The sequence below is a fragment of the Embleya sp. NPDC127516 genome, assembly GCF_044765325.1.
Taxonomy (GTDB): Bacteria; Actinomycetota; Actinomycetes; order Streptomycetales; family Streptomycetaceae; genus Embleya.
Genome location: NZ_JBIWJT010000033.1, coordinates 55,778 through 113,448, shown reverse-complemented (window position 1 = coordinate 113,448; position 57,671 = coordinate 55,778). Strand labels below are relative to the sequence as shown.

Annotated in this window: 45 protein-coding genes and 10 CRISPR repeat arrays (1 of these 55 cut by a window edge); of the genes, 19 read left to right on the top strand and 26 right to left on the bottom strand. The window is 68.5% G+C overall.

Annotated elements, in window-relative coordinates; genetic code table 11:
* Positions 1-79: direct repeats of the CRISPR family, unit length 24 nt (it extends 311 nt beyond the left edge of the window).
* 271 nt (positions 80-350) lie between these two features.
* On the top strand, positions 351-1,052 hold the full coding sequence (locus ACIRL2_RS41705) for a DUF6508 domain-containing protein (RefSeq protein WP_402239510.1): 702 nt from the start codon (positions 351-353) through the stop codon (positions 1,050-1,052).
* A 226-nt stretch (positions 1,053-1,278) separates the two neighbouring features.
* Positions 1,279-1,491: direct repeats of the CRISPR family, unit length 30 nt; unit sequence GGTCGGCCCCGCGAAGGCGGGGATGGTCCC.
* 275 nt (positions 1,492-1,766) lie between these two features.
* Here the strand turns inward: ACIRL2_RS41705 and ACIRL2_RS41700 are convergent.
* The 4 genes from ACIRL2_RS41700 to ACIRL2_RS41685 form a co-directional block, all read right to left on the bottom strand.
* Positions 1,767-1,901, bottom strand: coding sequence for a hypothetical protein (locus ACIRL2_RS41700; protein WP_402239508.1), 135 nt, complete (start codon positions 1,899-1,901; stop codon positions 1,767-1,769).
* A gap of 176 nt (positions 1,902-2,077) precedes the next feature.
* Positions 2,078-2,854 (bottom strand): hypothetical protein, encoded by a 777-nt coding sequence (locus ACIRL2_RS41695; protein ID WP_402239506.1) that lies wholly within the window; start codon positions 2,852-2,854, stop codon positions 2,078-2,080.
* A 227-nt stretch (positions 2,855-3,081) separates the two neighbouring features.
* Positions 3,082-3,531, bottom strand: coding sequence for an NUDIX domain-containing protein (locus ACIRL2_RS41690; protein ID WP_402239503.1), 450 nt, complete (start codon positions 3,529-3,531; stop codon positions 3,082-3,084).
* 49 nt (positions 3,532-3,580) lie between these two features.
* Entirely contained in the window at positions 3,581-4,555 is a 975-nt protein-coding gene (locus tag ACIRL2_RS41685) for an FkbM family methyltransferase (RefSeq protein ID WP_402239502.1), read from the bottom strand.
* Between the two features lie 103 nt (positions 4,556-4,658).
* Here ACIRL2_RS41685 and ACIRL2_RS41680 point away from each other — a divergent pair, with 103 nt between their 5' ends.
* Complete coding sequence (locus ACIRL2_RS41680; RefSeq protein ID WP_402239500.1) at positions 4,659-5,159, top strand: AAA family ATPase; 501 nt, start codon at positions 4,659-4,661, stop codon at positions 5,157-5,159.
* Here the strand turns inward: ACIRL2_RS41680 and ACIRL2_RS41675 are convergent.
* Genes ACIRL2_RS41675 through ACIRL2_RS41660 form a run of 4 tightly spaced genes read right to left on the bottom strand, consistent with a single transcriptional unit; the run spans position 5,117 to position 9,094 of the window.
* Entirely contained in the window at positions 5,117-6,007 is an 891-nt protein-coding gene (locus tag ACIRL2_RS41675; protein WP_402239499.1) for a hypothetical protein, read from the bottom strand. The two genes, ACIRL2_RS41680 and ACIRL2_RS41675, sit on opposite strands and share 43 nt — an antisense overlap.
* Entirely contained in the window at positions 6,004-7,239 is a 1,236-nt protein-coding gene (locus ACIRL2_RS41670; RefSeq protein WP_402239498.1) for a glycosyltransferase, read from the bottom strand. Before ACIRL2_RS41670 ends, ACIRL2_RS41675 begins: the two co-directional genes overlap by 4 nt.
* The gene (locus ACIRL2_RS41665) at positions 7,236-7,940 is read right to left on the bottom strand and encodes a hypothetical protein (protein WP_402239495.1); all 705 of its coding nucleotides are present in this window, start codon (positions 7,938-7,940) and stop codon (positions 7,236-7,238) included. The genes ACIRL2_RS41670 and ACIRL2_RS41665 overlap by 4 nt, the downstream gene beginning before the upstream one ends.
* Positions 7,937-9,094 carry a glycosyltransferase family 1 protein gene (locus ACIRL2_RS41660; protein ID WP_402239493.1) on the bottom strand — a complete coding sequence of 386 codons (1,158 nt, stop codon included), beginning with the start codon at positions 9,092-9,094 and terminating at the stop codon, positions 7,937-7,939. Before ACIRL2_RS41660 ends, ACIRL2_RS41665 begins: the two co-directional genes overlap by 4 nt.
* 143 nt (positions 9,095-9,237) lie before the next feature.
* On the opposite strand from ACIRL2_RS41660, the gene ACIRL2_RS41655 reads away from it, so the two are divergent.
* From ACIRL2_RS41655 to ACIRL2_RS41645, 3 genes are all read left to right on the top strand, one after another.
* Positions 9,238-10,779: a peptide deformylase gene (locus ACIRL2_RS41655; RefSeq protein WP_402239491.1), complete on the top strand. Its 1,542-nt coding sequence runs from the start codon at positions 9,238-9,240 to the stop codon at positions 10,777-10,779.
* Positions 10,780-11,227: 448 nt separating this feature from the next.
* The gene (locus ACIRL2_RS41650; RefSeq protein WP_402239489.1) at positions 11,228-11,797 is read left to right on the top strand and encodes a hypothetical protein; all 570 of its coding nucleotides are present in this window, start codon (positions 11,228-11,230) and stop codon (positions 11,795-11,797) included.
* Between the two features lie 371 nt (positions 11,798-12,168).
* The gene (locus ACIRL2_RS41645; RefSeq protein WP_402239487.1) at positions 12,169-12,819 is read left to right on the top strand and encodes a hypothetical protein; all 651 of its coding nucleotides are present in this window, start codon (positions 12,169-12,171) and stop codon (positions 12,817-12,819) included.
* Positions 12,820-13,003: 184 nt separating this feature from the next.
* On the opposite strand, the gene ACIRL2_RS41640 is transcribed toward ACIRL2_RS41645, so the two are convergent.
* From ACIRL2_RS41640 to ACIRL2_RS41625, 4 genes are all read right to left on the bottom strand, one after another.
* Complete coding sequence (locus ACIRL2_RS41640) at positions 13,004-13,156, bottom strand: hypothetical protein (RefSeq protein WP_402239485.1); 153 nt, start codon at positions 13,154-13,156, stop codon at positions 13,004-13,006.
* Positions 13,153-13,545 carry a hypothetical protein gene (locus tag ACIRL2_RS41635; RefSeq protein ID WP_402239482.1) on the bottom strand — a complete coding sequence of 131 codons (393 nt, stop codon included), beginning with the start codon at positions 13,543-13,545 and terminating at the stop codon, positions 13,153-13,155. Before ACIRL2_RS41635 ends, ACIRL2_RS41640 begins: the two co-directional genes overlap by 4 nt.
* A gap of 1,508 nt (positions 13,546-15,053) precedes the next feature.
* On the bottom strand, positions 15,054-15,488 hold the full coding sequence (locus ACIRL2_RS41630) for a hypothetical protein (protein WP_402239479.1): 435 nt from the start codon (positions 15,486-15,488) through the stop codon (positions 15,054-15,056).
* A gap of 283 nt (positions 15,489-15,771) precedes the next feature.
* Entirely contained in the window at positions 15,772-15,894 is a 123-nt protein-coding gene (locus ACIRL2_RS41625) for a hypothetical protein (protein WP_402239478.1), read from the bottom strand.
* Between the two features lie 189 nt (positions 15,895-16,083).
* On the opposite strand from ACIRL2_RS41625, the gene ACIRL2_RS41620 reads away from it, so the two are divergent.
* Entirely contained in the window at positions 16,084-18,180 is a 2,097-nt protein-coding gene (locus ACIRL2_RS41620; protein ID WP_402239522.1) for an ATP-dependent nuclease, read from the top strand.
* A gap of 521 nt (positions 18,181-18,701) precedes the next feature.
* Here the strand turns inward: ACIRL2_RS41620 and ACIRL2_RS41615 are convergent.
* Positions 18,702-19,427 carry a hypothetical protein gene (locus tag ACIRL2_RS41615; protein WP_402239476.1) on the bottom strand — a complete coding sequence of 242 codons (726 nt, stop codon included), beginning with the start codon at positions 19,425-19,427 and terminating at the stop codon, positions 18,702-18,704.
* 83 nt (positions 19,428-19,510) lie between these two features.
* A CRISPR array of direct repeats spans positions 19,511-20,088; the repeat unit is 28 nt; unit sequence GTCGGCCCCGCGTCCGCGGGGATGGTCC.
* A gap of 115 nt (positions 20,089-20,203) precedes the next feature.
* Between ACIRL2_RS41615 and ACIRL2_RS41610 the strand changes: the two genes are divergently transcribed.
* Together ACIRL2_RS41610 and ACIRL2_RS41605 are read left to right on the top strand one after the other, a co-directional pair.
* Positions 20,204-20,434, top strand: a complete 231-nt coding sequence (locus tag ACIRL2_RS41610; protein WP_402239475.1) for a hypothetical protein — start codon at positions 20,204-20,206, stop codon at positions 20,432-20,434.
* Positions 20,435-21,077: 643 nt separating this feature from the next.
* On the top strand, positions 21,078-21,551 hold the full coding sequence (locus ACIRL2_RS41605) for an excalibur calcium-binding domain-containing protein (RefSeq protein ID WP_402239473.1): 474 nt from the start codon (positions 21,078-21,080) through the stop codon (positions 21,549-21,551).
* Positions 21,552-21,994: 443 nt separating this feature from the next.
* Positions 21,995-22,694: direct repeats of the CRISPR family, unit length 24 nt; unit sequence GTCGGCCCCGCGAGCGCGGGGATG.
* Between the two features lie 103 nt (positions 22,695-22,797).
* Here ACIRL2_RS41605 and ACIRL2_RS41600 read toward each other — a convergent pair.
* Together ACIRL2_RS41600 and ACIRL2_RS41595 are read right to left on the bottom strand one after the other, a co-directional pair.
* On the bottom strand, positions 22,798-24,096 hold the full coding sequence (locus tag ACIRL2_RS41600; protein ID WP_402239471.1) for a hypothetical protein: 1,299 nt from the start codon (positions 24,094-24,096) through the stop codon (positions 22,798-22,800).
* Between the two features lie 121 nt (positions 24,097-24,217).
* On the bottom strand, positions 24,218-24,787 hold the full coding sequence (locus tag ACIRL2_RS41595; protein WP_402239468.1) for an RNA polymerase sigma factor: 570 nt from the start codon (positions 24,785-24,787) through the stop codon (positions 24,218-24,220).
* A gap of 357 nt (positions 24,788-25,144) precedes the next feature.
* Here ACIRL2_RS41595 and ACIRL2_RS41590 point away from each other — a divergent pair, with 357 nt between their 5' ends.
* Positions 25,145-25,327 carry a hypothetical protein gene (locus ACIRL2_RS41590; RefSeq protein WP_402239465.1) on the top strand — a complete coding sequence of 61 codons (183 nt, stop codon included), beginning with the start codon at positions 25,145-25,147 and terminating at the stop codon, positions 25,325-25,327.
* Positions 25,328-25,654: 327 nt separating this feature from the next.
* On the opposite strand, the gene ACIRL2_RS41585 is transcribed toward ACIRL2_RS41590, so the two are convergent.
* The gene (locus ACIRL2_RS41585; RefSeq protein ID WP_402239463.1) at positions 25,655-26,002 is read right to left on the bottom strand and encodes a hypothetical protein; all 348 of its coding nucleotides are present in this window, start codon (positions 26,000-26,002) and stop codon (positions 25,655-25,657) included.
* A 271-nt stretch (positions 26,003-26,273) separates the two neighbouring features.
* Positions 26,274-26,973: a CRISPR direct-repeat array (repeat unit 28 nt; unit sequence GTCGGCCCCGCGAGCGCGGGGATGTTTC).
* Between the two features lie 276 nt (positions 26,974-27,249).
* On the opposite strand from ACIRL2_RS41585, the gene ACIRL2_RS41580 reads away from it, so the two are divergent.
* Positions 27,250-27,714 carry a hypothetical protein gene (locus ACIRL2_RS41580; protein WP_402239461.1) on the top strand — a complete coding sequence of 155 codons (465 nt, stop codon included), beginning with the start codon at positions 27,250-27,252 and terminating at the stop codon, positions 27,712-27,714.
* Positions 27,715-28,195: 481 nt separating this feature from the next.
* Positions 28,196-28,711: direct repeats of the CRISPR family, unit length 28 nt; unit sequence GTCGGCCCCGCGAACGCGGGGATGCTCC.
* Between the two features lie 421 nt (positions 28,712-29,132).
* Positions 29,133-30,332: a methyltransferase domain-containing protein gene (locus ACIRL2_RS41575; RefSeq protein ID WP_402239459.1), complete on the top strand. Its 1,200-nt coding sequence runs from the start codon at positions 29,133-29,135 to the stop codon at positions 30,330-30,332.
* Positions 30,333-30,729: 397 nt separating this feature from the next.
* Positions 30,730-31,367: direct repeats of the CRISPR family, unit length 28 nt; unit sequence GTCGGCCCCGCGTCCGCGGGGATGGTCC.
* Between the two features lie 255 nt (positions 31,368-31,622).
* Here the strand turns inward: ACIRL2_RS41575 and ACIRL2_RS41570 are convergent.
* A complete protein-coding gene (locus ACIRL2_RS41570; protein ID WP_402239457.1) occupies positions 31,623-31,907 on the bottom strand; it encodes a hypothetical protein in 285 nt (94 codons plus the stop codon).
* 332 nt (positions 31,908-32,239) lie between these two features.
* Positions 32,240-33,305: direct repeats of the CRISPR family, unit length 28 nt; unit sequence GTCGGCCCCGCGTCCGCGGGGATGGTTC.
* Positions 33,306-34,356: 1,051 nt separating this feature from the next.
* Here ACIRL2_RS41570 and ACIRL2_RS41565 point away from each other — a divergent pair.
* The gene (locus tag ACIRL2_RS41565) at positions 34,357-36,705 is read left to right on the top strand and encodes an NACHT domain-containing protein (RefSeq protein WP_402239454.1); all 2,349 of its coding nucleotides are present in this window, start codon (positions 34,357-34,359) and stop codon (positions 36,703-36,705) included.
* Between the two features lie 52 nt (positions 36,706-36,757).
* Positions 36,758-36,958: a hypothetical protein gene (locus ACIRL2_RS41560; RefSeq protein ID WP_402239451.1), complete on the top strand. Its 201-nt coding sequence runs from the start codon at positions 36,758-36,760 to the stop codon at positions 36,956-36,958.
* A gap of 315 nt (positions 36,959-37,273) precedes the next feature.
* A CRISPR array of direct repeats spans positions 37,274-37,910; the repeat unit is 28 nt; unit sequence GAGCGATCCCCGCGAGCGCGGGGCCAAC.
* Between the two features lie 79 nt (positions 37,911-37,989).
* On the opposite strand, the gene cas2e is transcribed toward ACIRL2_RS41560, so the two are convergent.
* From cas2e to cas3, 8 genes are all read right to left on the bottom strand, one after another.
* On the bottom strand, positions 37,990-38,268 hold the full coding sequence (gene cas2e / locus ACIRL2_RS41555) for a type I-E CRISPR-associated endoribonuclease Cas2e (RefSeq protein ID WP_380014033.1): 279 nt from the start codon (positions 38,266-38,268) through the stop codon (positions 37,990-37,992).
* Positions 38,265-39,287 carry a type I-E CRISPR-associated endonuclease Cas1e gene (cas1e, locus tag ACIRL2_RS41550; protein WP_402239450.1) on the bottom strand — a complete coding sequence of 341 codons (1,023 nt, stop codon included), beginning with the start codon at positions 39,285-39,287 and terminating at the stop codon, positions 38,265-38,267. Before cas1e ends, cas2e begins: the two co-directional genes overlap by 4 nt.
* Positions 39,288-39,290: 3 nt before the next feature.
* Positions 39,291-40,049, bottom strand: coding sequence for a type I-E CRISPR-associated protein Cas6/Cse3/CasE (gene cas6e, locus ACIRL2_RS41545; RefSeq protein ID WP_402239447.1), 759 nt, complete (start codon positions 40,047-40,049; stop codon positions 39,291-39,293).
* A 3-nt stretch (positions 40,050-40,052) separates the two neighbouring features.
* Positions 40,053-40,793 (bottom strand): type I-E CRISPR-associated protein Cas5/CasD, encoded by a 741-nt coding sequence (gene cas5e / locus ACIRL2_RS41540; RefSeq protein ID WP_402239519.1) that lies wholly within the window; start codon positions 40,791-40,793, stop codon positions 40,053-40,055.
* Between the two features lie 41 nt (positions 40,794-40,834).
* Positions 40,835-41,965, bottom strand: a complete 1,131-nt coding sequence (gene cas7e, locus ACIRL2_RS41535; RefSeq protein ID WP_402239444.1) for a type I-E CRISPR-associated protein Cas7/Cse4/CasC — start codon at positions 41,963-41,965, stop codon at positions 40,835-40,837.
* Between the two features lie 47 nt (positions 41,966-42,012).
* Positions 42,013-42,612: a type I-E CRISPR-associated protein Cse2/CasB gene (casB, locus tag ACIRL2_RS41530; protein ID WP_402239442.1), complete on the bottom strand. Its 600-nt coding sequence runs from the start codon at positions 42,610-42,612 to the stop codon at positions 42,013-42,015.
* The gene (gene casA, locus ACIRL2_RS41525) at positions 42,599-44,293 is read right to left on the bottom strand and encodes a type I-E CRISPR-associated protein Cse1/CasA (RefSeq protein WP_402239440.1); all 1,695 of its coding nucleotides are present in this window, start codon (positions 44,291-44,293) and stop codon (positions 42,599-42,601) included. Before casA ends, casB begins: the two co-directional genes overlap by 14 nt.
* Before the next feature lie 216 nt (positions 44,294-44,509).
* Positions 44,510-47,437 (bottom strand): CRISPR-associated helicase Cas3', encoded by a 2,928-nt coding sequence (gene cas3 / locus ACIRL2_RS41520; RefSeq protein ID WP_402239437.1) that lies wholly within the window; start codon positions 47,435-47,437, stop codon positions 44,510-44,512.
* Between the two features lie 436 nt (positions 47,438-47,873).
* Positions 47,874-48,086: direct repeats of the CRISPR family, unit length 30 nt; unit sequence CGTCGGCCCCGCGCTCGCGGGGATGGTCCT.
* A gap of 188 nt (positions 48,087-48,274) precedes the next feature.
* On the opposite strand from cas3, the gene ACIRL2_RS41515 reads away from it, so the two are divergent.
* Positions 48,275-48,559: a GNAT family N-acetyltransferase gene (locus ACIRL2_RS41515; protein ID WP_402239435.1), complete on the top strand. Its 285-nt coding sequence runs from the start codon at positions 48,275-48,277 to the stop codon at positions 48,557-48,559.
* A 585-nt stretch (positions 48,560-49,144) separates the two neighbouring features.
* Complete coding sequence (locus ACIRL2_RS41510) at positions 49,145-49,591, top strand: DUF4267 domain-containing protein (RefSeq protein ID WP_402239433.1); 447 nt, start codon at positions 49,145-49,147, stop codon at positions 49,589-49,591.
* Between the two features lie 119 nt (positions 49,592-49,710).
* Here the strand turns inward: ACIRL2_RS41510 and ACIRL2_RS41505 are convergent, their stop codons facing one another.
* Positions 49,711-50,169, bottom strand: a complete 459-nt coding sequence (locus ACIRL2_RS41505; RefSeq protein ID WP_402239432.1) for a ferredoxin — start codon at positions 50,167-50,169, stop codon at positions 49,711-49,713.
* Between the two features lie 236 nt (positions 50,170-50,405).
* Between ACIRL2_RS41505 and ACIRL2_RS41500 the strand changes: the two genes are divergently transcribed.
* The 4 genes from ACIRL2_RS41500 to ACIRL2_RS41485 all read left to right on the top strand — a co-directional run bounded on the left by ACIRL2_RS41500 (position 50,406) and on the right by ACIRL2_RS41485 (position 57,580).
* The gene (locus ACIRL2_RS41500) at positions 50,406-51,008 is read left to right on the top strand and encodes a hypothetical protein (RefSeq protein WP_402239430.1); all 603 of its coding nucleotides are present in this window, start codon (positions 50,406-50,408) and stop codon (positions 51,006-51,008) included.
* A 750-nt stretch (positions 51,009-51,758) separates the two neighbouring features.
* Positions 51,759-53,930, top strand: coding sequence for a hypothetical protein (locus tag ACIRL2_RS41495; protein WP_402239429.1), 2,172 nt, complete (start codon positions 51,759-51,761; stop codon positions 53,928-53,930).
* Positions 53,931-54,989: 1,059 nt separating this feature from the next.
* Positions 54,990-56,009, top strand: a complete 1,020-nt coding sequence (locus ACIRL2_RS41490) for a bifunctional DNA primase/polymerase (protein WP_402239518.1) — start codon at positions 54,990-54,992, stop codon at positions 56,007-56,009.
* Positions 56,006-57,580 (top strand): phage/plasmid primase, P4 family, encoded by a 1,575-nt coding sequence (locus tag ACIRL2_RS41485; protein WP_402239426.1) that lies wholly within the window; start codon positions 56,006-56,008, stop codon positions 57,578-57,580. Before ACIRL2_RS41490 ends, ACIRL2_RS41485 begins: the two co-directional genes overlap by 4 nt.
* Positions 57,581-57,671 lie beyond the last annotated feature (91 nt).

The window sequence follows — 57,671 nt, the reverse complement described above, 5'->3', positions numbered from 1 at the left end:
CCCGCGAGCGCGGGGATGTTCCCGGTCCCTTCAGGGCTTTCGGGGCCCACTCGGAGTCGGCCCCGCGAGCGCGGGGATGGTCCTGCCTTCGGTTCGTGGTGACCTGCGCGATCGCGGATCCGGGATGTGGCGACGAAAGCGGTTGAGCAGGCTTGGCCGGAGATCGCCGGGTCGGCCACCATCGGAATCGCCGGGGTGCACACTGGGTACGCGGGCATCAACGGCCGCCACGCGCACGACTCTTCGTCGACGACATTGCCCCACCCTGTCCGAGCCGCCCTGGGCCGCACCGGCGCGCCGCAGGGCCCCGCGGTCAGACCTGGACCCCGCGTTTCGGAAGGGAGCCGCATATGGACGACGGCCGCGCCCGAAAGGGCGATCTGACCACCGCCCTGCACCTGGACAGGACGGAGGCATGGGCGGAACTCGCGTCGCTCGCAGGCGACTTCGTCACCCCTGCCGCCGGCGACGTGGTCTGGACCCGGCCAGGACAAGCCGAGGACGGCGTCCTCACCTTCGCCTATCCGGACTACTCGGATCGGGTGAACCGCGCGGTGGAGCTGCTGTACGAGGTCGGCGCGGTCACCCCACGCGCAGACTGGACCGCCTCGCGCCGGCCCGACCACCGCAAGCCGGGCGGGCTCGCCCCCGACGAAGCCGTCCTCGCCGCCACGCAAGTGGTCCGCAGCGAACGCTTCTGCGACGGCAAGATCGGCACGGCCATCGCCGACGGGCTGTTCCACGCCGTGCTCGCCACCCTCGTCGAGACCCACCTCGCCCACCGGGGCGGTCCAGCGCCGGCGCCCCGGCGCGGGAAGGCCCCGGCGCGACACGTGTACGTCGGTGATCACCGACACCGGCAGGTCACCCACATCGCCCGCGACGGCCGCACCCGACTGATGTGGAACCAGGACACCCACGCCTTCGACGTCCAGGAACTCACCTGGACCACCACCGGATCCTGGAACAAGAAGCAGACCTACGAACAGGTCAAACACGGCTGGGACACAGCCGAGGACCCCGACCACCCCACAGAACACGACGATTCCTGACCCCGCCACGACACAACCCGTCTGCTCGAACGTGATGATTCGCCTTCGACGCGCGTCCGTCAAGCGGCTGATCCGGCAAGCCGGGAATGACAAATGCCGGGAAGAGGCCGCACGGTGAAATACCGTGGAGTCGAGGGAAATCCGCTTCACGACAGGCGACAACAGGCGGCAAGATGCAACTGAACGAAATCGGTGTTACCCACCGGTAGAACCCCAGGTCATCCAGGGTCGGCCCCGCGAAGGCGGGGATGGTCCCAGGTCTGGACAGTGCAGCACTCGCAGCCGTCGGTCGGCCCCGCGAAGGCGGGGATGGTCCGATGCTCAACCGCGTGTCGACGATCGAGGCATGGTCGGCCCCGCGAAGGCGGGGATGGTCCCTCCACCGCGACGGCGTCACACCGGCCGGCGCCGTCGGCCCCGCGAAGGCGGGGATGGTCCCCGCACGCGCTCCACCGCGGGGATGGCCCAGGATCTTCGTGTCCGGAATGGCAGCGTCGGTGTCGGCTCCGTAGATCACGCAGGCTACGGACGCCTGGCTGACATTGGCCCGCGAACGACCGGGAACGCGGCGCCCTGTCGCCGGGCGACAGGAACGAACTCGACACGGGCGTGCGGGCTTTGGCGAACGATCCCTACAGATACGGATCCAGCCCCACCTACGACAAGGACCGACGCGAGGTCACCATCGGCCGCTTCTTTGTCGGCTACCAGGTCTCACCCGGCGTCCTGGTCGTCGCCGTCGTCCAGATCGTGGGCCCATGGAGAAAGGGATGTGGCGTTCCCGTCGACGAGGTCCGCCCCGAACGCGGAGAGCGCCTGCGGGAAGACCGAACGGTTGTATCGCGCCAAGCAGCGATAGGTAGCGAGATGCAACTAAATGAAAACGGTGCTACTCACCGGGTGGATCCCAGATCAGCCAGTGTCGACCCCGCGAACGCGTTGAGGGTTCCGCACCGGCGTCGCCCACAGGTTCTTCGGACCTTGGCCTTCCTGGGTGAGCCGGACGGCGTCCACCATACGTCTGGTCAACGATCACGAGCCGCTGTCCGCGGTTTGAGGCTGAACCTACGGTGGACGCCTCTGTTTTCCGACCACAGCGGCACGCCGGAACGCAGCAGCGTCCACCCGTAGTATCGGCTCGGCATAAGCTCCCCTACGTTGAGCTGGCCCAGAAGACGCATAAGTTCCAGCGCTGTGGATCGACGTTCTTCCTGCCTCCTATGCACATCATCCTCGAAACCGAGACCGCGGGCTGTGGCGTCCTCGGTATCGAGTCTGGCCTGCTGATCCCTCCTCCTCTTGTTGGCTCGCGCTCGAATCATTTCGGGCATATCCCCCGGGCTTGGCAGTCGGGCCGAAATGCTCAGCTCACTCTGCTCTGCAACTGCCGGCAGGCTCGCACGCCGTTGCCGCATTTCAGTCATGTGCCGCTCGCTGGCCAGATAGCCGACCATGGGGGAAGGACAGAGGAATACCTGAAGGCGCCCATGACGCCCGAACTCGCAGTGCGCATAGTCGACAGCCTGCCCAGCCCACGCATGGTAAGACCCCAGATTCATGTCCTCCACGGGGCGCTTGAACTCCACCCCGAACGCTGGCTCTTCGTCGAACCAGGGCTCGGGATCACGTGGAACTAGAATCGCATCGATTCTCACGGGCTCGCACCCCCGGTACAATCCAGGCACTTGCTCCTGGATGTGGAACCACTTTTCGAGCACGCCCAGGACGTGTGTGCTGAGCTCCCGCTCGGTCTTGAAAGCTTCGGCCTTCGGGAATATCCAGTCCCCTGCGTAGTTCAGCATCGCGCCTCCCGGCAGCCGACCTACCCTCGATGCTGCCCTGTCTGGCTTCTCCGCAAGAGACTGATACGAGCCAAGATCAGGCCGGGTGCTGCCCGGCACCGGAGCTCAGCGAGGTCGGCACCTCCTCCACCGAGCCCCTCCCCCTCGCCGCCGTGAGCGCCAGTCCTCCCTACCACTCATCGGCGTCTCCGTACCTTCCGGGACACGTTCTGCAGGGATGTTCAGCGCTAGACCGACCATCCGTAGCGGGAGAAGGAGGGACCTCCACCGTGGTAGGCGACCAGTGCCTGCATGGAGGTCGGGAACGCGGGCTCGGGCAGCCGGTTCGCAGTGACCCACCGGGCAGCCAGGTGCTTGTCCGGCTCGGTGTTGGTCAGTTCGCCGGTCCACGTGTCGGTGGCGAAGACGAAGAGGACGAACTGCCCGGCCTGGTCCCAGCTCTGTTCGACGTGGATCACGTGGACGAGTACGAGATCTGCCGGATCGACGAGCAGACCGGTTTCCTCTTCGAGTTCACGAGCGGCGGCCTCGTCGAGGGCTTCGCCCGGCTCGGCCTTGCCGCCCGGGACCGTCCAGGCCGGCTGCGGCAACCAGTTTCGGGCGGCGTAGTGCACGGCGGCAATCGTGTCGGTGTCCTTGTCGTGGACGATCACGCAGACCGAATTGCGACTGTTCATAGCACTGTTGTTCGTCAAAGTACCCAGTCCTTGTCAAGCGCCACGGGTGTCAACGGCGAGGCAGGCGACTCAGGCCGACCCCGCGGCCGGGATGTGTGGGTCCTGCTCGGCAATCGAGCGGGAGGAGGTCGGCGTCGATGCGAGAGAAGACCAAGTCGGTCATTTGCTTCGGGGTCCCGATGCACCTGACGGGCGCCTGCGGGCGGTGTATGGCCCGGGGGTAGGTGGCCGGGTCGTAGTCGTTGGTGAGCGTGTAGGCGTGGAAGCCGTGCTCGCGCAGGTTGTCGATGATGCCGGTGGTGCTCTCGCCCTGCTTGGCCAGGAGTCTGGGGGTGACTTCCACGACCAGTTCCGCGTCCTCGCGCAGGCGCGGAAGCGCGGGCAGCAGTCCCCTGACCGCCGCCGCCTCGGCGCCCTCGACGTCGATCTTGATGACCCGGGCGGTGGAGAGCTCGGCCTGACTGAGCAGCTCCGCAAGTGGCGCGGTCGGCACGCGGAAGATCGTGTGGACGTGGCGGGGTCGGACCGCGGTGGTGTGGCCGAGGTTGGCCGGGTCCTCCAGGTAGAGGATCAGCGTGCCGGTGGTGTCGGAGGCGGCCGAGCGGACGGTGCGGATGTTCGTGCGGTGGTTGGTAGTGGCTGCGCCGACGAGGTCGTCGTGGAACTGCGGGGTGGGCTCGATGGCGACGACGTGGCCGGTCGGTCCGACTGCGTGGGAGGCAAGGAGGCTGAACGCACCGCGGTGGGCCCCGACGTCGACGAAGGTATCCCGCGGCCGCAGGCGGTCGCGCAGGAAGGCGCTCAGGTTCGGCTCCCACTCGCCGAAGAGGTAGTGGTAGCGCTGAATGACGTCGCTGGTGGTGACGGTGACCAGGTCACCCGAGCGCAACCGGGCGGTGGTGTGGAGGGGATGGGTTCGAAGGTGATCGTCGAGGAAGCGGTCGACGAGTGGGCGCTTGCCGACTGTTCCGGGCGCGTGGCGGACGTAGGCCCGCAGCAGGCGGGCGAGGGCGGAGGCGGGCACGCGTGTCTCCTTCGGGTGGTGGCGGGTTCGGAACGCGGTTCCCGGAGCCGGCCGTGGTGGCAGACTTGCCGGTGAACGCCGGTAGCGGTGAGGGGAGTCGTCGGTGGCCGAGAGTTCTCCGGTGGTGTTCCTGCTGGTGGGCCTGACCGGTTCGGGGAAGACGACCTACGCTCGGCGGAAGCTGGAGCGGCAGGGCGCGGTGCGGCTTTCGGTGGACGAGGTCGTCCACGAGCGGCACGGTCGGTACGGCGTCGACTACCCGGAGCACACCTACTTCGAGAAGGAGGCCCCGGTCGTCGCCGAGTTGCACTCACGGCTGGTCGAGCTGGTCTCCGAGGGCCGGGATGTGGTCTGGGACCACGGGCTGTGGCCGCGCAAGGACCGCGATGCGATGAAGAAGCTGGTGGAGTCGGCCGGCGGGCGCTGGCGGCTGCTCTACTTCCCCGTCGATCGGGACGAGCTGCTGCGCAGGCTGGCTGAGCGCAACCGGAGAGGTGACGCGAACTCGCTGATCGTGACCCCTGAGGCTTTGGACGACTTCTTCGCGCGGTTCGAGGTGCCTCAGAATGAGGGCGAGGAGATCGTGGAGCCGGGCCGGCTCTGACGGGGCGGGCGCCAAGCGGTGTGGATCCGGGCGGCTTCGGTGGCCCAGTCATCGGGCATGTGGTCGAGGGTGACGTGGCGGAAGCCGAGGCGGGGGTCGGAGACGTCGATGCGGTTGTTGTGGCGGTCGATGTGCTGAAGCAGGCGGGTGGCCTCGCTGCGGACGGCCGGGGTGTGCTCGGTCCAGGCGCCGCTGGTGAAGTGGTCGATGCGGCGACGCAGGTCGTCCACGACGCCGGAGCGCCATTTGAAGTGGTGGACGCACGCGAGTGTGTGAGGGTCGGGCTTGCGGCCGGGGGCGCGGTGGTTGCCGGAAGCGACGGCGGCGCCCGAGAGTGCGAGGACGATCTTGCGCGGGTCTCCGTGCAGGAGGCGGTGGGTGAGGTGGCCGCCGAGAGGGAAGGTGCGGTCGAGTCCGTCCTCGGGGCGCCAGAGGACGAGGCGGCCGTCGGCGCTGACGCGGTCGAGCATCAGCCCGCCCACCACGGCTCGGCCGTTCTCCTCGGCCGCCTCGGTGACGTCGGCGAGCGGAGCCGGGTGAGTGTGGAACTCGTCGGAGTCGGCGAGCAGATGCCAACCGGGGCCGGCCTGTTCACGCAGCGCGTCGCGCAGTTCGGAGTTGGTGTGCTCGTGCCATGGACCCGTGCTGACCCGGCCGGTGGGCAGGCCGAGTTCCCGGGCGGTGGCCAGCAGTTGCCGGCGCCCGGCATCGGGAACGTGCTGGGGGAAGTGGAAGGCGAGGTGGAAGCGCTCGACGCCGAGCCGGCGATAGTGGGCGGTCCACGCGGTCAGCAGGGCCGATTCGACCGGGCCGACCACAGCAACCAAGGCGGGGGAGGCGCGCATCATCGGTACTCCTTGACCAGGTCGGTGTAGATGTCGGTGAGGTAGACGGCCTGTTCGGAGGCCGGGAGCATGCCCACGGCTGCGGGGGCCTGCGGCCCCGGCCGGGCAGGCAGCGCGGCCGGCAACCGGTCCAGCGCCTTGGCGAGGGCGTCCGGGTCGCCGGCCGTGAAGAGCCGGGCCCAGGGCTGTCCGGCCAGCCGCTCGGTCAGGTCCGGGTCGTGGTCGGAGACGACCAGCGGCACCCCGAGCCGGGCGGCATCCATGACCAGCCCGGACTCCTTACCCGTCCCGGGACACCGGGCCACCAACGCGGCATCGGCGGCGGCGTAGACGAGCCGTAGGACATCCTCGCCGACCGGGCCGGGCACGATGTGGACTCGGACGAGGGGCAGGCACTGCCAGCGTTCGAGCACCGTGTCGTCCAGCGGAGTGCCGCATACCAGGACGTGCAGCGGCTCGCTGACGCGGGCCAAGGCGGCATCGACGGTGGTGATGTCCTTGTACGGCCACCAGCCGCCGATCAGGCACACGGCCGTCGCACCGGCAGGGATGGTGAAGGCGGATCGGGCGCCCTCGCTTTCGGCCTCGGTCAGGCGCCGGCCGTCGTCGACCGCGAATGCCCGTACCCGTCCGGGCAGGTGGGGGAAGCTCCGCCGGAGCCGATCGCGGACTGCGGTGGTCGGGTACAGCGCGACCACGCGTTTCTCGCCCCGGCCTGCCAGCCGACCCAACAGGCGGAGCGGTCGGTCCTCGGTGGTGACGAGTTCGTGGATGAACCGCAGATGTCGGCCGCCGCCGAGCAGGGCGGCGGCATCGTGCAGGGCCTCGCTCGCACTGAGGATCACCACTGCTCCGGGCTGCGGGGCGAGACGACGGGCAGTGCGAAGGCACGCCGCCTCGGTCAGACAGCGAGCGATCAGGGTGATCTGGTGCGGTAGCCGACGCAAGCTCACCGGCCGGCTGCGCGAGGCGAAGAGCCGCTGACCAACAGCCGAGACGCGTGCCGCCGCTCGCGCACCGGCCAACAGCGTTTTCGCCGTCGGACCCACGGGGCCTGTGGTGATGCGGGCGCCGGCACGCTGCAGCGGACCGAGGCCGTCTGCGATCCCCTCCGGGGTGATGACCAGGGCGCCCGGGCACGCGGCGGCGAGTGCGATCAGCGTGCGCTGGTGGTGCCCGCCGCCTCGGTGGACGTACGGCTCGATCAGGACCAGCGGCCCGGAGTGGGTACTCATCCGGCGATCGCCTGCTCACCGTGCAGCGTGGTGAAGTACCGGTGCAGCCAGGTCGGGTCGTTGAGCGCCTCGAACCGCTCGGGGTCGCGGGCCGCCGAGTGGGCGAAGTCGCACCCGTCGCGGGCACCGGCCGCCGCGTAGTGGGCGAAGTCGCCGTCCTTGCTCGTTGTCCAGGCCATGATGCGTTCTTGGGCGGAGGTGTCGGTCATGCCGTACTCGCTGCCGCGCGCGAGCATCGCGCACTCGCGGAAGCCTGCCTTCCAGGCGTGGAACGGGGTCTGGTTGAACAGCGTGGTGCCGGCGGTGTGCTCGCTGAACTCGACGCGTCCGGGTAGCGCGGCCAGCACGTCGACCGCCTGGCCCATCTCGCGCAGCGCACCGGCGCGAATCAGTTTGAGGCCGCCGTAGCCGTAGGTGAGGCCGTTGATTGGGTTGATGGCCCGCCAGACCCGCATGGACACCCCGTCCGCCAGCGGCTCCACCTCGGCGGCGGGGAACGCGTGGTCGATGGCGAAGTCGCCGTCTGCGAGGAAGAACTGTTCGGTGTCGACCAGTTCGGCCGTCAGCCGGTAGGCGCGACGCATCCCGCGTACCCCGTGCAGACGCTTGACGGTGTCGCCCAACACCCGGGACAGGCGGGTGTGCAGGGAGTCGGCCAGCGGCTCGTCGTAGGAGAGCAGGACCGCGTCGAAGCCGCTCACTTGATCGCCTCCAGGTAGCGGGTGGCCACCGCGGCGGGCGCGAGATCGGCGGTGGAGGCGTGCGCCCGCTTGGCGTGCAGCCGGTAGAACTCCGGGTCTGTGGCGAGGCGGTCGGCGATCCGGACGGCTTGGTCGTCCGTGTCGAACAGCAACTCGGGGTCGATGTGCTCGGCGAGCCAGCCGGTGCGTGGGCCGATCACGGGCAGGCCCATCGCCTGGCAGTCGATCACCGACATGGACCAAGGGCAGCCGGGCCGAAACGGCGCGATGCCGAAGTGGGCTTCGGCCAGCAGGTTGCGGTAGCGGATGCGGTCGCCGCGGTCGGAGGCGATCGCCACACCATCGACGGCGGCCAGCTCTCCCAAGTGCTGCTCGGGGCTTGGGTCCAATCGGACGCGCTCGGGGCTGCGGGCGCCGAACAGGTCCATCACCGTGAGCCGCACCGGGGCCTCGGCGACGAGCCGGCGAGCGAGCCGGGTGAAGCGGGGGGTGCCGTAGTGGGCGTACAGACGGTGGTTGTAGATGCCGGTGGCCTGCCCTGCCGGCGGGGTGATGTCGGCTGGGTCGCGCACCAGGCGCACGTCCCTGGGAGCGGGCACCACGTGCAACTTCTCGCCGAGGAGTTCCACGCCGGTGCGGGCGGCAGCCGCGCTGGTCCAGGAGGCCGCGGTGGAGGAGTGGACCAGGACGCGGTCGCAGGCCGCCAGGCCCGCGGCGAAGGCCAGCAGCACACTGCGGCCCAACCCGCCGTCGTCCATCGCCGGGTCCAGCTCCAGCTTGCCGGTGTCGGTGAAGGAGAACGGCAAGTAGTGGCAGTAGCCGGCGATCCGTGCGTCCACTCCGGCCTCCAGCAGGGCGGCCCGGATCGCCGGCGCGGCCTCGATCTGGTTGGCCACAACGACCTCGGGCCGGTGGTGCCGGAACAGCCGCACCATCGCGCCCATGCCCGGGTTGAAGCGGGCCCGGTACTTGGTGGTCGGCGGGGCGGTTCGGGTGAAGTGCACACGCTCGTCGCCTGCCGGAATCGGGGAGGCCACGGCCACCTCTACACCGGCATCCACCAGGGCGGGGGCGAGCAGATCGGCGAAGGTGAAGCCGGAGTCGGCGTTCAGGCGGCCGGCGTTGGAGACGTTGAGCAGGTAGAGCAGGCGCATCGCGTGCAACCCTCCTTCTCGGAGCCCGGGGCTCGACCCGGGTCGGTGAAAGAAGGAAACTGGCGATCGGGACCGTGACAACATGATGAATCGGGATCACTCACGGTTCACTCATCTCATCCGGCGGCCAGGGCGGGGTTTCGATGGACGCGCGGGACGACACCCTGACGGTCGAGCAGGCCGCCGAGGCGTTCGCAGCGGAGATCGCCCATTGGCGCGAGGTGCGGGGCCTGTCAAAGCGGAAGTTGGCCATCAGGATGGGCTTCGACCCGTCGTACGTGAGCCACGTGGAGTCCGGGCGGCACAAGCCCACCGAGGACTTCGCCCGCCGAGCCGAGGACATCCTGAACGCGGGCAAGGCCCTGTGGAAGCGCTGGTTGGACTTTGAGGCGGCCAGAAGCCGGACCGCGCCGGGCACCGCCCCGCCGGCGCACCGCCGGACAGAGCAGCCGTACGCGACCGGATCGGCGATCATCGTCGAACACGACTCCGCCCGCCTGGAGTTCGACGGCGCTGGCTACCGGCTGACGATGCGCCGACTGCTGCGCAACACCGGCGGCGAGCCGATCACCCGCTACCTGATCCGCATCAGCGTGGACCGCTACCCCGGTGAGCCGGAGCGCTCCAACACGCACTATCGCGAACACCCGCTGACCTGGGACGAACTCGCGCTGACCGCGACCTGCCGCGGGGAGACAATGAATTGGCAGGCCAAGCACGACCGCGACGCGTTCAAGGAGGTTTGGCTGCTCTTCGAGAACGAGCAGGGCCGGTTCCCGCTGTACCCGGGCGAGTCGGTGTGGATCGAATACGCCTACACGGTCGGCGAGGAGAAGTGGGGCCGCTGGTTCCAGCGCGCGGTCCGCCTGCCCACCGAGCACCTGGAGGTCGAACTCGCCTTCCCCACCGAGCTCGACCCGGCGGTCTGGGGCACCGAGACGTCGATGACCGCCGAAGCGGTGCCGCTGCGGACCGCCCCGATCCGGCGCGACGAGGCCGGTTTGCGGGTCTTCTCCTGGAGCACGTCCACGCCCACCCTCCACGCCCGCTACCGTCTGGAATGGCGATTCCGAGCCCAACTCGAACGAACACGACACGATCCAAGGGGAGTTCAGGTGACCCAGGTGCGGCCCAGCGACCGGATGCGTGACCTCGGCGTCGTCCAGGAGGGCACCCCCATCCTCGCCGAGCCCGCCCGCCCTTTCGACCTGCCAACCGAGCGCGAGAGCGCCGAGGAGGTCGTCGAGAAACTGTTCATCGCGATGGAGCGCATCGGCCAGGTCCACCCCTTCGCCAAGGGCATGGGCATCGCGGCACCACAGGTCGGGATCGACCGGGCCGCCGCCATCGTCCGGCCTGCCGACCCTGATGCCCCGCCGATCGTCCTGCTGAACCCGCGCATTACCGGGCACGCCGACGAGACGGACGAACAGTTCGAAGGCTGCCTGTCTTTCTTCGACGTCCGCGGCCTGGTCCCCCGCCCGCTGCGGATCACCGTGGAGACCACCAACCCGGACGGCCAGCCGACGATCACCACCTACCAACGCGGCCTCGCCCGCCTAATCCACCACGAAATCGACCACCTCGACGGCCTGCTGTACACCGCGCGGATGCGCGCCGACGTCGAGCCCATCCCCGTGGAGCAGTACCGGCAGATCGGCCGCGCATGGTCCTACGACCGGTAGCCACGAAGGCCCCACTGAGCCAGAGCCACGTACGTGGTTGCAGTTCCGGTTGCCTTCACCCTGCCCAGCGCCGTTCAAAACCCGGCTTGCGGGTTGCTGTGCCGCAGGTCAAGACACCTACGACCATCGCTGGGCGAGCAAATGATCCCTTGGAAAGCGTGTTGGGATAAAATCCTCACGGGGGCGAGTAGACTAACTGACTTTTGCAGATAGGCCTTTGTCGATCGAGGTGAGCCCGAACAGGCGTGGGGCGCACCCGCGTTCGATGGAGCCCTATCAAACGCATCCACGACAGGTGGCCAACCGCACAAGGATTTACCCGCTCACCACTTCGACTGATCGCGCGTAACACCTTTTGATGGTGTATTGCTCGCAGGAGCGGCGACAGGTCCGCTCCGCTATAGGCTTTCGACTGCGCACAACACTGAGCAACGAGAGGAACCTTGTGGTGGCTGAAGAGATCACGGGTGCTGTGAGCCGCTGGGACATCTCAGCGGCCGACCTGTCCGGCGTGGTGCTGGAAGCACCGACGGAAGGCCGCGTATTTCTGCTCCCCGACTCCAGAGTGGACGGGACGGCCGTCTACCGAGATGACGTGGCCGGCTTGATCAAGACGCTACGACACCGTGGCGTGGACATCGACTTCGCATTCGCCCGAGAAGATCGCCGCTATCTCAGTGAGTACGGGGCCACCGAAGTCATTGCCACCATCGGCATCGCCGTAACCGCCACGCTCTCTACTGATCTGGTCAAGAGCATCGTTCTCGCTGCCTGGCAGCGAGCCCGCTCCGCTCTGGGCCAAGACTGCCCCGCCGAGGAGGTCGAGGAGGCGCATGTGACGGTGAAGATTGCTGAGGTCGTACGCACCGACAACGAGACGGCCATCCGTGGGCTGGAGATCACCAGCCGACTGGCAGACATCGAGAACCTCATCCAGGCAGCCGTGTCCGACCCTGCTCGCGTCGAGCTTCCACGGTCAGAACAGGATGACGCCGCTCCGGAAGGCGCCGCCGGATGAGAGTTGCTGGCCTCGTCATCCGCGCTGGGGTACCCCTGCCCCCGGCTTCAGGCCCAGTGCGCCGGGCCATGATGCGCCACGATGGCGAGACGGCTCTGCGGGAATCCATGCGCCTGTATGGGCAGTGCCTTCGCAGTATCTCCCTCACTTGGGGGCTGTCCCTGGCTCACCTTCCGTCCTGGATGTCGACAACAGAGGAAATCCATCGCCGCGGACTGCGGACGATGAGCGCCCAGCGGGACTTTCTCGTCCGTACTTGGTCGCAGGCCAGGTACCAACTGCACGCCAACATCGCGGCGCTTACTCCGTCGTCTCGATGGTCGTCCGGTCTGGTTACCTCTCGACGGTGGGACCACCGCCAGTACGTTGTGATGGCCAGTTCGCTGCATGAGCCGATGGGCGCGCCCCCGCTCACTGATCCATGCCATGAACTGGAAGCACTAGCACGCACTTCGCTGGCCCGTGCTGTTGATGCCTACAACTTTCTTGAGGATGACGAACTTTCCGAACTGGCCCACCAGCATGCTCACAACGTCGCAGCCCTTGCAGGCGGACTGTTCGGCTGCAGCATCGAGTTTTCCGACGACACCTACTGGGACGTATGCAAGCTCACCTTGATGCACGACCGATGCGGTATGTCGGCCGGCTTCACTTCGACCTGCATTTGTTCCTTGTGCGCACAGGACATCGACACCTGCCAGCACCTGCTCGACGTAGGGTACGACATCACTGTGCGGCACGACGTCGACGGATTATGCAATATTTGCGGCCAGCTAAACTGTCTACACATCGAGGGCGAGATCGCATCTGTCTTTCCACAGCCCGTTACGTCCGACCTACAACTACACGAAGTGAGTCTGGTGTCGCGACCCAGGGATCCTTTGGCCCGCTTCACCAAGCTCGAGTTATCCAAGGATGTTCTCCTGCAAGAACTAGGTGAAGATCTGCACGACAGGGTCATTTGCTGTTATCGATGCCTTCACCCCTGCGGCGGATTTAGTCAGATGCTCAACCAGGATTGAGCGCAATAGAACCCTGATGAATTTTAATCGTGGATTGACTTTGTCGGGGGCGGGGTGAGTGGCTGACGAGGGCGTGAGTTCGATCGATGAGGGCATCGGGCTGCCGGATCGACTGTTGCTATGGGGGCATGGAGAGACCCGAATGCGGTGGGAACCGGGTGGAGGTGGTCCGGATGCCCTCCCATCAGCGTCGGTCGTTCTCGCGGGATGTCGGCTGACTCGTCCGCCGTGACTGTCTGTGGGTGATGCGCCTGGTCATCAGGGTGATCGCGGCCCAGGTGAGCAGACCCGCCACCGCCGAGACCAGCAGCGTGTCGGCCCGGTGCTCGGCGGTCACGACGGGTTCCCGGCCGGTGCGGCCAGGCGCTCCATCTCGTCCGTGCCGTCGTTGCAGCACTGCCCGCACACCAGCCGCCGCTTGTTGGGCCGCTCGGGAAGACGGACGTCGAACGGCATCCGGGTCTCGTCCTTGCCGCGCAGGTCGTAGTCGCACTCCGCGCAGACCAGCCGGGCGGCGCGGGCCTGCTTCTTCGACCAGGAGGGCCACTCCGCGGACAGTGCCAGTCTGGCGATGACCATGCCGTCGGCCCGGGGCTGGAACACCGTGAAGTCCCAGTGCGGGGCGTCCTCGGGGATGTCGGCGACGGTCTGTTCCAGCGACGGCATCCACGGCACCACGTGGGTCAGGCCCTTGCGCAGGATGCGGACCTCCTCGACTTCGCGCATGGCCTTGCTGCGGGAGGAGGCGAGCGGGAAGCGGCGGCGGGCCTCGCCATCACCCTGCTGGCGCCCTCCTGCCAGCCGGCCGAGCGGCACACACCCGCACGGCCACGGCGCTGCGCACGGAATGAGCCGGCCGTATGCGATTTCGGGCAGCGAAGCCCGTTCGACATTGCCGGGAACGGGCAACGCGCGTAGCGGCGCGGCGGGCGACGATGGCCGCATCGGCGTTGAGGGGGGCGAACCGGCATGTTGTCGGCGATCAGGCGGACGAGTGTCCACGAACCGCGGTTGGGTCCGTTGGAGCGGATCGACGGGCGCTGGGGGATCGGTGATCGGGGTCCCCATGGCGACTGGAACTGGCTGGAATTTCGCGAGGACGCGTTGCACGAGCATGTGTCGGGTGGCGAGGGACGGGTGGTTCCCTGGGGCAGGATCATGGAGTTCGGGGTGTTGCGCCCTCCTTTCGTAGGTTCGGTACACCTGACTCTGCGCACCCGTACGAGCCCTTCCACGCGCGCTACGACCTGCACGCCCGCCAATACGGCGCGCAGGAATACCTGTTCCTGAGGTACCTGCTCGGGCAAACCGCCGAGGCGCACGAGACGAGACACAGCGGCTCGGCGACCCGGACTGGCTTGCCCGCGTCATCGAACGCCTGCCCACGGAAAGGGTGTGGACCTGGCGCGGCTTCGACGTACCGGTGGCCTCGGCCCGGCGCACCTGAACCCGGTTCCCCGGGGAGCGGGCGCGACGTCGGACCGCCCCCCACGACCGTCGCCGGCACGATCCGGCGAACATCGGCGGGCGCCTCGACCGCCTCGGGTGCGTGCCGGCTCCGCACCGGGGACCGGTCGAGGTCCCGGGCGGCATGAGTGCCTGTTCCCAACGCTGCCGGTGACGTTTGCCAAACAAGGCTGAGTCGTACGCGCGGTGAGGTCGGGCGAACCCCTCACGGTCCGAACGCATCCGGTCCCGTCCGTCGACCCCGCGAACGCGGAGATGTTCCCGGATCAACAAGTACGGGGCCACACGCACCGAAGTCGACCCCGCGAACGCGGGGATGGTCCCCGCGAGGCTGGCGGAAAAGGCGAGCCCAGGCCGTCGGCCCCGCGAACGCGGGGATGTTCCCGTCCTGGTCCGGGCCGCCGTGCCCGAGATACGGTGTCGGCCCCGCGAGCGTGGGGATGTTCCCACCACGACGCCCCCACCCCGAGACCCGGGGAGTCGGCCTTGCGAGCGCGGGGATGGTCCGAAGGCCGAGCGCTCCGGTGCCCAGGCGGCCGAGTCGGCACCGCGAACAGCGGGGATGTGACTGACCCCCAGCTAGGTCAGCTCAGTGACGGAGCGATCCCCGCGAACGCGGGGCCAACCGGACGCCGTTGCTGGTCTGGGGCGTTGGACCGTTGCGGCCGGAACCTGCGTGTACCTCGGTTGGCGTTCGCCGCGAACGCCTCGGCCTTGGGGCACGTCAGGTGCCAAGGGCCGGGAACCCTATGGCACGGAGGTAGTCGTCATGTTTCCGCCTCGGCCGCGAGCCGGACTTCCCGCAGGCGATCCATGTACCAGGTGCGTGATCGCCCCCACCGCGTGCCCACGATGTTCTCCACCGTCGCCCACGCGACCTCGTCCCCTTGGCCGATGCGAGCCTCGATCCACGCGCGGACCTCTTGGCGCTCCTCCTCTGATGCGTTGCGTGCCGTGTCCGCCCTCAGGTCACGGATTATCGAGGATCGCCCGGCCGGGCGCCGCCGCGTTGGCCTGCCCTGAACCGGCACGACGGTGGGACGGCACAGCACCGCGTGACCACGTTCGACCGCGACAACGAGCGCCTGGTCGAAAGTGACACCCGCTCCCGTACCTGCGGCGATGGTCCGAGCGACTTCCCGCAACCGGGTAATGGTCGCCGCGTCCAGGGTGACGTCGTACGCGGTGGTGCCGTCCGGCATGACTCGTAGCTTCATGCCCCATCAACCACGTCCGGGGCACGGGCGTAACGGCGTGAACGATCCGCTCGGGCAAGATTCAGGCGATCACCCGCCGGGTCGGCTCGACCACGCCTTCGCGTGACCATCATCGGTGCACGTATCGGGTTGCAGAGGGCCTCATTTCCGGCACTCGCCAGCGGACGCGGTCCCGATCGAGTTCCGTGCGCCCATGCACGAGCGTTCACGCGGTGACTTGGCCGCCTCGGCAACCGCGTGGGTGCAAAATGCGCGGCCGCCGAGGGGTTCAGCGTTGCCAGGTGGGCATGACCTCGGCTCGGGCGCGGAGTTCGGTCGGGTCGAAGATGTCGATGACGCAGTAGGGCGGTGGTCTCGTGCCACCGCCGAGGGCCCTACCGGTGCCGACCACGGCACGAGATCCCCACGTTGCCCGGCCGGACAGGGCGCCGTCGACGGGATTCCCATCTCAACCACCTACATCGTCGAACTCGGCTGACGGGAAGGGAGCTAAACCCGGGGCACGTCCACCTCAAAACTCGTATGATCGCCTCTCCTGTTGTTGCTGTGACTGCGGTGACCCGGCTCAAGGACGTGCGCCATTCGTATCTCAAAGATTAAAATCACGAACTTCCGTGGACTTGCCGATTTCGAGATACCTCTGAGTCGATTCGGATGCATCATCGGGGAAAATAACGCAGGCAAGTCGTCGGCGTTTCAGGCGATCAATACGTTTCTCAGGGCATCGGCTATCGAGCCGACGGATTTCTTGGACTCGGAGAAGTCCGTTCGCATCGAGATATCGTTTTTCGATGTCACTCCCGAGGATCTGCTTCGCATCTCCGACGAAAAACATCGCGAGCGCATCGCCGAGGAGGTCAGGGGAGAGCGCATCTCGTTCGTTAGACTGTACGATGCGCCCGGAAAGGGCAAGTTATTCGTCAATTCGAAAGTTCCCCGCGATTCACGGCTGACAGAACTTGCCATTGAAGAGACGATGAAGTCCGGATTGCCTCCGGAAACCGTTCAGGCGAACGTCAAGGCCACCTATCCGGAATTCTTCAGAAACTCCGGAGCCAAAGCCACGAAAACCGCATTACGGCGGATGGTCAAGGAAATGGTGTCCGCCCTCGGCGAAGATGATCTTAGGGATGGCGAGAGAGAGATTCCGACGGGACTCGACCGATCCGTCTATTCCCTCCTTCCCGAGGTTATTTATATCCCGGCGGTCAAGGAACTCAACGATGATCTGAAACCGGGGACCACCTCCACCTTCGGAAAGCTGGTGACGCTCCTGTTCGGAAGGATCGAGCACAAGCTTCCGAGCCTCGAATCATCCTTCGAAAGCTTGCGTAAACAGCTCAACGTCGTGGAGATGGAAGGTCGGGAGGTCGACGACCGCCTCCAAGAAGTTCGGGACATCGAGGAGGTGATCGGCCGCAATCTTCAGGAGGCGTTTCCTCGGACCCGCGTACGGTTGGAGATCCCTCCGCCGCGTCTCCGAAGTCTCTTGGACCAGGCAGTGATATCCATCGACGACGGCATTGCGGGAGGCGTCCGTACCAAGGGCGACGGCCTCCGCAGGTCCATAACGTTCGCGATGCTTCGGGCCTACGCGGAACTAAGTGTTTCCAAGTCCCCGGAGAAGACACACGTTTCACGTCCCTGCCTGCTGCTCTTCGAAGAGCCGGAAGTGTTTCTTCACCCTCGGGCACAGCAGCAGCTGTTCGATGCCCTCAAGGTTTTTTCCGATTTCAATGACGTACTCGTCACCACTCACTCTCCTGCCTTCTACGCGCCCCATACGACGGGGACGTTCGTCAAGATCTTGAAGGACTACACGAAGAATCCACCAGTGGGTCGCGCCTGTGTGATCGATCTCGATGAGATCGCAGCACGTGATCAATTCGAGATCATTAAGCATGAAAACAACGAGGCTGCGTTCTTCGCGGATTCAATCTTGCTGGTGGAAGGTCCGAGTGACCACGTCGTCGTTTCGCATATCGCGCGTACGCTCGACCCGGCATGGGATTTCGGAAAGCGCGGAGTTGCCATCGCGAAGGTCAACGGAAAGGGAAGCATCGCTCGCTATCGAAAGTTCTTCGCAAAATTCGACATGCAAGTATCCGTTCTCACGGATCTCGATGCGGTGCTGAACGGCTTCAGCAAGCTTGGGGCCAGCCAGGAATGCGCCGATATGCAGAGCAAGCTGGTCGAAATGGTGATCCTGAGAACCCAGGAAAATAACGAGCGGGTCGACGGGAAGACCCTTAACAGCATGCGGACAAGAGGAGATGTCCATTCCTTGTGGGATCGCGCCTGTGAAAAGCAGGCAAAGTACGCTCAAGGTGAATGCTCTTGGGAGGAGCTTAGCGAATCGGTCGACGCATTTTTCGGCAGAGCACAATCGCGAGGCAGGCTAGAGAAACTCAAGGCTGCGTCGGAAGATGACCTGAATGAATTGAAAACCGAACTGATCGAGAGCTTGCGCAAAGAACGTATCTTCGTCTGGGAGCGCGGGGCAATCGAGGACTATTATCCCCAATATATCCGTGAAAAGTCGGACAACAAGCATGTTCAAGCTCGATACTTCTGCGATCAATACGTAACGCGAGAAGACCTGCGGTCGCTTTTGGGTGCCCGGGAGAACGAGTTGTGTGAATTCGAGCGGATTTTCGGGAAGTTCTTCGACAGTTGATCGGGGTGCCCCACCTCAGGCCGCCTCGGCTACGGCCGGACGCGGGTACCGTTCGCGATGGGGTTGTTTCCGGCGTCCTGCCGCAGTTCCCGGGCCGTTGCCGTGGCCAATGCGGCCTCCTCAAGTGCTTCGCGGCAAGGTGGGTCGGCCCCGCGAACGCCGGGATGGTTCCGACTACGGCACATCGTTCGGTCCGGCAAACACGTTGGCCCGGCGAACAGGGGATGGTTCTCCCGATACGCCGCTGGGACTTGCGCGCCGTCGAGCTGGCCCCGCGGCCGCGGGAATGGTCCCTCGACTCCCCGAACCAGGTTGCCGCGCGCGATCGGCCCCGCGAACGCGGGGATCGTTCCGCACGGCGATGCGGGCCAATACGCGGGGATGGTCCTCCACGCCGCCTCGAAGGTCACCTCCGGGCCGAGTCGGCCCCGCGAACGCGGGGATGGAGCGGTGACCGTCACTGCGATCCGGCTTTGGCTCCGCTCCTGAGCCCTTCTCGCCCGCTTCCGACCCGCTCAGGCTTACCGCAGGACGGGCCGGTTGGCGGATGTGTACTCGTTCGCGACGTCGAACACACTGGCACAGGCTGGGCATTCAGCCTTGCCAAAGAGGAGGGCGATTCCGTCCGCGAGTGCCTCATGCCCGTCGCGGACGGCAGTCTCGTACATCCACCGGCCGGTACCGGAGAGTGCCTCGGAGGGCGTCGGCCGCAGGTCACGGCGGTCCACGTCGCCCTTGTTCCAGTCCCGGATCGCTGAATAGCACCCGTAGTCCCCGATGGCGATCGTCACTTCCACGGCACAGTTGGGGCACACCAGGTGGTAGAAGTCGTCCGTGAAGTCCCCCAGGACGGCACTCCGGTGGTATTCCTCCATGGCCGCAAGCGAAGCGAGGAAGGCCGCGAGGTAGTCGGCTGGCCGCGATTGCAGGTGTCGGTCCAGAAGCCTGCGGAACTCGGAGATCTCCTCGGCGCAGTTCGCCAGCAGATCATCGCAGCCGTGGTGTCCTGCCGCGCGTCGCAGGATCGTTCCCGCCAGGCCACGCGCCCGTGCACTCCTGGAGGCAAGACACATCAGGCGCGGCAGGGCGGCAAAGCCGGCGGGGAAGACGAGGTCGTGTTCAAGGACCAGCCGGTATCCCAGCTCCTTCCATGCTTCGGCGTCGTCCTCGAGCTCCACCTGTTCCAGAAGTGCGGGGACTCGATCGACATCCCCGTAGCAGTCGTGCATCTGCGTCCAGTTCACCACCGGGGCATTGAAGCGCCTCGTGGCGGCCTGAATGGGCGCCCCTGTGGTCCGTTCGTTTCCATGGCGAGGCGGCTCTGTATCCAGTCGGCCCCGCGAACGCGGGGATGGTTCGGAGACCTACGGCGCCGCGCCGGCGGGCACCAGGTCGGCCCCGCGTCCGCGGGGATGGTCCCACGTAGTAGCGCGCCTGTACTTCCTGTTCGATGTCGGCCCCGCGTCCGTGGGGATGGTCCTCCTGGAAGGCGATTGCGGCCTGCGTCTGCGAGGTCGGCCCCGCGTCCGCGGGGATGGTCCTCCGGCCGATCCTCTAACGGCCGGTCGAGCATCGTCGGCCCCGCGTCCGCGGGGATGGTCCCCAGCGCCACCGGGGGGCCAGTACGAGCTGGGTGTCGGCCCCGCGTCCGCGGGGATGGTCCAACTCACCCTGCCCTGGTCGAACGCAGTGAACGGGTCGGCCCCGCGTCTGCGGGGATGGTCCCGTTCGATTACCGAACGCGCGGCCGCCGGGCAAGTCGGCCCCGCGTCCGCGGGGATGGTCCTCGGGTATGACGCACGATGGATGCGCCTACGAGGTCGGCCCCGCGTCCGCGGGGATGGTCCCCACGATCGGGGCGGTGGCCTTGCGGGGATTCCGTCGGCCCCGCGTCCGCGGGGATGGCCCGAATCAAAGCAGCCCGGCACCACGGCCATTCTGCGGGCCGGCCTACGAACGGTGCATTGGGGACGAACTGCGGAGACGACCACGGACACCATGACGTCGACCTACCGTGGCCCTCATGACATCCACCGACCCCTTCTCCGAGATCGTCGGGCGGAGCGCAATCGAGGCCGCTCTACGAGGTATTGCGCCCCGTCCCGTCACGAACACGAAGTACTTCGTGCGGATCGCCGGACGCGCCTACCCCGTAAAACAGGTCGCACGTACATACACCGGTGTGCAGACGTTCAATACCCGACTGGCGCAAAGGTTCCTGCGACTCAACGGGTTCGAGATCCACAAGCATTAGCTACATACCGAACGAAAAAGGTGTCACTCACGGTAGATTCTCAGATCATCCAGGGTCGGCCCTGCATACAGGCGGGGATGCTCCCGGCGGCTTCGTCACCGTCTACAACTCCGTCGCGTGGGCCCCGCGAACTCGGGGATGGTCCCGCGGCGTTCGTCGCGACACCGATCGGGGCGACGTCGGCCCCGCGAACGCAGGGATGGTCCCTGGTCGGCATCGCTGCCGAGTACGGCGAGCTGGTCGGCCCCGCGAACGCGGGGACGGGACCTCTTTTTGCGGCTTCGGGGCCGTGCCCCACTGGTCGGCCCCGCGTCCGCGGGGATGGTCCCGCGCTGGGATCCGAGTGCTGGACTGGCACGTGGTCGGCCCCGCGTCCGCGGGGATGAGCCCGGCCAGGACTTCCGAAGCACCGTCGACATCCTGTTGGCCCCGCGAACGCGGGGATGGTCCGGGTTGGCACCGAGGTTCGGTGCCGGCCTTTCGTCGGCCCCGCGAACGCGGATTCGTCGCCGACGCACTGCCCGGGCATCTGCGGTCGAGAAGCGTCGTTCCGAGGGAATCCAACTCCTCGGGTGGCAACCTGACGGCAGACGATGCATGCTCGTCGTGATCGCTCGATCACCTCACGTATTGGAGTCGTGTCGTGCGTATTCGTCATGCCGCTTTCGCCGTCGCCATGGTCGCCGTCGCCACCATTCCCCTGGCCTCCACCGCCGATGCGGTGCCGGTGGGGGACCGGGACTGCAAGGACTTCGCCACCCGCGAGCAGGCCCAGGCCGCGTTCGATCTCGATCCCTCCGACCCGGAGCGCCTGGACGCGGACAACGACGGCCTCGCCTGCGAGGAACGCCCCTCCGTCCCCGGCAGCGCGAACACCACCACCCCCGGAGCCGTGCCGGCACCCCCCAGCGCCGCCACCGGCCCGGCGGGGGCGGCCGAAGGTTCCGCCGCGGTCGTCGGCCGCACTCCCACCGGGGCAGTGGCCGCCGGATTCGGCCCCACCGACCCCGGGCACGGATGGCTCGCCGGCGGTACCGCACTGATCGCCGCCGGCCTCACGACCGGGGTCGCAACCGTCATGGTCCGCCGCCGACACACGTCGCCACGCACGGCCTGACTCCCCGGCCTCGCGCGGACGGCCGAACTCCCACGAGGACCTCCCCGGCCGGGGAGGTCCTCGTTGGTGAGGGCGTTCCAGAAGCCACAGGGTCGCCGGAACCAGGACCGGGGCGGCTCGCGCCGCCGTGGCGGAAAGCGGTTCGCGCAAGCCCGTGGCGACCCGCTGCCGGCCCCACCCGTCAAAGACCGGCCATGGCCGCCTCGGCCGGACTCGGAGCCTGGAGCTTCCACAACCCCACCCACCCGGTAGACAGGATTGCCCGCGATCGTGCCGACCTCGGTCGGTCCGGATCGATCACCGCATCGACGCACAGAGGCGGCGCTCGGATGAACTACCGTGGTGTCGGCGGAGGTTCACCGCGCCGAACACGACGCCCGGGTGGCATGATGCAACCGAGCGAAAACGCTGTTACCGAATGGTAGAACCCCAGGTCATCCAGTGTCGGCCCCGCGAGCGCGGGGATGGTCCAGCACCACACATGTCGATTCGAGACACGACCGTGTCGGCCCCGCGAGCGCGGGGATGGTCCTTCTCGCGCTCATGCGCCGCAGCTTCGGCGGTGGTCGGCCCCGCGAGCGCGGGGATGGTCCCAGCAGGAGACCGACGACATGTTCGACCGCGCCGTCGGCCCCGCGAGCGCGGGGATGGTCCCAGTCCCTGTTCTGGACCGACCCGCCGACCGGGGGTCGGCCCCGCGAGCGCAGGGATGGTCCCCACAACGTCGGCTCTCAATCGAGAATCCGACAGTCGGCCCCGCGAGCGCGGGGATGGTCCCCGCGATCGGGTGCTGGGCGCTGTCGAGTCGGGGGCGGCCCCGCGAGCGCGGGGATGAGCCCTGCCGGCACCAACGCCGGCGATCCTCGTCACCGTTGGCTCCGCGAACGCGGGGATGGTTCCCACGCCACGTGCGCATCGCAGCGCGCGCCACGGTCGGCCCCGCGTCCGCGGGGATGCTCCCTGCGGCCTGGCCTGCGAGTCGCCTGGGACCTGGTTGGCCCCGCGAACGCGGGGATGCTCCTCCGGACCCGCCGATCCTGCGCGCCTTCGCTCCGTTGGCCGTGCGAACGCGGGGATGAGCCCTCCTGATCGCCGACTTCGGTGACGGTGACGAGGTTGGCCCCGCGAACACGGGGGTGTGCCTGGAAGTTCGCCGCCGCCGTCACGTCGTTCCAGGCACCGCGGAAGGCCCCGCCACGGCTCCGGGGCACTACTCATGGACGTGCGCAGTGCCGCGCGCTCGTTCTCAAGGGCACGACACCACGTCGCTCTCGTTCCGTAGATATTGTGGAGCGGAAATAGAATCTCCCGATGTCGCGGACGATGGGTACGCATTTGCGGCGGGCAGCGAGAAGCATTGATTCAGAATGCGGATCTCGTCCAGCATGCGATAGGCCCTATTCGACGGGACAGAAATGTCCTTTGCTCTCTTCTGTGAAACACGGGAATCCTGTGTGCGCAAGTCGGAAGAAAGAGTTGAGATTTCTTTCGGGTCGGGAGAACGGCGGGACCTCAGGAGCCTCCAGGGGAACGAGTGATCGGGGATGAGTGGATCCGACGCGAGAAAGACATCCAAGTCGAATTGGTCCCCGTGAAGGATGGGGGGCATCTCCGTCAGGCACCCGAGTAGCCGTGCCAAGACTCCTTCGACCGAGGAGCCCCGTTCCGTGGTGTCGTGAGCCGTGCCCGCGCCTCGCTTCGGCTCCACTCCGTCCGACCTCCTCGCACAGGCCAAGAGATCGAGGAGTTCGCGCACGTCGCGCGCCGGTTCTCCCAGGACTTCGGCAAGAATCCGGATCGCCTGCTCACTGTCGCCACTCTCGTAGCGAATGCGGGCGAGGGCGATGGCCCCCAGCGTGCTCCCCGCCTCTGCGGCCCGGAGGTACCACAGCGTCGCGCCACACGGATCCCGACGGCGTTCGTGACCATGGCCCACGAACGCCGCCGCGTCGGGGTGGCCGTGGGCGGCGGCCCGGGCCATCCACGGTTCCGCGTCACCCGTCCGTCCTGCTGCGATCAACCACCGACCATGGGCATAGGCCGCCTCGGCGTCACCCAGACACGCTCGCGCCCACGTGCGTTCCCTCTCCCTCGTACGCTCGCGAGCGCTTCCTCCACCGACCGCGGGCGACGTCTCGGATCCGAACGCGAAAAGGGAATCCTCGCACAAGGGAAATGGCGAACAGATGATCTCGGAGTCTTGATTGCCCCCGGCGCGGGTCGCGGGACCCGAATCGAAGCTTGTCGGAACCGTGCGAGACACAGGATCGGTGTCGTCGACCAGGTATTCGAGGAGACCGCCGTCAGCCGCCCGATCGAGGGCATCCTTGTATTCGTGGTCGTTTCGAGCACGCTCGACTTTTTCGCTGACGCCTTGCAGAAAATCATGTGAGATTGCCATCAGTGGATTTGTCTTTCCTCCGCCTGTCGAAAGATGAATAACGGCTTCCCTCTCATCGGGCCGCGTCCGCGCTGTGTCTTCGCCGAATGGATGCGCGAACGGCGTGACATCGATGTGTTCGGGGGTGGTGTTCGTCGGCGACAACGGATCCTCCTCCTGCGCGAATACCGGCGACGGTCCTGCCTGCGTCCCTCGGACGACGATCACCCCGGGCCGGGGCACGCAGTGCGCCCCCGGCCCGGCGAACGACGACTGTGGACCGACCTCATCCCGCCCGCACCGGACTTGCGGCGCCTTCGGCCTCGTACACGAGCCTGGCCTGCTCACGAATGCGCTGCTGGTGACACTTGACGGTTCCGACCGCCATCCCCAACCGGCGAGCGATGTCCCGCGGTGCGAGAGCGTGATACAGCCACAGCAACGCAACCTTTCGTCGCGTGAAGGGCATCGACGCCAGGAAACGGCTCATCGCGAGAGTGCCGCCGACATCGTCGATAGCACCCGAGTGCTGCGCACGATCAAGGATCCAGACATCGTCGGTCAGATGGACCACGGCCCTCGGCTTCCACACGTCATAGGCACGATTGCGGGCGACCTTGAACAGGTATCCGCGCGGACTCGGTGCGGATCGGACCTGGTCCCAACGCGCGTACACGATGGCGAACGCGTCCTGAGCGAGGTCCTGCGCGTCCGCCTCCAGACGCGGAAACGACCTCGCGACGAACGCGACCAATGCCGGGGCGTTCTCCACGACGAAACCGGTGAACTCGTCGTGAAACCTTCGCCGCCGATGCTCCGAATCTCCATCAAAACCACCCTCTTGCTCCTGCTCCACGAAATCTGTGATCGAACTCCGCCCCGGAGCGGTAGGTGACGATGTCACTTCGTCCACCGCCGAGACCGGGTCCGGCAGCTCACGGACGACCGAACCGGCCGTCCTCTACGGGGTTCGACACCACACGCCCCCCGGGACACCTCACACCGCATGCGCCCGCATCTCCCGTCCGCCGATGAACATCTACACCTCTCAGACCCGTCGAGGCCGATGAAGGGGTTACAGCCCGGCGAACATCCTTCGTGCGAGCGCCGATGGTGCCCGGGCGGGTAGGCCGCGATCCGGCACCGCAGTAACCCGAACGAAGGCCTGCTGGAGTCAAAGGGGCGACGGCCGACTCGACCCACCGGAGAACCCATGACCCTCGTCCAAGCGCTCATGCTCATCATCGCGTTCTCACTCTCGTTCAACATCGCCCTGGTGGTCGGCATTCTCAGCAACCGATCCGGCTCCAGCATCGCCAACGCGACCCTGTGCGCGGGGGGTTCGGCCGGATCCTGCTTGATGATCTACTTCGCCGCGATCGCGGCCTACCGGTGACGGGTCACGAGTCCTCGACGACAGCACGCCGGGCCGCGCCCGACCGACTTCGAGGCGATCCGAGCACACCACGGCCGCAGTTCGTGTCGGAGCGAACACGGGGCACGAACTCATCAGCCCCGCGAACGCGGCGAGGGTCCCCGCGCATCACACTCGACCTGGCCGCTTCGAGTCGACCCCGCGAACGCGGGGATCGCTGCCTGCCATCCGTCCCGAAGTCCCGGGATGGACAGGGCGGCTCCCGCAGACAGGATGTGCGCCCATGCGCACCCGGGGGCACTTCACAATCCCCGGGTGCCCGTCCCGCTGCGGCTCGACGACCGCCCCTCAGACGTCGAAGCGTTGTTCGGTGGCGGTGGGATGGGATGCGGACCCGTATCGCAGAACGATGTGCGCCGGGCGGAAGGGCAGAGCGTGCAGCACCGGTGCCATCACGGCGAAGAGCGCGTCGGCGTCGGGACCGTACGCGTAGAGCACGATCTCGCCACCTCCGAACTCGTGCCCGTCGAACTCGCCGACATCGGCTTGGCCGATCGCCTCGATCAACAGCGCCTCGACCCGGCGGACGGCAGCCCGCTGGTGCTGTGTACCGAAGCCGTCTTCCGCCAACCGATACCTCGCGATGACCGCGTGCTCCGCCTCGGCCTCGGGTCCTGCGCCGTCCGGATCCGTCATCCGGGAACGATCTCATCCCCGGCCGTCAGCAGACCGGCCGGTCGACCCCGCCCAAGCGGGGTGGTTGGTCCCGCAGGCGGGAATGCTCCGGCGCAAGGCCCGGTTTCGGATGGCCGAGGTCATGCCTCGGACGCACTGCTCGGTGCCCGTCCGGGTGAACTACCGTGGGGCCGAGGAGAATCCGCCCGCCTCGCGTCAGCCGACAACAGGTGGCAAGATGCAACTGAACGAAATCGGTGTTACCCACTGGTAGAAGCCCAGGTCATCCAGCGTCGGCCCCGCGAGCGCGGGGATGTTTCGGATCTCCGTGGGTTCGGCCGGGTGTACGGCGGGTCGGCCCCGCGAGCGCGGGGATGTTTCTCCGTTTCGCGAGCCCCAAGTCACTTCCAATGAGTCGGCCCCGCGAGCGCGGGGATGTTTCGCCCTCGAAGGACGCGACGATCTGAACTTCCCAGTCGGCCCCGCGAGCGCGGGGATGTTTCCCCGTCCAACGACTTCTTCGCGGCGGTCATCACGTCGGCCCCGCGAGCGCGGGGATGTTTCCGGCCGCGCTGCACCGGCGGATCGACGACACGAGTCGGCCCCGCGAGCGCGGGGATGTTTCCGGTGACGGCGTGGAAGTTACGCCGTCTGTCGAGTCGGCCCCGCGAGCGCGGGGATGTTTCCGATCCCGGTCACCTCGGCGGCGATGGCCCGCCGTCGGCCCCGCGAGCGCGGGGATGTTTCCCGGCAACGCGAGTGCCTGCGCCCTGTTCCGGCGTCGGCCCCGCGAGCGCGGGGATGTTTCCTAGGCCCAGGGGTCCGGCTCGTCGTCGTAGCCGTCGGCCCCGCGAGCGCGGGGATGTTTCCTCGCTGGGGAACTCGGCCCTGGCCATTTCCAAGTCGGCCCCGCGAGCGCGGGGATGCTCCCCCGTTCCAGTGCTTCGCGCGATTCTTCTGCGCGTCGGCCCCGCGAAGGCAGGGATCGTGCCCGCTCTCGCCGGGCCCACGCAGTGACTTTTACCCGTCCGACGCCGCCGGCGACATCGACCGCATCTCGCGGGACTGCCGCAAGTCCTCGGACAGTTCAGCGCACACATGAACCGGATGGACGCCAACGGCACTCGTGAGACATGTCCGTACGGCTACTACAGGCCGCTCTTGTCGAGCGGACAGCAAATTGTCCAACCGAAATAGACATTTGATAGCCAATCACCCTAGTGTCATCGTCGAGGAACATCGCCTCACGAATCTCGGGAGCGCGCCGCATGTCCATCGACGCCGTATTCGAACAACCCGACATCGACCCCGACATCGCCTCCACCGACGATCGGCGGCCCATCCCCACCTACACCGCCACCGCCACCCGCACCGGCAAACAGTGGACCGCCACCATCACCGGCCTGCCCGAAGGACGCACCGCGCAGGCCCACGGACCCACATGGGGCGACACCGAACTCGCGGCCTTCTCCGTCGTCGGCGAGATACTCGACGCGGAACCGGCGACCTACACGGTTCGCCTCGTCCCCGCAGACCCCACGGCCCTCGACGCCCTCGACACCCTCGTGCAGGCCCGCCTCACCCTCGCCCACGCCGAGCAGGCCGTACGCGACGCCGCCCGCAACGCCGCCCGCACCCTCACCGATCAGGGCTGGACCACCCGCGACACCGGCACCGCGCTCCGCCTGTCCCACCAGCGCATCTCGCAGCTCGTGAACAGCCCCTCGACATAGGCCGATCGCACCCCCATTGCGCAAACGATCCACAACAGCGCAACGTGGCCCCACGCGAGTGGGGATGCTCCCCCGCATTCGCGTGCGATCTCGGCGAGTTCCGCGTCGGCCTCGCGACTGCGGGGATGCTCCTCCACGACAGCCGGCACCCGCGACGGCTCACCCGTTGGCCCCGCGAACGCGGGGATGTTCCTGCGGAAGGCCCCGGCCCTTCACGTGTCCGAGGCCAATTCACACCCGCCGAGGTGACCCCGGAACGGTCGACGCAGGTGGTCGCCTGTGATCCATCCGGCGGTCGATCACCAGGCAGCCCGGCCCTCGGCCACCGCCTCCGCAAAGGCGGTGAGGAACGCCAGGAGAGAGGCCGCAAGGTGAACTACCGCGGAGTCGAGGCAGATCCGCTTCACGACGGGCAACAGGTAGCAAGATGCAACTAAATGAAAACGGCGTTACCCACCGGTAGAACCCCAGGTCATCCAGCGTCGGCCCCGCGAACGCGGGGATGCTCCCCGGCCGAACCACCGCCCGTTCGTCGCCGGTTGGTCGGCCCCGCGAACGCGGGGATGCTCCCGGCTGCCGTCGGCACTCGCTTGAACTGGAGCGGTCGGCCCCGCGAACGCGGGGATGCTCCCGGCTACTACGAGGAAGACGTGATGCAGCGGGGGTCGGCCCCGCGAACGCGGGGATGCTCCCTCACGCAGAGCGAGATGGCCGGCTTCGCCGAGGTCGGCCCCGCGAACGCGGGGATGCTCCCGTTCTACGGCAGCGCCGCCCTCAGCAGCCCCGGTCGGCCCCGCGAACGCGGGGATGCTCCTGCGGTGATCCAGGACGGGTAGCTCTGCTGTCCGTCGGCCCCGCGAACGCGGGGATGCTCCTCGTCCCAGGTGGCTGTGGTCGACCACCGCCAGGTCGGCCCCGCGAACGCGGGGATGCTCCTTTCGCGACCTCGGGGGGCGCCTTGCCCCATGAGTCGGCCCCGCGAACGCGGGGATGGTTCACTCGGTGCTCCTGAGATCCAGCCTCGCATGGCTTTCGACCTGGAATCGGCTCCGCGCAAGCGAGTTCGCAAGTTCGGGCTGTTCAAGGTTCGGCCGCTGCCGGTCATGCCGCTCGCGGACGTGCGTTGCCTGCCTCAGGTGGGCCGGTGTGGTCGGAGGTCGGCGTGAGGGGATTCCGCAGGCGTTGCCACGGCCGTACCGTGGACGCGTAAAGCTCTCGTCACCGACCGTAGCGAGCCGTCCGATCGTCGTGGCCCGATCCGGTGGCGGGAACGGACCGACATCGCCGAAGGGATCGTCGACGTGGGTGATCATTCGAGTCCCATACCGAGCGACGGCAACCAGCCCGGGAGGCCCGTGCCCCCGCCCATCCTTCCTGACAAGCCGCCGAACCCCGGTACCCCGAAGAAGGACAAATAGGTGACGAGTGAGACCACGGAGCGGGCCCCGGCGGGCCTGCTCCGTCTCGTGGAACGCGTGACCGGTCCCCTCCCGGGCCCTTGGCGCGAGGCCTTCGTGCACGTGCCCCGCGGCGCGTTCCTGCCCGACGTGGTGTGGGTGCGGCTGGTCGACGGCATGCCCGACCACGCGCCCGTCGACCGGACCGTCGACCCCGACCGCTGGGAACAGGTCGCCTGGTCCGACGTGCCTGCGGTGATCCAGGTCCGCGACGGTCACGAGGGCGAATCGGGCGAGCCCGCCTGGCCGTCCTCGTCCGTCTCCCAACCCTCGATCGTCGCGAGCACCCTCCTGACCCTGGACGTGTCAGACGGACAGCGGGTCCTGGAGATCGGCACCGGCGGCGGCTGGAACGCGGGCCTGCTCGCGCACCGACTGGGCGACGCGAACGTCGTCACGATCGAAGTGGACCCGGGACTGGCAGCGGCCGCCCAAGGCCGACTCGAGGCCCTCGGACTGCATCCGACAGTCGTGACGGGCGACGGGGCAAAGGGGTGCGCGGAGCAGGCTCCGTACGACCGGATCCTCGGCACCTGCTCGGTGGCCCGCGTCCCGCCCGCATGGCTCGAACAACTGGCGCCCGGCGGCTCGATCGTCACACCCTGGACCACGGCATGGGCCACCTACGGAAACCTCGTCCTGACACCCCGTCACGACGGCACCGCCCGCGGCCGGTTCGTCCACGGCGGCGCATTCATGGCAATGCGCGACCACCGCTCCGCCATACGCGACGTCGCGGCCCTGGCCCGACCCTCGGACAACCCCGACACCGGCACCACCCGGCTGTCGCCGTGGGACGTCGCGGGCGGAGACCGACACACCGAGGCCGTCATGGGCCTGATCCTGCCCGGCCTGCGCACCCACTGGAACGACGACCCACAGATGGGCGACGCCTTCCGGTCACGACTGTGGATCCGGGACGACGCACTCACCTCCTGGGCCACGATCGACTACGACGGGCGCCAACTCGACACCTTCCACGTCCGCCAACACGGCCCCCGCCACCTGTGGGACGAGACCGAGGCGGCCTGGTCCTGGTGGACATCGGCCGGCCGGCCGGCCTTCGACGAATTCGTGCTCGACATCGAGCCCGACGGCAGGCAGGTCGTTCGCTGCGGCAAAGCGGGCGGCTCCTTCTGGCCCGTCCCGCTCGACACATGATCCCGCAGCCGCTCGATCCGCGGCCCCGCACGCGCGGAGATGGTTCCGGGCGGATCAACGGCATTCACCCCGAGGGCAAGTCGGCCCCGCGAACCCGGGGATGCTCCGGCGGAGGGCCCGGGATCTTCATGTGTCCGAGGCCGAGTCACACCCGACGACGTGACCCGGAACGGTCGACGCAGGCGGTCACCAGTGATCCATCCGGCGGACGATCACCGGGCAGCCGGGTCCTCGGCCACCGCCTCCGCAGAGGCCGCGAGGAATGCCGAAGGAAAGGCCTTGGGGTGAACTACCGTGCAGTCGGGAGAGATTCGCTTCACGACAGGCGGCAACAGGTGGCAAGATGCAACTAAATGAAAACGGCGTTACCCACCGGTAGAACCCCAGGTCATCCAGGGTCGGCCCCGCGTCCGCGGGGATGGTCCGCGGCGACAACCCGCCGGCGACCGGCCTCGATGGTCGGCCCCGCGTCCGCGGGGATGGTCCGATCCGGGCGTGGCCTCCGCCTCCGCTGCACGGGTCGGCCCCGCGTCCGCGGGGATGGTCCTCGTCACCAGGTCGCTCGGGATGTCGGTGTCCAGTCGGCCCCGCGTCCGCGGGGATGGTCCCGCGATTGGTGGACACCGGGTCACCGACGTAGAGTCGGCCCCGCGTCCGCGGGGATGGTCCCTCCGGTTTCGTCGGGCTGCACGACCCGGGCGCGTCGGCCCCGCGTCCGCGGGGATGGTCCAGACCGCCGCCAAGGCGGCCCGGGCCGCCGAACGTCGGCCCCGCGTCCGCGGGGATGGTCCCTGAACAGGCACAACGCAAAAAGCCCCGGGCTGGTCGGCCCCGCGTCCGCGGGGATGGTCCCGCGGCACCATCACGCGGGCCCCCGGGGAGAGTGTCGGCCCCGCGTCCGCGGGGATGGTCCCGGCCGCCTTGAACTCGTCGGTCTCACTGGTCGGTCGGCCCCGCGTCCGCGGGGATGGTCCCCTCTTCCGCGTTCAGGAAGAGCAGCACGTGCAGTCGGCCCCGCGAGGGGTAGGTTGGTCGGCCCGAGGCGTCGGCCCCGCGAACGCGGGGATGCTCCCCACGGGTCGCCGTTGATCGTGAGGCCGCGGACATCGGCCCCGCGCCCGCGGGGATGAGCCCGTGCATTCCGAAGCACGCCATGCCTTGCCCGGTCGGCTCCGCCAACGCGCGGACGCTCCAGCGGTGTTGATTCGGCTCGTGGTAATACGCCCAAGCGCACCGAGGGCACTTCACAATCCCCGGTGCCCGTCCTCGCTGCGGTTTGACGACCGCCCCTCAGAGATCCAAGCGTTGTTCGGTGGCGGTTGGATCGGACGCGGACCCGTATCGCAGAACGACGTGCGCCGAGCGGAAGGGCAGAGCGCGCAGCGCCGGTGCCATCGCGGCGAAGAGCGCGTCAGCGTCGGGGCCGTACGCGTAGAGCACGACCTCGCCACCTCCGAACTCCTGCCCGTCGAACTCGCCGACACCGGCTTGGCCGATCGCCTCGATCAACAGCGCCTCGACCCGGCGGACGGCATCCCGCTGGTGCTGTGTAACGAAGCCGCCTTCCGCCAACACTGTGCGATGACCGCGTACTCAACCTCGGTCTCGGCTCCCGTGCCGTCCGGATCCGTCATCCGGGAACGATCCCACCCCCGGCCGTCAGCAGGCCGGCCGGTCGCCCCCGCCCAAACGGGATGGTTGGTCCCGCAGGCGGGAATGCTCCCGCGCAAGGCCCGGTTTCGGATGGCCGGGGTCATGCCTCCGACTCACTGCCCGGCCGGCCCTTCCGAGTGAACTACCGTGGGGCCGAGGAGAATCCGCCCGCCTCGCGACAGCCGAAAACAGGTGGCAAGATGCAACTGAACGAAGTCGGTGTTACCCACTGGTAGAAGCCCAGGTCATCCAGCGTCGGCCCCGCGTCCGCGGGGATGGTTCCGGGTCGGCGTGCGGACGTCACCGATCGAGGTGGTCGGCCCCGCGTCCGCGGGGATGGTTCCGCCCGCCGGCCGTACCTGGACGCGCCGTCCGCGTCGGCCCCGCGTCCGCGGGGATGGTTCTGGCCACGGCAGGACTCCAAGCACTGGGCGGGAGTCGGCCCCGCGTCCGCGGGGATGGTTCCCGCGATCGAGTGATCGCGGCGGTCGAGTCGGGGTCGGCCCCGCGTCCGCGGGGATGGTTCTGCCATCGCGATCAGGCACAGCAGCCGCATCACGTCGGCCCCGCGTCCGCGGGGATGGTTCCCAGCCCAGCTGACGCGCCGAGGGCCCGTGCTCGTCGGCCCCGCGTCCGCGGGGATGGTTCCACTTCGCCCAACACGATGAACAGATCGATCGTGTCGGCCCCGCGTCCGCGGGGATGGTTCCCGCGATCGCCGCCCGGCTGGGCGTGACGAAGCGTCGGCCCCGCGTCCGCGGGGATGGTTCCGGGTCGTTCATGAAGTTCCCGGACACCGCGCGGTCGGCCCCGCGTCCGCGGGGATGGTTCCAGGTACCAGCCGCGCACGCTCCGCTCGCACGAGTCGGCCCCGCGTCCGCGGGGATGGTTCCACGGAGACGAGTGACGCGGAAGTTGAGTCGGTGTCGGCCCCGCGTCCGCGGGGATGGTTCCTTCCGCCGGATGGGGCGCACTTCGTCCTGGTCGTCGGCCCCGCGTCCGCGGGGATGGTTCCGGGTGGGTCGAGTGCCCGAACGGCCATGAAGTGCCGGCCCCGCGTCCGCGGGGATGGTTCCAAGAAGGGCAAGCCCACCGGCGTGCATCTGCCGTCGGCCCCGCGTCCGCAGGGATGGTTCCGGGCCGCGTCGTCGATGGGGATGTCGGGCCGGGTCGGCCCCGCGTCCGCGGGGATGGTCCCTTTCCAGCGGGTTGCTCGCCAGGAGGGAGAGGGTCGGCCCCGCGAGCGCGGGGATGTTCCGGCCTGCTGGAGCGCGAGGTGTCGATGCGCGAAGTCGGCCCCGCGAGCGCGGGGATGAGCCTGCCGCACCCCTGGCCCAGGGTCTTCACGTGTCCGAGGCCAATTCACACTCGACGACGTGAACCCGGAACGGTCGACGCAGGCGGTCGCCAGTGACCCGTCCGGTGGCCGATCACCAGGCAGCCTGGCGACCCCAGGGTGAACTACCATGGAGTCGAGGGAGATCCGCTTCACGACAGGCCGCCGGAGCATCCCTGCGGATGGCCGGGACCATCCCCGCGGACGCGGGGCCGACTTCACGGGTGCGCGGGATACCTGGGCGGTTGCCGGACCATCCCCGCGTTCGCGGGGCCAACGGGCGGGGGCAGCTCGGCCCGCTCCGCGGTCGGCCCCGCAACGCGGGGATAGTCCGTCGACCATTGCCATCCGCCCGCGCACACTGCGTTGGCCCCGCGAACGGGGACGCCCTCTGACGATGGACGAGTCGAACCTGGTCCTGGCATGACCTCGCAAGAGCACGGATCCACCGACGTCGTGAGTCTTGGAGTGGTCCACTCAGGCGGCTGCCCGTGATCCGTCCTGCCTGCCAGTCACGGCGCAGCCGGGCCTCGGCCGCAGTTACCGCAGGTCTGGGGGAGTGCGGGTGGAGAGGCAGTCGGGTGAACTACCGTGGGGCCACAGGGAGATCCGCCTCGCGGCACCCGGCAACAGCTGGCAAGATGCGAGTGACGAAAACGGCATCGCCTACTGGTAGGAGATCAGGTCATCCAGCGTCGGCCCCGCGAACGCGGAGATGTTCCCGACGGCAGACCGGTCGGCGTGTACTGCTCGAGTCGGCCCCGCGAACGCGGGGAGCGGGGGTCTTCCGAAGGAGAGCCAGAGGAGCCCTCCATCCCGGTCCTGAATCGCGCTGGCCTCCGAGCGCGACCTCGGGCGCATCGTCGCTGCGGGCGTTGAGCTGTCGTATCGCCGAGAGGATAGCGCTGTGAGGGATCGGGTTGGGACCAGCCCCACGCTCAGTGCAAGAACACGTTGGCGAACGGCAGGCGGGGCGCCCTAGCCTGGTTGGCCTTTCGTTGTGAGTCATCACCGAACTGGAGATCCGGACACCACATGTCGATCACACCGTCCGAGTTTGAGGAAGAAGTGCGCAGGGTGGCGCGTGCGCTGTGGCCGCAGGCTGCCCACGGTGGGCCGGAGATCGTCGACGAACGGGAAGTCGACGGTGTCTTCGACACCGAAGAGGTATCACACATGGTCGAGGCGACCATGGACCGGCGGGTGGGCAAAGCCCACAACGTGGGGCCCAAGCTTCATGGCCATCTCAAGCGTGCGCGCAACCGCGGGACGTTCGCCAAGTCGTGGTTCGTCACCTACGAGCCGCCAACAGCGGATCAGCGAAAGGTGTTGCGGACGTACGACCCCGCCATCGAAGCGGTCTCCTACGACCAGTTCCGCTCCAAGATCGTTGACGCGCGCGAGTATTTGCGGCTGCGTGACAAGGCAAGCTGGGGCAGCGCCGCAAATCCGGCGACCAACAGTGCGGTGGACCTCATCAAGTACGTCCAACTCGGGATCACCCTGACACCTGCGGCACCCGTCGCCTCGATCCATGCACGCAAAACCACCAAGACGCCGACTCCGAAGACGACCTCGTCGCTGTCCGACATCGTCGCCGCGATTGAGCGCGGCGAGCACGTGGCGCTCCTCGGTGACTACGGCGCTGGCAAGAGCATGACGCTTCGAGAGATCCACTCCCGGCTTGGGCGGAAGTACCTAGCGAACGAATCACACCGTTTCCCCATCACGCTCAGTCTCCGGCGCCACTACGGGCAGGACGACCTCGCGGAGGCGATCTCTCGCCACGCGGTCCATCTGGGGTTCCCGAATCCGGACAAGCTGGTAAACGCGTGGCGGAGCGGTTACGCCTACATCCTCCTAGACGGCTTTGATGAGTTGGCGGCACCGGGGTGGAGCGGTTCCCCCGAGGCGATTCGGGAGAACCGACGAGCCGCGACCGTGCTCGTCAAGGAGTTCGTCGGGGAGTCACGTGCCGAGGCTGGCGTCGTCGTAGCGGGCAGGCGCTTCTACTTCGACTCTCTCCACGAGATGGGACGAAGTCTTTTCGATGGTGCTCCGCACCTGATCGCGTCGCTGAGCGACTTCACGGATGCACAGGCCCGCGAGTTCCTCGGCCAGTTCGAGGGCCCCGATGCCACTGCACTTCCGGATTGGCTCCCCGTCAGACCCCTGCTTCTGGGGCATCTCGCCGTCGAGGGGATCATCGGGGACATCGGCGATGGTGAAGGACTGGCGCCCGCTCCGGGCTGGGACTGGCTACTGACCAAGATCAGCGAGCGTGAGTCCTTCATCAGGCAAGGCGTAGACGGTGCCGCCGTTCGGGAGGTCATCGAGCAACTAGCCGGGTTCGCTCGGCAGACTCCCCAAGGAGTCGGCCCCGTGACGATGAGCGACATCGTCGACGCGTTCACGGTTGTCCGGCGCCAGCCACCCAGCGACAAGGAACTGACGCTGCTCCAGCGTCTTCCCGGCCTCGGAGGTGAGGAGGACGACTCGGAGAGGGGAACCCGACGATTCGTCGACACCGACTTGGCGAGTGCCGCGCAGGCGGCGCAGTTGACCCGCTTCATCATGGACCCCCACGGCAACTACGACGGGTTCAATCCGAAGAAATGGACGTCGTCGATGGAACCCTTGGGGATCGACGTGGCCGCATTCCAACTGTCCAACCTCGAGGTGCAAGAGGGACAGGTCCGCAAGGCGCTGGATCAAGCCGTCCGTACGGACTGCGGCGAACTCGCCGCCGACGTGGTCCGGATCGCCATCGCACTCGATATCGACCTGCAAACCAGCAAATCGCTAAAGTACGTCGTCTCGAACGCCATTATTCCGAGCCTCGATATCAGCGAGGGCGGCCCGAACCTCAATGGCGTCGAGTTCACCCACTGCCTCTTCTCTGAACTCGTCGTCTCCGGCGACCCGGCCGAAGCCGGGCTGCCGCGGTTCTACTCCTGCGATGTGATGGAAACCCTCGGCCGCCTAGGCGAATCGGACATGCCGAAGGGCAACTTCCAAGACTGCACGTTCACGGACTTCCCCGATGCCGCCGACCGCAACGCCACGATCATGGACTCGACGATCCTGCCTGTCGGCACGCGGGTCGTCATGATCCTTCTTCGCAAGTTGTACATGCAGCGCGGGAGCGGCAGGAAGGACAGTGCGCTGACTCGGGGAATGAGCGCGAGTGACGCGGCTCTCGTCTCCCCAGCCCTCCAACTCCTCCAACACGAGAACCTCGTGTTCGCCACCCGAAGCGGAAAGAACAAGGTGTGGCTTCCCGACCGCAGCGCCGGTCCCCGTGTCCGAGCGTTCCTCGACGCCCCCCGTGTGGGCGACGATCCGCTGGTGGAAGGCAGCAAGGAGATTGGATTGCGTCGATAATCTTTCCGAAACGCCTCGTACCAACGAGATCAGCCGCCTCCGCGTCGTCGGCATGCGCGAGCGGGGCTGTGCCCGAATCCGCCACACTCGTTTGGGCCTGGAGGCGGTCGGCCCCGCGCTCACCCTGCCGCGACCGCTGAACGCCACCCTCGCCTTCGGTTTGTTGCGCTGGGCGCAGCGCCGCCCCGACATCGCCGACCCGGACGAGCACGTCGCCTTCGTCGGATCCGGCCTGCGCGCTCGCTTGGGATAACCAACCGATACCCAGCTCAACCCGAACGCGACTCTCTGCCCGCCCAGTCATCCAGTGTCGGCCCCGCGAACGCGGGGATGGATCCCGAGCGCTGTCCCGGACCCCGCCTGCTCGACACGTTGGCCCCGCGAACGCGGGGATGGACCCGTGAGGGCCTGCGCGAGAGTGGCATCCTTGCCGTCGGCCCCGCGAACGCGGTGATGGACCCGTGCCCTTCGCGCCGAACAAGCGCGTGGTGCTGTCGGCCCCGCGAACGTGGGGATGCTCCCAGGCCACCACGATCACGTCCGGCTTCATGCTCGTTCGCCCCGCGCCGGAGCGATCCCCGCGAGCTCGGGGCCAACCCAGTAGATCCCGGCCCGATACACCCGCCGGGAGCGATCCCCGCGAGCGCGGGGCCAACCGCAACGCCGATCTTGCCTACGGCGCCGATGACGAGCGATCCCCGCGAGCGCGGGGCCAACAGCGGGCGTCCCGTGCCCGCGCCGCCTCCGGGTGAGCGATCCCCGCGAGCGCGGGGCCAACTCCAGGGTGCACAGCATCCACGGGTCGGAGGTGGAGCGATCCCCGCGAGCGCGGGGCCAACCAGGTCGACGGACAGTCGGTCACCGGAACGGTGGAGCGATCCCCGCGAGCGCGGGGCCAACCGGCTGCGGCTCATCCGCAACGAGGCAAGCGCGGAGCGATCCCCGCGAGCGCGGGGCCAACCCCCAGCCCATCGCGGGCATGCGGCCGGGCTGGGAGCGATCCCCGCGAGCGCGGGGCCAACAGACCATGATCTTTTGGGGTCAACCACCCCGGGGAGCGATCCCCGCGAGCGCGGGGCCAACTTCCCTTTCCGCGGGCGTGGCGTACGCCCTGCGGAGCGATCCCCGCGAGCGCGGGGCCAACCGGGGTCATCCCGTGGCCCGACTTCATGTCGAGGAGCGATCCCCGCGAGCGCGGGGCCAACACTGCCTGACCTGGGCTTCTACCGGCAGGTAACACGGATTTCATTTAGTTGCATCATGCCACCACGCCTGTCGATGTCTTCACTTTCCAGGACGCGCCGACAAGATCAGTCCGTCGAAGTCCGTCGGTCGCCAGCGATCGCGTCCGGCCGTGCGAACGGCCCAGCCCTGTTCGTTGTTCGCCGGTTCGGCCATTACGGCCTGTCCGTCCCGGATGCGCTCGGTCAGGAGTTGCCAGAGGCGGTCGCGTACTCGTCGGCTGGGGGTGCCGACGAAGACGCCGGCGTTGACTTCGACCATCCAGCGGGTGAGGTGGCCGCGCAGGCCTTCCGGGGCGGCGATGAGCACGATGACCGTCACTGTCTCCCGCCTTCGGTGGGTTCGTCGAAGTCGGGGCCCAGGATGGCAATGTGGTCCTCTCCCATCGACGCCTCGCGGACGAGGTCCGGCGCGTCGTCCCCGCCGTAGTCGACGCCGCCAGCGACGGTGCCCGTTTGGTCGTCCCAGAGTTCGTTGGTCTCGACGTCCGGGATTTCGACTCCTTCGGGGGACAGCAGTGACTTGACGTCGTTCACGATTCGTCCCAACAGCTTGTCGCGTACGATCAGTTCGCGTAGGCCGACGCGGGCGTCGCGTTCGTCCACGAGTCCCTTTGCGGCCAGGTCGAAGGCCAACGGTACGGAATATTCGGCCTTGTAGAGGTCCGCGACGTCCTGGACGAACGACGTTGCCGTCCCGGTGTGAACGAAGCCCAGGCCCGGGCTCGCGCCCAGGCCCACGATGACGGCGTGGCTGATGCCGTACAGTGCGGCGTTCGCCGCCGAGTACAGCCGGTTGACGTCGTCGCCGGCGGCGAAGGCGTCGCCCGCGCGGTATTCGCGGCGTTTCCACGGCACTCCGGTGCGTTCCGATTCCGCCTTGTAGACGTCGCGCATTCGTCTGCCTTCGCGTCCGCGCAGCACCTGCATCGTCGTCTTCGACACGTCCTCGCCGGGGAAGCGCATGCCGTACATCGCGCGGGCGACGGCGAGTCGTTCCTTGGGTCGGGTCACCAGCCATGCCTGCCGGTGCAACAGTCCGGCGCCGCGTGCGGGGCCGATGCCGGTGGCGTACAGCCGTACGCCTCGTTCACCGACCCAGCACACCGCCGTACCGGAGTCGGCGAGGACCGCGATCGCCTGGTGGGTGACGCGGGTTCCGGGTCCGAGCAGCATGACGGCGATCATCGCGGCCGGGACGCGTACGGTCTCGCGTTTGTTGATGATGACGACGGCGTTGTCGTCCCGGTCGACGTGGCTGCGTTCGACGTAGACGCTGGAGACGCGATCGACCAGGCGGTGCAGGTCGTGGGGGTGGGCCTTCCACCAGATGTCGGGCACGGTTCAGGACCCCTCCGGCAACGCGGCGAGGGTCATCAGGCCGCAGCCGTAGGCCTTTCCCGGGCCGATGCCCCCGACCAGTCTTTCCGTGAACAGGGCGGCGTCGGTCACGCGCAGTCGTCCCTCGAAGGTGGCCGTGGTCAGGACCACCGGAGGTTTGCCGCGGCCGTCCTTGCCGAACGAGTGGCGTTGTCGTGCGGTGATCCGGACTTCCCGTGCGGCCGCGCCGCTTTTCGGGGCGTCGAGGCCCGGTGCCGCGGGGTCCGTTCGTGCTTGCGGGACCGTGAATCCCCAGCGTTCGCAGCGCTTGAGGAACCAGGCCATCTGGTCCGCGGCGGTGCGGTGTCCGATGCGGAAGGACCGCGCGTGGGTCTCGGACTTGCGTTTGTCCTGGATGGTCGAGGGAGCCTGGGGTGTGCTCGTGTTCTGTACGGGGTTCGCGGTGAGTCGGAAGGCGAACTCGCGTCCGACCGCGATCCGTGCGAGGAGTGGTGTGTAGTCGCGTACGGCGGCGTGTTCGCCGTCGGCGTCGGGCCATCCCGCGCGTTCGACGATGTGGGTCCAGTCGGGCTTGGACTCGGTGAGGACGAACAGCATCGGCCGTCGTGGGTTGTCGGTGTCCAGTCGCCACAGGACGCGTTCCTCGGTGGGTCGGTCGGCGACGCCGCCCATGACGGCGCCGTGCATCGCTCGGGGATTGGCGAGGAGGGTGCGGCTCTCGCCGCGCAGCGGGTTGAGGCGGACGCGGGACAGGTAGGGCATGGGTCACCAGTCCAGGAGTGCGAAGGGGTCGTGACCGGTGGCGCCGGTGCCTTGGTCCGGGTTGTGGAATCCGGAGGGTACGGTCAGCCAGTCGTGGCGGATGCGCCGGCTCGTGAAGGCGCGTCGCAGTGGGTCGAACGACACGGGCTGGTCGTGCGCGACGTCGTCGCCGTCGGTGTCGTCGAAGGTCGCCGACAGTTGCACGGTGGCGGGTCGGCCCTTGCCCGTGTGGCGTCTGCGGGCGTGGTCGCCGATCTGCCAGACCTCGGCGGTCAGCGCCGCCTCCAGGCCCGTTTCGCGCAGGCCCAGGTTTACGGGCTGGGTGGGTACGCACGATCGGCGGCCGAGCGCGAGCGGGAATGCCGGGTTGGAGATCGCCGTGGAGAGGGTCGTGATCAGGTCGGTCGGTCCTTCGACGCCCGCGACGAAGACCGCGTCCTGGAGGTAGAACCGCTGTGTGATGTGGGTGTGTTTGGCGGGCGACGTCGGCTTCTGGATGCCCTTGGCGGACACTCCCGCCTGCGGCAGGGGTTGCCCGCGGTAGTCGCTGACCGTGTGGTAATCGCGCATCAGCGACCCGGCCTGGTCGACGCGCACGCCCAGTCGCAGCCCGGCCAGGTCCTCGATGTCCTCCTCGCGGCGGCGCCCGGCGGCGGCCGCGAGCAGCCCGACGATCCCGGACTTGGTGGGTTCGGGGCGGGTCTCACGGCGGTTGAACGCGCTGCGGTCGCCCCAGGACTGCATCGGCCCGGCGAGGCGCAGCAGCAGCACCCGGCGGTCGGTGGTCACGCGTTCTTCCTCGCCTCGAGCCGGCCCGTCAGGTCGGTGAGCAGTGCGGGGAACGGCTTCTGGTCGCCGAAGACCTCCGCGAGTTGCATGCCGGCGGGGGATTTGGTGTCGAAGGTGTGGCAGACGTCGATGTGTTGCGGGCCGCCCCAGGCCTGGGTGACGCGGGCGTACTCCCCGGCGAGGCGGATGGCGGAGTCGGCGGCGATGCCGTCGGTGCCGAGGACGGGTTCCTCGAACGCGGAGACGAGGTTGACGGGTTGGTCGCCGCGGATGGCGGCGGCGACGAGGCTGGGCAGGGTGCGGTGGGCGAAGGTGTTCTGGTGTCCGGAGGGGACGGCGCGGGCGAAGTCCTGGACGAAGAGCCGGACGGCTTGGATGGCGGCGTCGGGGTCGCCGAGGTTGGCTTCGAGTTGGTGGAGTCCGATCGTGGCGTAGCGGTAGAGGGTGGCGGAGTTGAAGCCGATGGTGCCGATCATGCCGGCGCCGGTTTCCTCGGCGGTGTTCCGGTCGTCGACGGCGGTGTAGTAGTCGAATTCGAGTTCGACGGCGTGGGTGGACAGGGCGTGGGCGACTTGGGTGGCGGCGTCGACGTTGAGGGAGGGGATGTCGGCGACCATGCGGCCGAAGAGGGCGACGTCCATGGGGTGTCCGGTGCGGAGGCGGTCGGCGACGGGCAGGTTCTTCACGGCCTCGACCAGGGCCGTGTCGTCGAGCGCGACGAGGTCTTTGGCGTCGTTGGCGACCAGGTCGACGATGTCCTCGACCTGGCGGTGGCCGTAGAACAGCAGGTAGGCGGTGTCGCCGGCCTTCTTGCCGGGTTTGACGCCCAGTGGGGTGAGCAGTGCGGTCGCGAGTCGCTGTGCCTGTTCGGCGTCGAGGCCGGTGCGGCCGAGGCGGGTGGCGAGTTCCGCGGCGATGCGCTTGGTGCGGGTGCCCTGGTCGCCTTCGGGCTGGTGGGAGGCGAACTCCATGCGGGTGGCGCGTTTCCATGCCTGGGAGGAGACGCGGGCGCGGCGGACGCCGCCGAAGTAGGCCTCCTTGGGGTTGCCCTGGTCGTCGCGGTTGAGGTTGGCGGGTGGGACGGTCTGCAGGATGTGGATGTCGACGTACGTGCGGGCGAGGGTCATCGGCTTCTCCGGGGTTCGTGGGAGCGGGTGAATGTGGGGCGCCGGTGTCACGGCTTGGGTTCGGCGTCCGGTTTCCAGCCGTAGTAGTCGCGGCCCCAGCGCCTGCGGACTCGGCGGCGTCCGTCGGGCTGTTCGAACTCGCGCAGGTCTTCGAGCAACGCGTTGTAGTCGAGTGGTTGGGCGACGGTGCGCAGTTGGGTGATCAGGCCGCGCAGGTGGATGTGGAGCGCTTCGGGTCGCGTGGCGGTGGCGGCGGCGTCCACGCGCCGGTCGACGGCTTGTTCGCTGAACTTTCCGGAGGCGCGCAGGGCGCGCAGGGCCTGGGCGGGGCGTACGCCGGCCTTGTGCATGGGTGTCGACTGCGACTGCTGGTGGAGGCCGTACAGGGCCAACGCGGCGTGTTCGGCCCGTTGTTCGGCGGACATGCGGTCCTGGCGGGCGAGGCGTTCGTCGACTTCGGAGACGCAGAATGTCCATACCGCCCATGCCTCACCGGGCGCGCGTCCCAGGCCGGTGCGCATCGCCGCGAGGTCGGCGCCGGGTGGCGGGCCGACGTATCCGGTGGCGTGGTCGATGCGCCAGCGGCCGTCGACGCCGATGCGGGTGTCCCAGTACCGCTCGCGCAGTTGGATGTCAGGCGTCGTCATCCTCGTCCTCTTGTGGTTTTGCGGTGTTGCGCCGTGCGGCCTCGGCTGCCTCGACGGCCCGGGTGAGGGTGCGTCGGAGCTGGAATCGGAAGTTGTCGTCGGCGGTGGCCAGGCGATAGGTGCGTTCGCGGCCGTTGTCGTCGACGGTGCGGCCGCCGAACACTCCCGGCGCGGCGGCGGTGACGACCTGGTCGGCGATGTCGTTGGCGTGCCGCCAGGCGAGTTGTTCCCATGCGAGCAGGCCGCGTTCGACTCGGTCGGTGTCGTCGCCGGCTTTGCGCAGGCCGGTGAGCAGTCGACGCATCAGCGGGTCGAGGGCGTGCAGCAGGAGTTCGCCGGGTCGTTGGCCCTTGTCCCAGGGGATCGGGTCGGCGCCTGCGGCGCGGCGCAGGTCGGCAGAGAGGTGGTTGATCGCGCGGGCGAGTTCCTCGGCTTGTTCGGCGGCTTCGAGTAGGGCTTCGCGGGCGGGGCTGTCGGCGGCGAGTGCGGTCAGTGGCAGTGGGATGGCGTCGAAGAGGACGTCGTCGACCACGGCCGACTGGGTCCCGTACGACATGCCGGTCATCTCCAGTTGGATGGGGTAGTCGTGGGGGAGTGCGTCGCCCAGGTCGCGGAGTTGGTCGACCAGCATGCTTGTTTCGAAGCCGGCCGAGGTCTTGCCCGCTCCGGTGGACATCCGCGTGTCCGCTTCCAGGAGCGCGTCCAGGCCGCGCCAGGCCGCCTTTCCCGGCTGGTGGCGGCGCGGGCGGCGCATGGGCCCCTGGGTGGTCTTCTTGCTTGTCGGGGGGATCGACCAGGCGGTGTGCGGCTCGAAGTCCGGGGTCTCCTTGAGGCGGTCGCCCGCGGTGATGATCACGCGGGTGACCCGGATCGTCCCGTCGTCCGTCTCCTGGGGAACGAGTCGGATCCGGCGTGACTGCCAGGTCCACAGGTCGAGGAGGCCGTGGGCTCCTCGGGCTTTCCACGTGTGTCCGGCCGGGGGCTGCTCCCATTGGGGTTTGTCGCCGGGGATGGCGCCTGTGCGGTACGGCGTGTTCAGGAGGAGGGTCTCGTACAGGTTGCGGCCGGTCGGCACCACCACGCCGAGTTGTCCGAGGGGGCCCGTCGGGTTGCCCGTCGTCTTGCCCGCTTTCGCCTGGTCGTCGTCGGCGGCGCCGGTCTTGATCGCGGCGGTGTCCCAGCAGTGGGTGTGCAGCAGCCAGTGGGCTGCCTCGGCGGGTGTGAGCGGCAGCGGGTCGCCCTCGGTCCGCGACGCGAACAGCGGCACGTTGTTGCCGGTGGCGGCGGTCGCGACCAGCAGCGCGGATCCCTTGGTCTCGTCCTTGGTCGTCCGCAGTCCCGCGACCTGGGCGAACGGGTGCCTGGGGTGGAAGAGGTCGAACCGGTCGTGATGGGTGTCGAAGTAGGTGTTCAGCCGCTCCTTCTCGTCCTTGTCGAAGGCGCCGGCGCGGAAGCGCTCGAGCCATCCGGAGCGGCCGCGGGGTGGAGCGAGCGCCGATCTGACGATCGGCAGGAAGAACTGGCGCAGGAGTGCCGGTGCCTGGGTCGGCAGTTCGACGACGACGCCTTCGAAGTCGGCGGCATTGATCACGGCGTGGCGCCCCGAGTGGAGTTCGGGCGGCCCTCCACCCTTCGGGGCGAGGGTCAGCCACGGGTCGTCCACCAGGCTGAATGTGGGCATGCTGAATAGCCCCCAACTGTCCTTGTCTAAAAGAGGTTTCGTAAAAAACCCTGGCACACTCGACGAGAGCGACGCGGCGGAATGGAAGAATCCGCCCCGGGCCCCGCGTCGTTTGCGGGGATGACCCGTGTCCGTGTCTCGCACCGACCCAGGTCGCCGGGTGGGCCCCGCGTTCGCGGGGGCGGTCGGGATCGTCGTCGACGGTCCCGACCGCGCCTACCGCCGTCTTTTAGGACGGCCCGCGAAGTCGGGTGCGGTCTCCTCCACGAGCCCGAGCACGCGGTCGTACCGCAGGGTGTAGCCGCCGAGTTCCACCCGTCCGTCCGCGTCCAGGACGAGGGCCGGGCTGTACTGCAGCCAGGGGTCGCCCAGCCATCCGGGCAGTGGCTTCAACTCCTTCTGCGCGACCCGGCTCTGGCCCGTGGACAACCGCACCGTCCCGCCCAGTACTTCATCGAGCAGGACCTCGGCGACGTCACCGTTCACCGTCAGGGCGCGGCCGGCCGGCGTCCGGTATCCGCCGCCCGGCTCGCCGACCACCAGGACGGCCTCTACACCGGGCAGGCCGTCGCGCACGACGGCCTGGAGTCCGCGCTCGCCCCCGTCCAGCGCCCCCGCGAAGTGCAATCCCTCGAGCGTCGGGTTCTCGTGCTCGCCGAGGCGGGTCAACAGGAAGCGCTCGGCGTTCTCGATGCGGCCGCGCCTGTCGTCCTCCCAGACCAGGAGGGCCTCGTCCTCCGCCGACTGCCACGCCGCCGGGACCACGTCGCGCGTCCGCCCGTAGACGCGGCCGACGAGTTCGGGAACCTGCGCGGGTATGCGCCAACCGTCTTGCGCGGCGGCTTCGAGGACCAGCGCCGCGGTCCGGAGCAGCGGCCAGCGCCCGTAGATCGCCTCGGACGCCCCGAGCATGTCCGGTGGCCCGCCGTCGGTGGGCGCGAACCCGGTCACCACGACTCGGGGTTCGCGCACGGCATGCGGGCGGACCCTGCCCGTGTGACGATGCAGCCTCCCGATCCGCTGCAGCAGCAGATCGACCGTGGTCAGATCCGTGATCAGGAGATCCGCGTCGACGTCGAAGGATTGCTCGGCCAACTGCGTCGCCACGAGCACCAAACGGGCCGGACGGACGCGGTCCCCGTCCGATGCTCCGAGTGCGTTCAGGGCGGCCCGGGTTCGATCGGCCCGTTCCTGCACGGTCAACCGGCCGTGGAGCAGCCGGACTTCCCCTTTGCCGAACCGCTCGATCAGGACTTTCGTCAACGATTGGGCTCGCCCGACCGTGTTGCGAATGACCAGGGCACAACCGCCGTCGGCGAGCCGATCCGCCAGGAGGTCGGCGACCGCGTCGTCCGCGACGCGCTGCGCGGCCGCGCGATTCTCGTCGGTCCCGGTCACCGTCTCCGGTAGTACCTCGAGCCGGACCGCAGGAATCGTCTCGCCCTTGCGCAACTGCACCTCGCGCCACGCGGGCGCCGCGTCGATACCGAACCGGGCTCGTTCCCCATCCCACCATGCCGAGGTCGCGCACGGATAGCCCTGCGGCTCGACCCAGTCGGACAGATCGCATTCGGTCCGCGAAGCCGCGCCTGCCAGGTAGGCGCCCATCAGCGTGTGGCGCTGCGCGGGCGCGAGGGTCGCGGACAGCATCACGACCGGGACGCCGGCCTGCCCGAGCCACCGGAGCGCCTCCTGCAGGAACTGCCCCATGTACACGTCCGCGGCGTGTACCTCGTCGAGAATGACGACCTTGCCCGCGAGCCCGGCCATCCGCAGCATCACGTGCTTGGTACGCGTCGCCGCGAACAACAACTGGTCGATCGTGCCGACGACGAAAGGCGCCAATAGGCCCCGATGACGGCCGAGGAACCACCCGGCGAGCGCTTGGGCGACCGTGCCGCCTCCGCCGTCCAGGTAGGGATCGTCGCAGCAGTCGAAGCCGAACTCGTCGACACCGGAAAACCGCGCGCTTCGGGAGCCCGCCCCGGCGTCGGCTTGTGCCTTCCACTCGGGGTTGAACCTGCTTTTGCCGTGCAGGAGGGCCACCTGGGTGACGAGTTCCGGGTCGATGCCGCGCAACCAGGCGCGCATTTGATCGAACATCGGGTCGCAGGTGGCCTGCGTCGGCATCCCCATGAACACCCCGTCGGCGCCGAACCGCGCGGCCAGGACCTCCGCCGCGGCGAACGCGGCCTTCGTCTTTCCCTCTCCCATCGGAGCCTCGACGATCAACAATCCAGGCTCGGTCATCTCACGCGCGGCCCGCAACACCATGGCCTGCGACGGCCGCAGTTCCTCACCGAACCGCTCCCGGAACACGTCGGCGCCGGGAGGCGGCAGGTTCCCCCAGCCGCCCCTCAGACCCAGCTCCTCCCAGGCCTTGGCGGCGCGTTCACGCGAGGGTTCCATGCCCAGAGACGCCAGGGAGTCGACGCCCACGAAGTGCTTCTCGTCGCTGGCGATCCAGTCAGCCATGACGATCAAGCCGCTCAGCTGAAGCTGCGTCGCCCGAGAAGGAGCCCGCACCGGTTCCACCTCGGTCACGGACTCGAACCCGAGCGCGGCGGTCACCACCTCCAGCAGGGCCCGTTGGGCGATCTCCCACCGCGCGTCCCCATTGAGGAGGGTGCGCTTGCTCCCTCGCAGGGCCAAAGACCCCATGGTCGGGAAGAGCCCATGGTGCCCGGCCACAAGCGGCCACACCCAGTCGACCTGTTCATCCCGCCACCCGGCGGCCCGCAGCTGATCGATCAACACGCGCCCACCCGCGCGATCGTGCCGCCATTCCCTGGGCCCGGCCTCTTTCCGCCACCCCAAGCCGGCTGCCTTCACAGCCTGGGAGCCCGCACGATCCATCTGCTGGAAGGGTGGTGTCGCCTTGCCGACATCGTGCACGGCACACAACCAACAGAACAGCCGCTTCCCTCGTCCTCTCCCGCCCGCAAGCTCGTCGAGCGCCCGGCGAGTCGACGGAGCGAGGTAGCGATCCCAGATCAGCTCCGCCACGGCAGCCGTGTCCAGCAGATGTGACAGCAACAGATTGACGCGCCCACCGGCCTTACCTGCTGATTTGCCCCACAATGCACTCAGGGAGGCAGCGGAGTCGCCTCTGATCCGCAGTAAATCGCCCAATCCATCCGGCATGGTCCACTCCTCCATCGACAACGAGGCCGGGACTCTACGAGGTCGCACTGACACAAGACGTGAAGGCGCAAGCTGAGCTCGACGAATTCTTCAACGAGGGGCCTTGGGCTCGCGCCCAGCGACCAGACACGCCCTTCCATTACCTACAGATCGGCGAGAGCCACAGAGACCATGATCGTGACGTACGGCGGGTAGGCGACGCAGCGTCTCAACGGGCGATCAACTACTCGACCCGCAGAAGCGGGGCCCGCGAGCCCCGGGGTCAACTACGGTGCTGTCGAGTACGGCCCGTCCATACCAAGCGGGACAAGCAACAATCTCGGACGAGTCGATCGGCAGGCCACCGAAGACAGGCGACAAAATGATCCAGGCCCGGTAGCAAGATGCAACTAAGCAAAATCACTGTTACCCGCCGGTAGAACACCAGGTCACGCAGCGTCGGCCCCGCGCTCGCGGGGATGGTCCCACCGCAGTCAGGGCAGACCCGGCGGGCGCGCAGTCGGCCCCGCGCTCGCGGGGATGGTCCCGTGGTGTAGGTCTGGCCCCGGTCGGTGGTGACGTCGGCCCCGCGCTCGCGGGGATGGTCCTCCGGTACGGGGGAACGGCTCGAACGGTCGGACGTCGGCCCCGCGCTCGCGGGGATGTTCCCTCGTCCCGGCCGAAGTGGCGCTGTGGCCGCTCTGCCACCGGAGCGCATGTGCCGGCAAATGCCGGGGTTCCCGCGCCGGACGAACCCGGGGTGCCTGCGGGCTGCTTCGCTTCAGCCTTGTTGGAGTTTGTAGAGCTCGTCGGGTACGCCTACGGGTTCGCGCGAACAACCGACTATCGATGCGCGGCTTGATCACCCCTGTGGCCGTCGAGGACCTCACCGAGACGAACACCCGCACGTTCGCCCTGTGCGAGGTCATGGTCCACGCACCGTGGCGCGGGACCGGAACCGCCCACGCCCTGCATGAGGCACTGCTTTCCCGCAGGACCGAGGAACGCTCGCATCTGCTCGTCGAAGACGAACACCCGGCGGTCCGGGCACTCTACGAAAGCTGGGGCTATCACGTGATGGGCACCATGCAGCCCTACCCCGACTCACCGCGATACGACTCGATGATCCGCCCCCTCCGCTGACGCCTGGTACCGACGGGCACCTGTTCACTCCATAGCGACGCCTGTAAAGGATCATCGCGTTTCTCAGGGTCGTTCCTGACGAAGTGCTTCCCGGGCTTTCCCTGCGGCGATCTCGGCAGCCCTTCGGGCGTGCCAGGTCTGACCCGCCGCCCCAACGGACGCCGGGTGTCGGCTACTTCCCGCAGGGCGCGGCTACTTGCTCAGGGTGTTGGCGCCGACGATGAAGAGGCCGAGGAGCATGTCCACGCCGCCGACACCGGCAGGCCGCGGCCCAGCTTCGGCCGGCCACTCGGGCGGCCCACAGGCCCCGCGCGAACAGGGTGGCCGTGTTGAAGAGCAGGGCCACCTCGATCCACGCTCCTCGCCCCACCAGCCCGCGTGTGCGCCGAGCAGGGCCGCCATTGAGGAGTTGACCGGCGACAACGACGTCACCGCGTCTTGCTGCCAGCGGCCTGATTCACTCCGGCAGGCCGCCTGGGGTCGCCTCCAAGTTGCTTCCATGTGCTTTCCATGGCCACTCGGCGAGTGTTTTCCCCACAAGGCGACGACGGCCGGTCCCACCGGCCCCACACTCGGGAGAACATTGTGAAGCTCAGGACCCTCACCACCATCCTGGCCGCCCTCGGTGGCGCCTTCATCATCTACGTCGGCCTCGCCTACCTGCTCGACCCGCAGGCGACCGCGTCCGGCTTCGGCCTGCCCACCTGGCCCGAGGACGAAGGCACCGGGTTCCTCGCCGTCAAGGGCGTCCGCGACATCGGCACCGGGCTGGTCATACTCGCCCTCCTGCTGACCGGACACCGGCGGGCACTGGGCTGGACGATGCTCGCCATGACCTTCATCCCGGCCGGCGACATGACGATCGTGCTGGGCAACGACGGCTCCGCCGCCACGGCCCTCGGCGTCCACGGCCTGACCGCCTGCCTGGTGGCACTCACCGCCGGCCTGCTCCTGCGCGAACGCCCGGCCCAGGCAACCGCCCCCGCGCCCACCCCGACCACCCCGCGCGTGAGCCTCCCGACCGCACGTTGACCCCTCGGGCCACACCGATATCGGTGCCCTGCGTCGCCGGCGGGATGCAGAACCGCTCCCTTTCGGTCGACTGCCCCTCATCGCAAGGCAGTGGGAGGAGCCTCTCGTGAGGGACCCGATTAGAGATCGGGCAGCCGGTTGCCCGGCTCGGGCGACCGTCGCTCCTCCAGCCAGTACATGTAGACGCGCAGATCGATGGCCAACTCGCCGTCGATGTAGGACGCAAAGTCCCGGATCCCCGCCCGGACGCCCTGCCTCACCGCTTCGGGGTCGTCGGCCCAGTCGTGGTGTTCCTGTGCCAGGTACCGCGTGATCCGGCCCCGATCACGCCACCAGTCCCGGACCGCCGCCGGGGTCCAGTGAGTGTCGCCGTCGCAGCCGTACGCCCCGAACACCTCGCACTCCGCGGCCTCGACCAGGAGCGCCGTCTCGGCCGCCGACCGGGGCTGGCGGTAGAGGTACTCGGTGAAGTACTCCCCGCCGTGGAGGACGTGGTCGGGGGCCGAGAGTCGTCCCGTCCAGCAGGTGTCGGTCTCACCAAGGGCCCGGGTACGTTCAACCAGAGCCGCTTTTCCCAACGGGCCAGGAACGACTTGCGAGCGCAGTCGTCGATCGCGGTCCCGGGGTCGAAGTAGAGACTCATGCCCACAGATTAGAGCGCCCGATCGACCCACCCGGCGCCGCCGCGAACATTGACCATGCGGCCGCCTACGTGCAAGTTCCGACCCTCGGTCGGCTCAACGATTCCCGGCCGCCTTGAAGGCCGACCGCCACGCGCGCGAGTCGACGTACAGCAGGTCCTTCCCGCGCCAAGTTGGCCGGGGTACTCGACCAGCGTCGCGAACTCGTGGAGATCGACCAACTCACCCGCGAACTCGCCACCCTGGCCGAGGCCGCCACCCGGGCGGGAACCGCATGGGGCGCCGCCGAGCACGCCGCCCAGCAGAAGTACAAGCGACGCGTCGAGGAACTCTCCACCATCCTGGAACGCACCCTCAAGATGATGTCGAGCGACGTGACGTCCGCCTGGTTCGACCCCGCGACCCTCACGCCCCGGGTGAACGGCAAGACCCTGCGACAGCTCAGGAAGTGCGGCGGCCTGGTGACCCTGGCCATCTACGCCACCCACCTGCCCCTGTTCACCGCCGCACGAACCCTCCCCGGAGCCCGGATGCCCGCCTTCCTGTGGGCGGACTCGCCCTTCGACGGCCTGGGCGCCGGCCCCTCCGGGCGACGCGACCTCCAAGCGGCGATCCAGGCCACCGCCGATGCCATCGCCGACACCGACGGGGACGCGCAGATCATCCTCACCACGCCCCACCCGCTCAACACACCCATCCCCGGCGCGCGTTCCACAAAGCTCACCCACCGACACCGCTTCGTACCCCACGCCAGCCTCCGGCAATCGCCGCGCTGACTCGGGCAATTAACCGACCCACCAATCAACCCCCGGAGCGCCGCCAAGCCAGCCGCGGAACGACTATTCGGTGAGGGCGCCGTCGACGAAGCCCCTACCCGCGCCGGCGGAGCAGCGACCATCACGAACCCTGCTCACCGGCGAAGTGCACGCCGAGGTAACCGGGCCGGCGAAGAGCGGTCAGTACAAGTCCTCGGCGCCGCGCCGACCACAATGGGGATGTCGGAGCGATGTGTGGCGGGGGTGTCGCCGGAGTCGCTGTCCAGGACGTCGGCCACGATGACAGTGATGTTGTCCGGGCCGCTGCCGCGCAGCGCGAGCTGGAGAAGCTCTGCCACCGTCTCGCGCAAGCCAACGTCGGCACACCGGCCCCGCAGCCGCCGTCGTCCCTGCAGCACCGGAATTCAGCCGGGTCGAGACCACCGCCAGCGGCCCCACTGTGCTTCGAGCACCTGGCCGGCCTCGTTGTCGGCGACCCACCGACGCCAACGGGCGTGCGCAGCCTGGACCGGAACTCCTCGCAGGGGGCTGGTCTCGTTGCGCCTGCGAGCAACAACATGTCCGTCACGACCCATGTGCACGGCTCCCGGCTGGTGTTCTCGGAGGCGGCGTGTAGGACGCGCCGCGGTCCCTCGGCGAAGTACCGTTGTTCGGAAAGGTCACTCCGCCCCACCGCGGTGACGGCAGCGTTGTGTCGCGATCGGGCAAAGCCCGACGCGGAAAGGGCGCGGGTCGTCATGATGACCAGTCATGGGGCGACGTAGGGGGCGTGCGGCCGGGTGGGCATGGGCCGCGCTGTGTCTGATGGGTGTGGTGTGGGTCGTCGGGTGGGGATCGCACGAGGTCAAGCGGGGTGACGTCGATTGGCTGAGCGCGGCCATCGCGTTGCCGGGGTTGGGCATCGGCGTGGGGGCGGCGTATATGTCGTTCGTCTCGTTTCGCCTGCAGATGACCGACGTCACCGTGATGGCCGGCCGGCTCGCCGACAAGGTCCTGCGTGCCGAAAGCCCGGAGCGGGCGCGGCTGTTGGGCAACGATCACAAGCCGATCGACCTGCGTTTCGCGCTGCGCCCCGCGCTGGCACGCAATGCCGCGGGCGCGGATCCCGACGGGCGTCTGGGCGCGGTCGTCGACTACTACCGAAGGTTGCGCCCTCGCCGTCTGGTGATCACGGGGGCACCCGGATCGGGCAAGACGGTTCTGGCCCTCGAGCTCCTGTTGGCCCTGTTGGAGGGACGTGACACGAGGGACCCGGTGCCGGTGCGGATGTCCCTGGCGTCCTGGACCACCCTGCCGGACGACGATGCGGGCCGTGTCGGGCATGCCGCCGAAGCGGGCCGGGCGGTGGAGACTTGGGTGCGCGAGCATCTGGAACGGGTGTACCAGATGGCCGGCGACACCGCGAAGGCGTTGGTCGAGGCGGGCATGATCCTGCCGGTTCTGGATGGGCTGGACGAGATGGACGCCACCGATGCCGGAGGGGCCCCGGGTGGACCCGCCGGTGGTGTTCGCGGGGGTCCGCGAGCGCGACGGGCCCTGCACGCGTTGAACGCCTACACCAGAGGGCGGGAACTCGCGGGGGTGGTGGTGACCTGCCGCAGCGGTCCCTACGAGGCGCTGGACGTGTGGGCCAGGGACGCCGCTCGCGTCGAGGTCACTCCCGTCACGCCCGCCCAGGCCCGGGACTTCATCCTCGCCCGTGTCGACGACCCCATGCGGTGGAGAGACGTGATCCACGCTCTGGACACTGACCCGTCCGGAACGCTCGCGCGAGGGCTGTCGACCCCGTGGCGGCTGACCACCGCCGTGACCGTCCACGAACAACGCGAACCCGGGACGGGGGCGTATCCGCACGCGCCGCGGAACCTCCTGTCGCCGGCCCTGGCCCACCCGGCGGCCATGCGGGACCACCTTAACGGGCTCTACGTCCGTACCGCCGTCGCCGCGCTCACCGCTCCCGGCGGGCCCTACGCGCGCCATACCCGGGAGCGGGTACACGGCTGGCTGGCCGTCCTCGCCGGATATCTGCACGCCAACACCGTCACCGGACGGACGGTTGCAGGAAGGACGCCGTCCGGAAGCGACCTGGTCCTGCACGACCTGTGGCCCCTGGCCGGTGAGCGCGCCCGCGGGATCCACTCGGTGCTGGTCAGCGTGGTGGTGATGCTCGCGGCAGGCGTCGGCACACTCGACTTCGAGTCGTCGACGTACGGCCTGCTGGGCGCGGACGCGACCGCCCTGATCCTCCTTCCCACCCTGGTGTCGACCGCGTGGGGAGCGTGGACGACACCACGGCATGCCAACCCGTCCCAGCTGCGGAACCGCCAGGGCCGCAGCCGAGTCACGGACTCGCTCGTACCCGCGTTCCTGGTCGGTGCCATACCCGGGCTCTTGTTCGGAGGCCTGCTCGTGGCACAGGGCGGTATCGAACTCGCTCCGCTGGGTCGATTCGCCCTCGAGAACGGCCAGAAGGTCGAAGGGATCGGTGGAGTCGCCGGCGGCATCGCGGGGGGAATCCTGTGCGTGCTCCTGGACCTGTGCGGATTCACGAGTGACGACCACACGCTCAGACGCAAAGGTCCACGCGACCCCGTTCGCCTGGACCTCGTGTCCGGACTCGTGATCGGGACCATGGGCGGCCTCATCTACGGTCTCGCGTTCGGCCTGGTGTTCGGGACCGGCGTCGGGGTCGCGATCGGAGCCACGATCGGCCCTGCGATCGCATGCGTGTTCGGAGAGGCGGGACATCGGTATATCGCCTTCCTGATGTGCGTCCGTCGCGGTCCCCATCGGCTGCCCTGGCGGCTGGGGCGCTTCCTCCACCGTGCCGACGAGGCCGGTCTCCTGCGCACCACCGGGATCGCCTACCAGTTCCGCCACCGCGAACTCCAGGACTGGCTCGCCCACCACCCCACACCCTGAACGGGCCCCGAATCCCGACGGGTTGGGCAGCCAACCCCGACCGGCCGGGGAGGGGCGTCGGGCAATGGGACCTTCGACAACTTGGGGCGTGGACGGATATTGCTCGCCGGAGGCAAGCAAGTTGCCCTCCTGAGGCAAGTCCGAACGCGATGTGTCGACCCCGAGGTGACACATCGCGCGGTGAAGCCAGAGAAGGGCGCGGCGCTCCGAGGGCTTCGCGGCGGCGGCAAGCCTGTGTTGTGGCGGCGTCCGCCTCAGGGGCGGAACATGCCGAAGCGGCTGTTCCATGGTTGGGTCCCCTTCTCGGTCCCTTCGAAAAGTGCAGGTCAGTGACCTGTGGGTTGTTGAGGTGGGGACTGTAGGGACTGAAGGGACCCAATCTTCCGGTTCCGGTGATCGTGCGTGCGTGTGTATGTGCGCGTGTAGAGAAGGCGATGTCACCTGCTGTTCATAACTGGAGATCTCAGTCCCTTCAGTCCCTGGTGTGCTCTTGTTGTGGTCCTGACCTGGGCTTTTGTGAGGGGACTGAACGAAGGGGCCGAATGCGTGCCGACGGAGGAGAGTCCCTTCCGCACGTCGTGGCCGTATGGGTGTCGCGTGTCTCCCGGACCGGTGGCGGTCAGGGGAGGCGAAGCCCGCCCTCCCCGGGGCACGTTGCCTGCGCCTCTCCTTCGGGAAGTCGGCGTGCGGTGACCACTTCCTCGCCGCCCGAGGCCGGAGCGGGGTTCTCCGGCCGATCGGTCGCCACCGACCCCGCGTGAGGTCCGAAAAGAGAAACATATTTGCCTTTGTTCCCAGAAGGGAGGGACTGAAGGGACCGAAGGAATGACATGCGCGCGATGTCGCCGAAACGCGGGCCCCTGCTGCGCTAGGCTCTGGACACTCATCCGCAAGTTCAGTCCCTTCAGTCCCTTCAGTCCTGCCGATCCGCGCTCCCACCAGCACGTTCTCTCCCGGACCGAAGGAATGCCCGAAGACCGCCGACAAGGACCACTCGTGCGACGCCACGACGAGGACGGTGCCTCGACACCGACGCCGGGGACCGTTCGGTCCCTCGACGTGGCGCGCTGGTGCGCCCGCAACGGATGGCCCGTCCACCCCCTCGCCCCGGGCGGCAAGATCCCCGCCGCGAACTGCGACACCTGCCGGCGGCACCCCCACCCCCCACACGACTGCCCCTGCCCCCGGGCGGGCCGCTGGTGCCACGGCTTCCACGCCGCGACCCTCGACCCCGCCCGCATCGACGCCTGGTGGGGCGAGACCCCCCGACTCGGCGTGGGGGTCTCCTGCGGCCCGGCCGGACTCGTCGTCGTCGACGTCGACGCCCACGCCGTCCGGGTCCCCGGACGCGACCGCCTCCTCCCGGGCATCCCCGTCCACGAGAGCATCGACCTGACCGGACTCGACTCCGGATTCGACACCCTCGCCCTGCTCGCGGCCTACCACCAACAGCCCGACCCCGCCGGCGACATCACCACCCTCCGGGTCAGGACCCCGTCGAAAGGCCTGCACATCTGGTACCGGACCACCCCGAACCAAGGCCCCTACCGCTCCTCGACCGGATCGAGCAACAAGGTGGCCCTGGCCTGGCAGGTCGACGTCCGCGCCACAGGCGGGTACATCGTCGCGCCCGGCACCCGCACCCCCGCCGGCACGTACGTTCCGCTCGGCACCGCCCGCACCCCGGCCCCCCTGCCGGACTGGCTCGCCGGCGAACTCGACAGAACCGGGCACAGCGTCCCGACCACACCCGCACCCGCCGGACCCACACCGACCCCGGCCCTGCCCGCGCGCCCCGGGCGAGGCGGCGCCGGGGTCCTGGACACGCTGGTCGCCGAGATCGAGGCCTGCGCCGCGACCCCCCACGGCGCGAGCTTCACCGAGAAACTCAACCGCGCCGCCTACACCGCCGGAGGCCTCGTCGCCGCCGGAGTGGTCACCGAGGACCGCATACGCGAACGCCTCCTCACGGCAGCCCGGTCCGCGCGCCCCCACCAGGAGCACCGCAACGAGACCGTCGTCGCCTCCGCCCTGTCCGCCGGCATGCGCCGGCCGCTCCACCCCAAAGGACGTCCATGACCAGCGCCGCCGACAGCACCCGCTTCGACCCCGTCGACGCGGCGCGGCAGATGCGCGAGATCCGGGACGCCGCCAGACCCCCCGGCGTGCCCGCGCAGCACGGCGCCGTGGACCATCGGGACCCGCCCCCTGCGGCCGAGGGACAACTCCCCACCCTGCTCACCGACCGCGGCAACGCGAAACTGTTCGCCGCGACGTACGGGGACCGCTTCCGGCACGTGGAGGGCCTGGGCTGGTACGCGTGGGACACCTACCGGTGGCGCCGCACCGGCGGTGAGAAGGCCGCCGTGTGGGCGGCCGGCGACCTCGCCGAACAGATGCCCGCCACCGACCCCGACGGCCGGTTCACCGACCGCGACCTCGCCGCGCACCGCCGCCGGTCCATGTCGACCCCCGGGATCAAAGCAATGTTGGCCCAGGCCAAGGCCTCGCCCGCGCTGGCCCTGGACACCGACGTCCTGGACGGCGACCCCTACGCCCTGTGCACCCCCGCCGGGGTCGTGGACCTGCGCACCGGGGAACTCCACAAGCCCGACCCCCTGCACGACATGCACTCGCGCGCCACCGGCGTCGCCCCCGAGAACACGCCCACCCCGCGCTGGCACCGGTTCCTCGGCGACACCTTCGGCGAGGACGCCAAGGGCCGGGAGACCATCGACTTCCTCCACCTGCTCCTGGGCTACTCCATCACCGGCGACGTCGGCGCCCAGGTCCTGCCGTTCCTGTACGGCACGGGCGCCAACGGCAAGAGCGTCCTGCTGGACGTGATGACGCAGATCCTCGGCGACTACGCCCAGGCCGCGCCGCCCGGATTCCTCATGGAGAAGGGCAAGTTCAGCGAGCACAGCACCGAACTCACCGAACTCCACGGCCGCCGCATCGTGGTCTGCAGCGAACTCAGGCCCAACGACAGGTTCGACGAGGCCCGCGTCAAACTCCTCACCGGCGGCGACCGGATCAGCGCCCGCCGCATGCGCCAGGACTTCTTCAGCTTCACCCCAACCCACAAACTCTGGCTCCTGGGCAACCACCGCCCCGAGGTCGGCACCGGAGGCCACGCCTTCTGGCGCAGGATCCGCCTGATCCCCTTCGAACGCGTCGTCCCCGCCTCCCGCAAGATCGACAACCTCGCCAAGGAACTCGTCGACAGCGAGGGCCCCGGCATCCTCCACTGGCTCGTCGAGGGCGCCCGCCGCTACCTCACCACCCGCGACCCCCTCACCGGCCCCGCGTCGGTGCGCAGCGCCACCGAGGCCTACGCCACCACCGAGGACCACATCGGCCGCTTCCTCGGCGAACGCTGCACCCGCGGCGTCGAGGACGCCGAACGAGCGGACCTCCGCGTCGAACAGGGCCTGCTCTACGGCGCCTACAGCGCCTGGTGCAACGCCGGGGAGGGACTGCGGCCGGCCACCGCGCGGGCGTTCGCCACCCGTGTCCGCCAGGAGTTGGGGCTCGCGTCCCCGGCGGACATGACCAAGTCGAGCGGCCGCAAGTACTACCCCGGCCTGGGCCTGCTCCCCGAGGACGGCGACGCGCCCGGCCGCGACGACGGGGCCCGTGATGCCTGAACCACGCCCCTTCGAAACGTGCAGACCGCAACTACCATGTAGGGGAACCCCCGGGGTTCCATCGATCTCACGAACGACCCGTTCGAACCCG

Excerpts from the sequence above, each read along its gene's own strand:
- ACIRL2_RS41580 (WP_402239461.1), top strand. The coding sequence starts at position 27,250 with ATGTCCATCGACGCCGTATTCGAACAACCCGACATCGACCCCGACATC.
- ACIRL2_RS41655 (WP_402239491.1), top strand. The coding sequence starts at position 9,238 with ATGGACGCGCGGGACGACACCCTGACGGTCGAGCAGGCCGCCGAGGCG.
- ACIRL2_RS41560 (WP_402239451.1), top strand. The coding sequence starts at position 36,758 with ATGCGCGAGCGGGGCTGTGCCCGAATCCGCCACACTCGTTTGGGCCTG.
- ACIRL2_RS41675 (WP_402239499.1), bottom strand. The coding sequence starts at position 6,007 with ATGATGCGCGCCTCCCCCGCCTTGGTTGCTGTGGTCGGCCCGGTCGAA.
- cas6e (WP_402239447.1), bottom strand. The coding sequence starts at position 40,049 with ATGCCCTACCTGTCCCGCGTCCGCCTCAACCCGCTGCGCGGCGAGAGC.
- ACIRL2_RS41565 (WP_402239454.1), top strand. The coding sequence starts at position 34,357 with ATGTCGATCACACCGTCCGAGTTTGAGGAAGAAGTGCGCAGGGTGGCG.
- ACIRL2_RS41585 (WP_402239463.1), bottom strand. The coding sequence starts at position 26,002 with ATGACGGATCCGGACGGCGCAGGACCCGAGGCCGAGGCGGAGCACGCG.
- casA (WP_402239440.1), bottom strand. The coding sequence starts at position 44,293 with ATGCCCACATTCAGCCTGGTGGACGACCCGTGGCTGACCCTCGCCCCG.
- ACIRL2_RS41635 (WP_402239482.1), bottom strand. The coding sequence starts at position 13,545 with ATGCGCGAAGTCGAGGAGGTCCGCATCCTGCGCAAGGGCCTGACCCAC.
- ACIRL2_RS41690 (WP_402239503.1), bottom strand. The coding sequence starts at position 3,531 with ATGAACAGTCGCAATTCGGTCTGCGTGATCGTCCACGACAAGGACACC.
- ACIRL2_RS41630 (WP_402239479.1), bottom strand. The coding sequence starts at position 15,488 with ATGCCGGACGGCACCACCGCGTACGACGTCACCCTGGACGCGGCGACC.
- ACIRL2_RS41695 (WP_402239506.1), bottom strand. The coding sequence starts at position 2,854 with ATGCTGAACTACGCAGGGGACTGGATATTCCCGAAGGCCGAAGCTTTC.
- casB (WP_402239442.1), bottom strand. The coding sequence starts at position 42,612 with ATGACGACGCCTGACATCCAACTGCGCGAGCGGTACTGGGACACCCGC.
- cas3 (WP_402239437.1), bottom strand. The coding sequence starts at position 47,437 with ATGCCGGATGGATTGGGCGATTTACTGCGGATCAGAGGCGACTCCGCT.
- ACIRL2_RS41705 (WP_402239510.1), top strand. The coding sequence starts at position 351 with ATGGACGACGGCCGCGCCCGAAAGGGCGATCTGACCACCGCCCTGCAC.
- cas7e (WP_402239444.1), bottom strand. The coding sequence starts at position 41,965 with ATGACCCTCGCCCGCACGTACGTCGACATCCACATCCTGCAGACCGTC.
- ACIRL2_RS41590 (WP_402239465.1), top strand. The coding sequence starts at position 25,145 with ATGACCCTCGTCCAAGCGCTCATGCTCATCATCGCGTTCTCACTCTCG.
- ACIRL2_RS41495 (WP_402239429.1), top strand. The coding sequence starts at position 51,759 with ATGGGGCGACGTAGGGGGCGTGCGGCCGGGTGGGCATGGGCCGCGCTG.
- ACIRL2_RS41660 (WP_402239493.1), bottom strand. The coding sequence starts at position 9,094 with ATGCGCCTGCTCTACCTGCTCAACGTCTCCAACGCCGGCCGCCTGAAC.
- ACIRL2_RS41645 (WP_402239487.1), top strand. The coding sequence starts at position 12,169 with ATGGCCAGTTCGCTGCATGAGCCGATGGGCGCGCCCCCGCTCACTGAT.
- ACIRL2_RS41485 (WP_402239426.1), top strand. The coding sequence starts at position 56,006 with ATGACCAGCGCCGCCGACAGCACCCGCTTCGACCCCGTCGACGCGGCG.
- ACIRL2_RS41670 (WP_402239498.1), bottom strand. The coding sequence starts at position 7,239 with ATGAGTACCCACTCCGGGCCGCTGGTCCTGATCGAGCCGTACGTCCAC.
- cas5e (WP_402239519.1), bottom strand. The coding sequence starts at position 40,793 with ATGCAGTCCTGGGGCGACCGCAGCGCGTTCAACCGCCGTGAGACCCGC.
- ACIRL2_RS41610 (WP_402239475.1), top strand. The coding sequence starts at position 20,204 with ATGACATCCACCGACCCCTTCTCCGAGATCGTCGGGCGGAGCGCAATC.